Source organism: Sutcliffiella horikoshii (assembly GCF_044809035.1).
Taxonomy (GTDB): Bacteria; Bacillota; Bacilli; order Bacillales; family Bacillaceae_I; genus Sutcliffiella_A; species Sutcliffiella_A horikoshii_G.
The window spans coordinates 1,942,980-2,000,650 of the sequence record NZ_CP085237.1; the positions used below are offsets into that span (position 1 = coordinate 1,942,980).

Annotated in this window: 64 protein-coding genes, 1 tRNA gene and 1 pseudogene (2 of these 66 cut by a window edge); 56 read left to right on the plus strand and 10 right to left on the minus strand. The window is 39.0% G+C overall.

Annotated features, from left to right (window positions below; all coding sequences use genetic code 11):
* The 7 genes from LG307_RS10090 to spoVK all read left to right on the plus strand — a co-directional run.
* A protein-coding gene (locus tag LG307_RS10090) for a RicAFT regulatory complex protein RicA family protein (RefSeq protein WP_404450132.1) crosses the window boundary here: on the plus strand, positions 1–161 show its final stretch. Its footprint begins 277 nt before the window's first position; 161 of the gene's 438 nt are visible here — the last part of the coding sequence; its start codon lies off the left edge, out of view; its stop codon occupies positions 159–161.
* A 245-nt stretch (positions 162–406) separates the two neighbouring features.
* The gene (locus LG307_RS10095) at positions 407–946 is read left to right on the plus strand and encodes an outer spore coat protein CotE (RefSeq protein WP_404450133.1); all 540 of its coding nucleotides are present in this window, start codon (positions 407–409) and stop codon (positions 944–946) included.
* A 131-nt stretch (positions 947–1,077) separates the two neighbouring features.
* Complete coding sequence (gene mutS / locus LG307_RS10100) at positions 1,078–3,690, plus strand: DNA mismatch repair protein MutS (RefSeq protein ID WP_404450134.1); 2,613 nt, start codon at positions 1,078–1,080, stop codon at positions 3,688–3,690.
* Positions 3,691–3,708: 18 nt separating this feature from the next.
* The gene (mutL, locus tag LG307_RS10105; RefSeq protein WP_404450135.1) at positions 3,709–5,577 is read left to right on the plus strand and encodes a DNA mismatch repair endonuclease MutL; all 1,869 of its coding nucleotides are present in this window, start codon (positions 3,709–3,711) and stop codon (positions 5,575–5,577) included.
* Positions 5,578–5,671: 94 nt separating this feature from the next.
* Positions 5,672–6,622, plus strand: coding sequence for a tRNA (adenosine(37)-N6)-dimethylallyltransferase MiaA (gene miaA / locus LG307_RS10110; RefSeq protein WP_404450136.1), 951 nt, complete (start codon positions 5,672–5,674; stop codon positions 6,620–6,622).
* Positions 6,623–6,652: 30 nt separating this feature from the next.
* On the plus strand, positions 6,653–6,880 hold the full coding sequence (gene hfq, locus LG307_RS10115) for an RNA chaperone Hfq (RefSeq protein WP_010193436.1): 228 nt from the start codon (positions 6,653–6,655) through the stop codon (positions 6,878–6,880).
* 305 nt (positions 6,881–7,185) lie between these two features.
* Entirely contained in the window at positions 7,186–8,118 is a 933-nt protein-coding gene (gene spoVK, locus LG307_RS10120; protein WP_404450137.1) for a stage V sporulation protein K, read from the plus strand.
* A 41-nt stretch (positions 8,119–8,159) separates the two neighbouring features.
* On the opposite strand, the gene LG307_RS10125 is transcribed toward spoVK, so the two are convergent.
* On the minus strand, positions 8,160–9,665 hold the full coding sequence (locus LG307_RS10125; protein ID WP_404450138.1) for a phytoene desaturase family protein: 1,506 nt from the start codon (positions 9,663–9,665) through the stop codon (positions 8,160–8,162).
* Positions 9,666–9,806: 141 nt separating this feature from the next.
* On the opposite strand from LG307_RS10125, the gene LG307_RS10130 reads away from it, so the two are divergent.
* Entirely contained in the window at positions 9,807–10,880 is a 1,074-nt protein-coding gene (locus LG307_RS10130; protein WP_404450139.1) for a glycosyltransferase, read from the plus strand.
* 39 nt (positions 10,881–10,919) lie between these two features.
* On the opposite strand, the gene LG307_RS10135 is transcribed toward LG307_RS10130, so the two are convergent.
* Positions 10,920–11,528: a trimeric intracellular cation channel family protein gene (locus LG307_RS10135; protein WP_404450140.1), complete on the minus strand. Its 609-nt coding sequence runs from the start codon at positions 11,526–11,528 to the stop codon at positions 10,920–10,922.
* Between the two features lie 167 nt (positions 11,529–11,695).
* Between LG307_RS10135 and hflX the strand changes: the two genes are divergently transcribed.
* The 7 genes from hflX to LG307_RS10170 all read left to right on the plus strand — a co-directional run bounded on the left by hflX (position 11,696) and on the right by LG307_RS10170 (position 18,427).
* Positions 11,696–12,964, plus strand: coding sequence for a GTPase HflX (gene hflX, locus LG307_RS10140; protein WP_404450141.1), 1,269 nt, complete (start codon positions 11,696–11,698; stop codon positions 12,962–12,964).
* A gap of 12 nt (positions 12,965–12,976) precedes the next feature.
* Positions 12,977–14,242, plus strand: coding sequence for an aminotransferase class I/II-fold pyridoxal phosphate-dependent enzyme (locus tag LG307_RS10145; protein WP_404450142.1), 1,266 nt, complete (start codon positions 12,977–12,979; stop codon positions 14,240–14,242).
* Between the two features lie 563 nt (positions 14,243–14,805).
* On the plus strand, positions 14,806–15,210 hold the full coding sequence (locus LG307_RS10150) for a MerR family transcriptional regulator (protein WP_404450143.1): 405 nt from the start codon (positions 14,806–14,808) through the stop codon (positions 15,208–15,210).
* 69 nt (positions 15,211–15,279) lie between these two features.
* A complete protein-coding gene (gene glnA / locus LG307_RS10155; RefSeq protein ID WP_404450144.1) occupies positions 15,280–16,614 on the plus strand; it encodes a type I glutamate--ammonia ligase in 1,335 nt (444 codons plus the stop codon).
* 126 nt (positions 16,615–16,740) lie between these two features.
* Entirely contained in the window at positions 16,741–17,142 is a 402-nt protein-coding gene (locus tag LG307_RS10160; protein WP_404450145.1) for a hypothetical protein, read from the plus strand.
* 21 nt (positions 17,143–17,163) lie between these two features.
* Positions 17,164–17,397, plus strand: coding sequence for a phage holin (locus tag LG307_RS10165; RefSeq protein ID WP_404450146.1), 234 nt, complete (start codon positions 17,164–17,166; stop codon positions 17,395–17,397).
* Positions 17,360–18,427 carry a nucleoside hydrolase gene (locus tag LG307_RS10170; protein ID WP_404450147.1) on the plus strand — a complete coding sequence of 356 codons (1,068 nt, stop codon included), beginning with the start codon at positions 17,360–17,362 and terminating at the stop codon, positions 18,425–18,427. The genes LG307_RS10165 and LG307_RS10170 overlap by 38 nt, the downstream gene beginning before the upstream one ends.
* Positions 18,428–18,457: 30 nt before the next feature.
* On the opposite strand, the gene lexA is transcribed toward LG307_RS10170, so the two are convergent.
* On the minus strand, positions 18,458–19,069 hold the full coding sequence (lexA, locus tag LG307_RS10175) for a transcriptional repressor LexA (RefSeq protein ID WP_404450148.1): 612 nt from the start codon (positions 19,067–19,069) through the stop codon (positions 18,458–18,460).
* 138 nt (positions 19,070–19,207) lie between these two features.
* Here lexA and LG307_RS10180 point away from each other — a divergent pair, with 138 nt between their 5' ends.
* From LG307_RS10180 to LG307_RS10235, 12 genes and pseudogenes are all read left to right on the plus strand, one after another.
* Positions 19,208–19,882, plus strand: coding sequence for a recombinase family protein (locus LG307_RS10180; protein WP_404450149.1), 675 nt, complete (start codon positions 19,208–19,210; stop codon positions 19,880–19,882).
* 45 nt (positions 19,883–19,927) lie between these two features.
* On the plus strand, positions 19,928–20,158 hold the full coding sequence (locus LG307_RS10185) for a DUF896 domain-containing protein (protein WP_404450150.1): 231 nt from the start codon (positions 19,928–19,930) through the stop codon (positions 20,156–20,158).
* Between the two features lie 92 nt (positions 20,159–20,250).
* Positions 20,251–22,257, plus strand: coding sequence for a transketolase (tkt, locus tag LG307_RS10190; protein WP_404450151.1), 2,007 nt, complete (start codon positions 20,251–20,253; stop codon positions 22,255–22,257).
* Between the two features lie 166 nt (positions 22,258–22,423).
* Entirely contained in the window at positions 22,424–22,855 is a 432-nt protein-coding gene (sirA, locus tag LG307_RS10195) for a sporulation inhibitor of replication protein SirA (protein WP_404450152.1), read from the plus strand.
* A gap of 91 nt (positions 22,856–22,946) precedes the next feature.
* On the plus strand, positions 22,947–23,165 hold the full coding sequence (locus tag LG307_RS10200; protein ID WP_010193468.1) for a YneF family protein: 219 nt from the start codon (positions 22,947–22,949) through the stop codon (positions 23,163–23,165).
* A 131-nt stretch (positions 23,166–23,296) separates the two neighbouring features.
* On the plus strand, positions 23,297–25,045 hold the full coding sequence (locus LG307_RS10205) for an ABC transporter transmembrane domain-containing protein (protein WP_404450153.1): 1,749 nt from the start codon (positions 23,297–23,299) through the stop codon (positions 25,043–25,045).
* A 3-nt stretch (positions 25,046–25,048) separates the two neighbouring features.
* Positions 25,049–26,848, plus strand: a complete 1,800-nt coding sequence (locus LG307_RS10210; protein ID WP_404450154.1) for an ABC transporter ATP-binding protein — start codon at positions 25,049–25,051, stop codon at positions 26,846–26,848.
* 264 nt (positions 26,849–27,112) lie between these two features.
* Positions 27,113–27,262, plus strand: a complete 150-nt coding sequence (locus tag LG307_RS10215) for a hypothetical protein (RefSeq protein ID WP_088090641.1) — start codon at positions 27,113–27,115, stop codon at positions 27,260–27,262.
* A 255-nt stretch (positions 27,263–27,517) separates the two neighbouring features.
* Positions 27,518–28,171 (plus strand): annotated as a pseudogene (locus tag LG307_RS10220) (Type 1 glutamine amidotransferase-like domain-containing protein).
* A 196-nt stretch (positions 28,172–28,367) separates the two neighbouring features.
* Positions 28,368–28,814: an NUDIX hydrolase gene (locus tag LG307_RS10225; RefSeq protein WP_404450155.1), complete on the plus strand. Its 447-nt coding sequence runs from the start codon at positions 28,368–28,370 to the stop codon at positions 28,812–28,814.
* 22 nt (positions 28,815–28,836) lie between these two features.
* Entirely contained in the window at positions 28,837–29,634 is a 798-nt protein-coding gene (locus LG307_RS10230; protein ID WP_404450156.1) for a carbon-nitrogen hydrolase family protein, read from the plus strand.
* A gap of 153 nt (positions 29,635–29,787) precedes the next feature.
* Complete coding sequence (locus tag LG307_RS10235) at positions 29,788–30,693, plus strand: alpha/beta hydrolase (RefSeq protein ID WP_404450157.1); 906 nt, start codon at positions 29,788–29,790, stop codon at positions 30,691–30,693.
* 66 nt (positions 30,694–30,759) lie between these two features.
* Here the strand turns inward: LG307_RS10235 and LG307_RS10240 are convergent, their stop codons facing one another.
* The gene (locus tag LG307_RS10240) at positions 30,760–31,602 is read right to left on the minus strand and encodes an alpha/beta fold hydrolase (protein ID WP_404450431.1); all 843 of its coding nucleotides are present in this window, start codon (positions 31,600–31,602) and stop codon (positions 30,760–30,762) included.
* A gap of 378 nt (positions 31,603–31,980) precedes the next feature.
* Between LG307_RS10240 and LG307_RS10245 the strand changes: the two genes are divergently transcribed.
* The 3 genes from LG307_RS10245 to LG307_RS10255 all read left to right on the plus strand — a co-directional run bounded on the left by LG307_RS10245 (position 31,981) and on the right by LG307_RS10255 (position 33,925).
* The gene (locus LG307_RS10245) at positions 31,981–32,778 is read left to right on the plus strand and encodes a class I SAM-dependent methyltransferase (protein WP_404450158.1); all 798 of its coding nucleotides are present in this window, start codon (positions 31,981–31,983) and stop codon (positions 32,776–32,778) included.
* 257 nt (positions 32,779–33,035) lie between these two features.
* Positions 33,036–33,263 carry a hypothetical protein gene (locus tag LG307_RS10250; protein WP_404450159.1) on the plus strand — a complete coding sequence of 76 codons (228 nt, stop codon included), beginning with the start codon at positions 33,036–33,038 and terminating at the stop codon, positions 33,261–33,263.
* Between the two features lie 116 nt (positions 33,264–33,379).
* Positions 33,380–33,925: a GrpB family protein gene (locus LG307_RS10255; RefSeq protein WP_404450160.1), complete on the plus strand. Its 546-nt coding sequence runs from the start codon at positions 33,380–33,382 to the stop codon at positions 33,923–33,925.
* Between the two features lie 59 nt (positions 33,926–33,984).
* On the opposite strand, the gene LG307_RS10260 is transcribed toward LG307_RS10255, so the two are convergent.
* Positions 33,985–34,191, minus strand: a complete 207-nt coding sequence (locus LG307_RS10260) for a hypothetical protein (protein ID WP_404450161.1) — start codon at positions 34,189–34,191, stop codon at positions 33,985–33,987.
* A gap of 278 nt (positions 34,192–34,469) precedes the next feature.
* Between LG307_RS10260 and LG307_RS10265 the strand changes: the two genes are divergently transcribed.
* Together LG307_RS10265 and LG307_RS10270 are read left to right on the plus strand one after the other, a co-directional pair.
* Positions 34,470–34,907 (plus strand): NUDIX hydrolase, encoded by a 438-nt coding sequence (locus tag LG307_RS10265; protein WP_404450162.1) that lies wholly within the window; start codon positions 34,470–34,472, stop codon positions 34,905–34,907.
* Between the two features lie 114 nt (positions 34,908–35,021).
* Complete coding sequence (locus tag LG307_RS10270) at positions 35,022–35,480, plus strand: hypothetical protein (protein ID WP_404450163.1); 459 nt, start codon at positions 35,022–35,024, stop codon at positions 35,478–35,480.
* Between the two features lie 278 nt (positions 35,481–35,758).
* On the opposite strand, the gene LG307_RS10275 is transcribed toward LG307_RS10270, so the two are convergent.
* Positions 35,759–35,920, minus strand: a complete 162-nt coding sequence (locus LG307_RS10275) for an aspartyl-phosphate phosphatase Spo0E family protein (protein ID WP_404450164.1) — start codon at positions 35,918–35,920, stop codon at positions 35,759–35,761.
* Positions 35,921–36,147: 227 nt separating this feature from the next.
* Between LG307_RS10275 and LG307_RS10280 the strand changes: the two genes are divergently transcribed.
* The 3 genes from LG307_RS10280 (at position 36,148) to LG307_RS10290 (ending at position 37,957) form a co-directional block, all read left to right on the plus strand.
* Positions 36,148–36,858, plus strand: a complete 711-nt coding sequence (locus LG307_RS10280; protein WP_404450165.1) for a cytochrome c biogenesis protein CcdA — start codon at positions 36,148–36,150, stop codon at positions 36,856–36,858.
* A 105-nt stretch (positions 36,859–36,963) separates the two neighbouring features.
* Positions 36,964–37,323, plus strand: a complete 360-nt coding sequence (locus tag LG307_RS10285) for a response regulator (RefSeq protein WP_404450166.1) — start codon at positions 36,964–36,966, stop codon at positions 37,321–37,323.
* A gap of 139 nt (positions 37,324–37,462) precedes the next feature.
* The gene (locus LG307_RS10290) at positions 37,463–37,957 is read left to right on the plus strand and encodes a CcdC family protein (RefSeq protein ID WP_404450167.1); all 495 of its coding nucleotides are present in this window, start codon (positions 37,463–37,465) and stop codon (positions 37,955–37,957) included.
* 19 nt (positions 37,958–37,976) lie between these two features.
* Here the strand turns inward: LG307_RS10290 and LG307_RS10295 are convergent, their stop codons facing one another.
* Positions 37,977–38,402 (minus strand): DUF2621 domain-containing protein, encoded by a 426-nt coding sequence (locus tag LG307_RS10295; protein WP_404450168.1) that lies wholly within the window; start codon positions 38,400–38,402, stop codon positions 37,977–37,979.
* 132 nt (positions 38,403–38,534) lie between these two features.
* Here LG307_RS10295 and LG307_RS10300 point away from each other — a divergent pair, with 132 nt between their 5' ends.
* The 9 genes from LG307_RS10300 to LG307_RS10340 all read left to right on the plus strand — a co-directional run bounded on the left by LG307_RS10300 (position 38,535) and on the right by LG307_RS10340 (position 47,762).
* On the plus strand, positions 38,535–39,326 hold the full coding sequence (locus LG307_RS10300) for an ATP-binding protein (RefSeq protein WP_404450169.1): 792 nt from the start codon (positions 38,535–38,537) through the stop codon (positions 39,324–39,326).
* A gap of 152 nt (positions 39,327–39,478) precedes the next feature.
* Positions 39,479–40,414 (plus strand): AAA family ATPase, encoded by a 936-nt coding sequence (locus LG307_RS10305; protein WP_404450170.1) that lies wholly within the window; start codon positions 39,479–39,481, stop codon positions 40,412–40,414.
* Between the two features lie 2 nt (positions 40,415–40,416).
* A complete protein-coding gene (locus tag LG307_RS10310) occupies positions 40,417–41,589 on the plus strand; it encodes a DUF58 domain-containing protein (RefSeq protein WP_404450171.1) in 1,173 nt (390 codons plus the stop codon).
* Positions 41,582–42,787 (plus strand): hypothetical protein, encoded by a 1,206-nt coding sequence (locus LG307_RS10315; protein WP_404450172.1) that lies wholly within the window; start codon positions 41,582–41,584, stop codon positions 42,785–42,787. The genes LG307_RS10310 and LG307_RS10315 overlap by 8 nt, the downstream gene beginning before the upstream one ends.
* 571 nt (positions 42,788–43,358) lie before the next feature.
* On the plus strand, positions 43,359–44,207 hold the full coding sequence (gene proC / locus LG307_RS10320; RefSeq protein ID WP_404450173.1) for a pyrroline-5-carboxylate reductase: 849 nt from the start codon (positions 43,359–43,361) through the stop codon (positions 44,205–44,207).
* Positions 44,208–44,241: 34 nt separating this feature from the next.
* A complete protein-coding gene (gene proB / locus LG307_RS10325; RefSeq protein ID WP_404450174.1) occupies positions 44,242–45,360 on the plus strand; it encodes a glutamate 5-kinase in 1,119 nt (372 codons plus the stop codon).
* Between the two features lie 19 nt (positions 45,361–45,379).
* Entirely contained in the window at positions 45,380–46,648 is a 1,269-nt protein-coding gene (locus LG307_RS10330) for a glutamate-5-semialdehyde dehydrogenase (protein WP_404450432.1), read from the plus strand.
* 120 nt (positions 46,649–46,768) lie between these two features.
* Positions 46,769–47,257, plus strand: a complete 489-nt coding sequence (locus LG307_RS10335; RefSeq protein ID WP_404450175.1) for a hypothetical protein — start codon at positions 46,769–46,771, stop codon at positions 47,255–47,257.
* Positions 47,258–47,402: 145 nt separating this feature from the next.
* Positions 47,403–47,762, plus strand: a complete 360-nt coding sequence (locus LG307_RS10340) for a hypothetical protein (RefSeq protein ID WP_404450176.1) — start codon at positions 47,403–47,405, stop codon at positions 47,760–47,762.
* A 52-nt stretch (positions 47,763–47,814) separates the two neighbouring features.
* Here LG307_RS10340 and LG307_RS10345 read toward each other — a convergent pair whose 3' ends face one another.
* Positions 47,815–49,047 (minus strand): M14 family metallopeptidase, encoded by a 1,233-nt coding sequence (locus LG307_RS10345; RefSeq protein WP_404450433.1) that lies wholly within the window; start codon positions 49,045–49,047, stop codon positions 47,815–47,817.
* A 96-nt stretch (positions 49,048–49,143) separates the two neighbouring features.
* Positions 49,144–49,240 (minus strand) — tRNA-Sec (locus LG307_RS10350).
* A gap of 128 nt (positions 49,241–49,368) precedes the next feature.
* On the opposite strand from LG307_RS10350, the gene LG307_RS10355 reads away from it, so the two are divergent.
* The 8 genes from LG307_RS10355 to LG307_RS10390 all read left to right on the plus strand — a co-directional run bounded on the left by LG307_RS10355 (position 49,369) and on the right by LG307_RS10390 (position 54,724).
* Positions 49,369–50,130: an AAA family ATPase gene (locus LG307_RS10355; RefSeq protein ID WP_404450177.1), complete on the plus strand. Its 762-nt coding sequence runs from the start codon at positions 49,369–49,371 to the stop codon at positions 50,128–50,130.
* A 44-nt stretch (positions 50,131–50,174) separates the two neighbouring features.
* Positions 50,175–50,813 carry a DUF429 domain-containing protein gene (locus LG307_RS10360; protein WP_404450179.1) on the plus strand — a complete coding sequence of 213 codons (639 nt, stop codon included), beginning with the start codon at positions 50,175–50,177 and terminating at the stop codon, positions 50,811–50,813.
* Between the two features lie 81 nt (positions 50,814–50,894).
* Positions 50,895–51,371, plus strand: a complete 477-nt coding sequence (locus tag LG307_RS10365) for a GyrI-like domain-containing protein (protein ID WP_404450180.1) — start codon at positions 50,895–50,897, stop codon at positions 51,369–51,371.
* A gap of 10 nt (positions 51,372–51,381) precedes the next feature.
* The gene (locus LG307_RS10370) at positions 51,382–51,873 is read left to right on the plus strand and encodes a GyrI-like domain-containing protein (RefSeq protein ID WP_404450181.1); all 492 of its coding nucleotides are present in this window, start codon (positions 51,382–51,384) and stop codon (positions 51,871–51,873) included.
* Between the two features lie 133 nt (positions 51,874–52,006).
* The gene (locus LG307_RS10375) at positions 52,007–52,387 is read left to right on the plus strand and encodes a GntR family transcriptional regulator (RefSeq protein ID WP_404450182.1); all 381 of its coding nucleotides are present in this window, start codon (positions 52,007–52,009) and stop codon (positions 52,385–52,387) included.
* 3 nt (positions 52,388–52,390) lie between these two features.
* Entirely contained in the window at positions 52,391–53,287 is an 897-nt protein-coding gene (locus LG307_RS10380) for an ATP-binding cassette domain-containing protein (protein ID WP_404450183.1), read from the plus strand.
* Positions 53,271–54,026, plus strand: a complete 756-nt coding sequence (locus LG307_RS10385) for a hypothetical protein (protein ID WP_404450184.1) — start codon at positions 53,271–53,273, stop codon at positions 54,024–54,026. Before LG307_RS10380 ends, LG307_RS10385 begins: the two co-directional genes overlap by 17 nt.
* The gene (locus LG307_RS10390) at positions 54,023–54,724 is read left to right on the plus strand and encodes a hypothetical protein (RefSeq protein ID WP_404450185.1); all 702 of its coding nucleotides are present in this window, start codon (positions 54,023–54,025) and stop codon (positions 54,722–54,724) included. The genes LG307_RS10385 and LG307_RS10390 overlap by 4 nt, the downstream gene beginning before the upstream one ends.
* 45 nt (positions 54,725–54,769) lie before the next feature.
* Here LG307_RS10390 and LG307_RS10395 read toward each other — a convergent pair whose 3' ends face one another.
* Complete coding sequence (locus tag LG307_RS10395) at positions 54,770–54,940, minus strand: hypothetical protein (RefSeq protein WP_404450186.1); 171 nt, start codon at positions 54,938–54,940, stop codon at positions 54,770–54,772.
* A gap of 167 nt (positions 54,941–55,107) precedes the next feature.
* Here LG307_RS10395 and LG307_RS10400 point away from each other — a divergent pair, with 167 nt between their 5' ends.
* The 4 genes from LG307_RS10400 to selB all read left to right on the plus strand — a co-directional run.
* Positions 55,108–55,257 carry a hypothetical protein gene (locus tag LG307_RS10400; RefSeq protein WP_404450187.1) on the plus strand — a complete coding sequence of 50 codons (150 nt, stop codon included), beginning with the start codon at positions 55,108–55,110 and terminating at the stop codon, positions 55,255–55,257.
* 163 nt (positions 55,258–55,420) lie between these two features.
* Entirely contained in the window at positions 55,421–55,915 is a 495-nt protein-coding gene (locus LG307_RS10405; protein ID WP_404450188.1) for a hypothetical protein, read from the plus strand.
* A gap of 67 nt (positions 55,916–55,982) precedes the next feature.
* Positions 55,983–56,210 (plus strand): spore germination protein, encoded by a 228-nt coding sequence (locus LG307_RS10410; RefSeq protein ID WP_404450189.1) that lies wholly within the window; start codon positions 55,983–55,985, stop codon positions 56,208–56,210.
* A protein-coding gene (selB, locus tag LG307_RS10415; RefSeq protein ID WP_404450190.1) for a selenocysteine-specific translation elongation factor crosses the window boundary here: on the plus strand, positions 56,194–57,671 show its 5' portion. The gene runs 412 nt beyond the window's last position; only the first 1,478 of its 1,890 coding nucleotides appear in the window; its start codon is at positions 56,194–56,196; its stop codon lies beyond the right edge, outside the window. Before LG307_RS10410 ends, selB begins: the two co-directional genes overlap by 17 nt.

Below are 57,671 nucleotides of genomic sequence, written 5' to 3' on the forward strand. Positions count from 1 at the left end.
CGTCCCAAACAAATGTAAATGACCTTTTACAACTAGTTTCTTCTTACATTTCCAAAACAGTAACAGATGAAATCATCGTGGCAACTGGCGGAGACGTCCTGCGCGGAGAAACCGGCTCCTACGTAAAAAACACCACATACGGCGGCGGAAGCTGTTCATAATTTAATGCAAATTTGAATATATTTTCTGAAGCATGGATTCTTATTTCCATGCTTTTTTTATCGCCTGCTTTATCTTGTGATTTTTTCAAAAAATAGGCACATATCCAGATAAGCTTGCATAGAATGAACTATACGTTAATGTGTTAGAAATCATTTAGTTATGCAGCAAATTCAATCTAATCACAATTGTCATTTAACCCGCATAGGATGAAATGAAGATTGTAATGAGGAGGGTGTATGCTCGAATGTCTGAATACAGAGAAATTATCACAAGAGCAGTAACCGGCAAAGGTAGAAAGTTTACGCAGTCAAAGCACACGATAAGTCCCTCGCATCGTCCTACAAGCATTTTAGGATGCTGGGTCATTAACCATACGTATGATGCGAAAAAAGCGGGCGATACGGTGGAAGTAATAGGGAAATATGATATCAACGTCTGGTATTCACACAGTGACAATACCAAGACGGAGGTAGTGACGGAAACGGTTTCCTACAAAGATGTCGTCAAGCTAAGGTATAAAGATGATAACAGCCTTGGTGAAGATCATGAAGTAATTGCGCGTGTCCTACAACAGCCCAATTGCTTAGAAGCGAGCATCGCAGACAAGGAAGCAAAAGTGGAAGTGCAAGTGGAAAGAGAATTCCTCACTGAAATTATTGGGGAAACCAAAATCACAGTTGAAGTACATCCAGATTCATTAGCGGATGATAATGACTGGGATGTTGATGAGGATGAGTTTGAAGACTTGAATCCAGACTTTATCGTCGATGGTTACGAAGAGTAAAGGAACTGGGAAGCATGATGCTTCCTGGTTTTTTTGTATTTGATGTTAGATGCCGCTGTTTCCACAATCACCCCTGATACGCCAAAATATGATATAATAAAGCAGCAAAAAACAATAGTTGGGGGATTACGATGGCTTCTTATACGCCGATGATACAGCAATACCTGAGAGTAAAGGCAGACTATCAAGATGCCTTTTTATTTTTTCGCCTGGGCGATTTTTACGAAATGTTTTTTGAAGATGCGACAAAAGCATCTCAAGAACTTGAAATTACATTAACCAGCCGTGATGGTGGAGGAAATGAGCGAATCCCCATGTGCGGGGTGCCCCACCATTCGGCTCCTAATTATATAGATCAACTCATTGAAAAAGGGTATAAAGTAGCTATTTGTGAGCAAGTAGAAGATCCTAAACTGACTAAAGGGGTCGTGAAACGTGAAGTAGTTCAACTGATCACTCCCGGTACCGTAATGGAAACCAAAGGTCTTTCTGACAAGCAAAACAACTTTTTAACTTCCATCACACATTTTGACGATGAGACATTTGGACTTGCATACGCAGATCTTTCCACAGGGGAGCTGCATACGACCGTTATTACCGGACCCATTCAGCAATTGGTGAATGAGGTATATTCCATTGGTGCGAAGGAAATAGTTGTTTCAGACAACTTTCCGTCAAACCTTGTCCATATGATAAAAGAAAGAATGATAACCACATGCTCCTATGAGGAAGCAACTGATATTCCAATGGAATTTGATCCTATAGTCCGGAATTTAGAACAAGAAAAATTGCGGATCACTGTTGGGCGACTGCTTCACTACTTAAAGAGAACCCAAAAGCGCAGTCTTGATCATCTTCAACCGGCAAGATTTTTTGAATTAAATCAATCAATGAAGATAGACCTCTTCTCCAAGCGAAATCTGGAGTTGACTGAAACCATCCGGTCAAAAGGGAAAAAAGGTTCCTTGCTCTGGTTATTGGATCAAACTGTTACGGCAATGGGTGGTCGCTTGTTAAAGCAATGGGTGGACAGGCCATTAATAAACCCTGTAGAAATAGAAAAACGTCATGATATGGTGGAAACTTTAATAAAAGAGTATTTTACAAGACAAGAAATACGAGAGTTATTAAAAGAAGTCTATGACCTTGAAAGGCTTGCCGGAAGAGTGGCGTTTGGAAATGTTAATGCAAGAGACCTTGTGCAATTACGCAAATCTCTTTCACAAATTCCTCATCTTAAATCGATGGTTCAAAAACTGCCGATTAATCATACTTCGATACTCGACAACATGGATGAGTGTGAAGAATTGACAACCCTTCTTCAGGACAGCTTGATTGAACAGCCTTCGTTGTCTGTCAAAGAAGGAAACATGATGAAAGACGGATTCCATGAGGAATTGGATAAATACCGGGATGCCAGAAGAAACGGCAAGACCTGGATTGCCGAATTGGAAAAAAGAGAGCGAGATTTAACGGGAATACGATCGCTTAAAATAGGCTATAATCGGATTTTTGGTTATTATATTGAAATAACAAAGGCGAACATAGCTTCCCTTCCCGAAGGCAGGTATGAGAGAAAGCAGACACTTGCCAACGCAGAACGGTATATTACAGAAGAACTAAAAGAAAAAGAGACGCTTATTTTAGAAGCCGAGGAAAAGATTGTCGCACTAGAATACGAGCTTTTCTTGAAACTGCGTGAAGAAGTGAAAGCATACATCCCAAGACTGCAGAAACTTGCAAAAGCGGTCAGTGAAATCGATGTTCTTCAATGTTTTGCAACCATCAGTGAGGACCGGTATTACACACGACCTTCCTTTAATGAGGAAAGAAAGGTATACATCAAAGAGGGACGTCATCCAGTAGTGGAAAAAGTGATGGATGCGAATGAATACGTACCTAATGACACTTGGATGGATAAGGAGAATGAAATGTTGCTTATCACAGGTCCAAATATGTCGGGTAAAAGTACGTACATGCGTCAGGTGGCCCTAACAGCAATACTTGCTCAAATAGGCTGTTTCGTTCCTGCAAAAGAGGCATCCCTTCCGATATTTGATCAAATTTTCACGAGAATTGGAGCAGCGGATGACTTGATCTCAGGGCAAAGTACCTTCATGGTTGAAATGCTCGAGGCTCGTAATGCCATCGTTTATGCCACTCAAAACAGTTTGATACTATTTGATGAGATAGGCCGTGGAACATCGACCTATGACGGAATGGCGCTTGCACAGGCATTAATCGAATATATTCATGATAAAATTGGAGCAAAAACTCTTTTTTCCACTCACTATCATGAATTAACGTCATTGGATAAAGAGCTCGGGAAGCTGAAGAATATTCACGTTAGCGTCGTCGAGCAAAATGGTAAAGTGGTATTCCTTCATAAAATGAAGGAAGGACCTGCAGATAAAAGTTACGGAATTCATGTAGCGGAGTTAGCTGAACTTCCGAAAGAACTAATCTTACGAGCGCAAACCATCTTAGAAAAGCTAGAGAGTCAACCTCAAACTGAACGTGTGGAAATTGCTGCTACAAAAGAAATCAATATAGCAGAGCAAGATCCGCTTGCACAACTTTCTTTCTTTGAAGAAACGAAGGATACAAAACAGTCCGATAAGCAGTCTAAAAATGAAAAAGCAGCTCTTGAAAAACTTAGAAAGCTAGAGCTGCTTGAAACGACACCGCTAGAAGCGTTAAATAAACTGCATGAAATTCAGAAACTCTTAAAATTAAAATCCTAAAAGGGAGGAGGGAATAGAATGGCGAAGATTGTTCAATTAGATGAAAGTTTAGCCAATAAAATAGCGGCAGGAGAAGTGGTGGAAAGACCTGCCTCCGTTGTAAAGGAATTGGTGGAAAATGCTATTGACGCAAACTCCACCATCATCGAAATTGAGCTTGAGGAAGCGGGTTTGTCTAAAATACGCGTGTTGGACAACGGAGATGGAATAGAGCAGGAAGATTGTTTAACGGCTTTCCAGCGACATGCGACAAGTAAAATTAAGAATGAGAATGATTTGTTCCGTATCCGTACACTAGGTTTCAGAGGAGAGGCCCTTCCGAGTATCGCCTCTGTCTCCCTTTTTGACATTACGACAAGCACAGGGGAAGGACCTGGGACACATTTGAGCTTTAAAGGTGGAGTGCTAGAAACGCAGGAGCTTTCAAGCAGTCGAAAAGGAACAGATATCGTGGTGCAACATTTATTTTTCAACACTCCAGCAAGGTTAAAGTACATGAAAACGATTCACACGGAATTAGGCAATATTTCTGATATGGTGAATCGACTTGCGCTGGCCCATCCTTCTATTTCCTTCCGTCTTAGTCATAATGGGAAAAGGATGCTCGCAACAAATGGTAATGGTGATAGCTTGCATGTGTTAGCTGCAATATACGGGATGAATATAGCCAAGAAAATGATACCCATCCACTTTACATCCTTGGATTTCGAAGTAAAAGGGTATATCGCTTTGCCAGAAGTGACACGGGCTTCTAAAAATTATATTTCTACCATCATCAACGGACGGTATGTAAAGAACTATACCGTGGTCAGAGCCATTCGAGAAGGTTATCATACACTCCTTCCGATTGGAAGATATCCTATTGTTTATTTAGAAGTAGTGATGGATCCACTTTTAGTTGATGTTAATGTCCATCCTGCCAAATTGGAAGTCAGGCTGAGTAAGGAAGATGAACTTTATAGGTTGGTTGCACAGGGGATAAAAGAGGTATTTGGCAAAAAGCAATTAATTCCCTCAAATAGCCCTAAAAAGCAGACAGGCTATATCAATGAAACGAAGCCCACTCAACAAATCTTTACTTTAGAGGAGCATTTTCCTGTTGAACGGCCTGCAATTGCCATAAAAGAGGAACATAGTCTATTCAACCAAAAGGAACAGGAAAGTAACCGTGAAAATGAGACTCAAACTATTCTAGAATCTCAAGGGTTGGACGAAGATGATTTCTTGGATACTGATGGAAACGATGTAGAGGAAGACGTGTACATCAAGCCATCTCCATCGTCAGAAGAGGAAAAGAGAGAGAAGCGTATTCCTACCCTATATCCGATAGGTCAGATGCATGGTACCTACATCGTTGCGCAGAATGAAAATGGACTGTATCTGATTGATCAACATGCAGCACAGGAACGAATAAATTATGAATATTTCTACAAAAAGCTGGGCAGGGAAGAAAGAAATTTACAAGAACTTTTGATTCCTTTGACCATCGAATGTACTTTAGATGAGTATCTGTTCCTGGAAGAGCAAGCGGAAGTTTTCAAAGAAGTAGGTATCATCCTTGAACCTTTTGGCCACCAAACATTCATCGTGAAGGCTCATCCGGTTTGGTTTCCTAAAGGGGAAGAAAGAGAAACTATTGATGAAATGATTCAATTGTGTTTAGAAAAAAGAAAAATAAACCTCTCAGACTTAAGAGAAGAAGCAGCGATCATGATGAGTTGCAAGGCAGCCATAAAAGCCAATCATCATTTAAGACAAGATGAAATAACGGCTCTTTTACACACGCTCAGAGAGGCGGAAAATCCATTTACATGTCCTCATGGCAGACCGATACTGATTCATTTTTCGTCCTATGAATTGGAAAAAATGTTTAAGCGGGTCATGTGAAAATAATAAATTTTTTATCAATTAGATTGAGCTCTATTAAAAGTGGGTATAATGATATCTTGTGATAAAGAATAATTGAGAGAGTGAGTGAGCGTTGGGAGAGAAGCAGAAGGTAATAGTAATAATTGGTCCAACAGCAGTAGGAAAAACGAAAACAAGTGTAGAATTGGCTAAACGGCTAAATGGAGAAATTATCAGCGGAGACTCCATGCAAATCTACAAGACAATGGATATAGGAACGGCCAAAGTGAAGAAGGAAGAGATGCAGGGGATTCCTCACTACCTTATTGATATAAAAGAACCCCAAGAGGCTTATTCGGTTGCGGAATTCCAACAGGATGTCCGGAATAAAATCGACGAAATCACTTCAAGGGGACATATTCCTATCATTGTTGGCGGTACTGGCCTCTATATTCAATCTGTCCTATATGACTATCAATTTTCAGAAAGTGGGAAGGATGAGGAAACCCGTCTTCGACTTGAAGAGAGAAGTCAAGAGATAGGAGTAGAGAAGCTGCACCAAGAGCTCACTGAAATTGATCCGAAAAGTGCTGCCAATATTCATCCCAATAATGTCAGAAGAGTAATCCGCGCATTAGAGATATTCTACACTACCGGCAAAACCATGTCGGAGTATCAGGATACGCAGCAACCTGAACCATTGTACGACATTGCCCTAATCGGTCTCACCATGGATAGAGAAATGTTATATGAAAGAATCAACCTCAGAGTGGACCTTATGATGCAAGAAGGGTTGCTAAAAGAAGTGCAATCTCTATATGACAACGGAATCCGTGATTGCCAGTCCATACAAGCAATCGGCTACAAAGAACTGTATGCTTTCTTTGAGGGTAATGTAACTTTAGAGAAGGCTGTAGATGACTTAAAGCAAAATTCAAGAAGGTATGCCAAAAGACAGCTCACTTGGTTCCGTAATAAAATGAATGTAACTTGGTTTGACATGACAGATGGAGATTTTGAGCAAAAGTTATCACAAATTTTCACGGTTATAGCAGGAAAGCTTCAACTTGAAGCGAATAAGTAAGAAAGATAGAGATAAGAGGAGGACGAAAAGATGAAGCAATCGATTAATATCCAAGATCAAGTTCTTAACCAATTAAGAAAAGATGGAACAAGTGTAACGGTTTTCTTACTGAATGGATTTCAACTTCGCGGATTAATTAAAGGGTTTGATAATTTCACTGTGCTTTTAGAAACAGAAGGGAAGCAACAGTTGATTTATAAGCATGCGATCTCTACCTTTTCTCCATCAAAGAATGTACAAATTGAAACAGAAGCCTAAAACCAGCTATATGCTGGTTTTTTATTTTACATAAAATAAACATATAGCTAGTTAATTATCATATATTTAGTTAATAATTGGAGAAAATCTCTCCATTTGTTTTATTGCGGAAATAAAGAGCAGAAATCGGGAATTATTTCTCGGGAAAGCGCATAATATGACAAGTTTGTCAATAGTTTGGTGAAAATATATGAAACTTGTTGAAGGTAATCGAAAAAGTGCAGAATTAAGGAGAATATGAAATAGGATTTCGTGTACTGCATCAGGATATGTCGGATTTTGGCGCGGAAATGAGGTGGACATTCTTGGATCAACCCATGAAAAACCAGAATGGGAAAATAAATATTGTTTTAAACGGCACGAAGAAGCCGTTAAGAGTAACCCATGTTCAAACACTGGAAGAACCGCTTACTCCTACCAACCATGCAATCTTGCAGGAAATAGAGCGGGAAATGGGGGAATTGGTAGGGTTACAGGAAATGAAAAAAGTGGTCAAGGAAATATATGCTTGGATCTATGTGAACAAAAAGCGGGAAGAATTCGGGTTGAAAACAGAGAGACAAGTGCTTCATATGATGTTCAAAGGGAATCCGGGTACTGGCAAAACGACAGTGGCCAGGTTGATAGGGAAACTGTTTTGCGACATGAATGTTCTTTCTAAAGGTCATCTTATTGAGGCGGAAAGGGCAGATCTTGTCGGGGAATATATAGGTCATACCGCGCAAAAAACCAGAGATCTCGTGAAGAAAGCGTTGGGGGGCATCTTATTTGTGGATGAAGCCTATTCGCTTGCAAGAGGTGGCGAAAAGGATTTCGGCAAGGAGGCCATTGATACCCTTGTGAAGCATATGGAAGATAAGCAACATGATTTTATCTTGATCCTTGCAGGGTATCAGCGTGAGATGGAAGAGTTTTTACGGACGAATCCCGGCCTTATTTCCCGATTTCCCATTATTGTGGATTTTCCTGATTATTCTGTTGAAGAATTGATGGAAATCTGTCAACGAATGCTTAAAGACCGTGAATATGTAATGAGCAAAGAGGCAGAGTGGAAAATGCGAGAGCACCTCAACCAAATGAAAAGTGTGCTGCTTCCTTCTGCATTCAGTAATGGCCGCTATATAAGAAATGTCTTGGAGAAATCTATAAGGACGCAAGCGATGCGCCTTTTAATGTATGACAGCTTTCATAAAAAAGAATTGATGACGATTGAAGCAAGGGACCTTCTTCTAAAATGATACGAAAACGAAAATAGCAGCCAACCGGCTGCTATTCTTGTTTATCCAATACTTTTATTAACTTGTTCCCAATCTTCGTTTATGGCATCAGCGGTTAGTTGGCCGGAAAGGGTTACCATCGGAACTCCGCCACCTGGGTGAGTAGAACCGCCTGTGAAGTATAGATTATCAAGCATTTTGCTTCTGCAAGGAATTTTAAATCCGCCATTCTTTTTACGGTCTGTCACGACGCCGTAAATAGAGCCTCCATTTGCTCCGTATAAGTTCATTAAATCGTTTGGTGTAAAGCAATATTCAAACTCAATGGATGAGGATAACCCTTCTAGACCCATTCTTTCTAATTTAGAAAGAACTTTTTCGCGGTAAATATCTTTATACTCATCCCATGACTCTCCCTCTTTTAACGGTGGGACGTGGGTGAGGACAAATAAGTTATCTTTTCCTTGTGGCGCTTGCGATGTATCTGTTTTGGACGAAACACCAATATAAATGGTTGGATCAAGTGCCGGTTTTCCTTCGTTGAAGATAGTATGAAACTCCTCTTCTGGATCTTCTGAGAAAAAGAAATTATGGTGTGCCAATTCGTCATATTTTCTGTTCACGCCCAGTAGTAGAACAAGTCCCGATACAGTCGGTGCAAACTTTTCTAAATCCTCAGCAGCCTTATTGGCCATCGGGATATCTTTTAACAAAGTTTTATAGGTCGGGATTGCTTCAAGGTTTGAAACAACCAGGTCTGCAGTGATCTCTTCACCATTTTCTAAGATAATCCCGGTCGCTTTTTTTCCATCCGTTGTAATTTTGCGAACGGAGCTATTTAAGCTGTACGTAACACCCATTTCATCCAAGAGGGTCTGCATAGCTTCGGCGATTTTATACATCCCGCCTTTTACATAGTAAATTCCAAGTCCAAGCTGAACATGCGTTAATTGGGACAGGACAGCAGGAGCATGATATGGAGAAGACCCAATATACATGATCATGAAATTGAAGAGCTGTTGCAGATGTTTATCTTCAAAATGCTTTTTTGTGATTTGATCCATGGATTTCATTGGATCCATCCCGATAAGTTCTTTCAGATTGTGCAGTGCCCGAAGTTCACCTAATCCCGATAGGCTCTTTTTGTAAAAACTCTTCATGCTGTACTCATACATTTTGCTACAATAATTCAAATACTCGAAAAAGCCGTTTGCGTCTTTGTCTGAGTATTTTCTAATTTGCTCTAACATTTTAGGAAGGTCACTGGTTACGTCTATTTTTGTTCCGTCCTCAAAGAAGGTTCGCCATTGAGGCTCTACTCTTTCAATGGTAATATAATCATGTAAATTTCTTTTTGCACTAGCAAACAACTGTTCCAACACCCATGGCATTGTCAGGATAGATGGTCCAGTATCAAAAGTAAAACCCTTGCCTGAACGAATGTTTAACTTACCTCCAAGACGCTCTCCTTTTTCAATTACATGTACTTCGTAACCGTCGGCGGACAGTCGGATAGCAGCCGATAGTCCACCAAGGCCACCACCAATTACTACTACTTTCTTTCTCATTCTTATTCCTCCTTATGAAAACTAATAAGTTTGACTAGACTGTCTAGTGGATAGAAGTAAAATTTATGTGTATACAACTTTATATTTTACCCTTTTTTTCTATTTTCAAACTAATTTAGATGTATATGGGAGGAGTTAATAATGACGGCATTATTATTGATTATGACATTATTACTTGGGAGAGTACTGTTTTTTCATATTCCGAGTTTGTCGTTTAAGCAAGAGAAGACTTCTTTACTGAAAAAGGTTTCCGTCATCATCCCTGCCAGAAATGAAGAAGACAATCTTCCAGTCTTATTAAAATCACTGCAGGGGTATCACGGTAAGGTAAAAGAGATTATGGTGGTAGATGACCACTCAACAGACGAAACTGTAAAGGTTGCAAGAATTTATGGAGCCCGTGTTGTCAAATTAGAGAATCTTCCTGCAGGGTGGTTTGGAAAATCCTTTGGGTGTTGGAACGGAGCTTTACGTGCAAGGGGAGAAATATTCTTATTTTTAGATGCGGATACAATTATCTCAGAAAATGGCTTGGAAAATATGCTTACGGCATACAAGGGAGAGGGGGAAGTGCTTTCTGTTCAACCTTATCACAAGATAAAAGAAAAATATGAGAGCTTATCTTCCTTCTTTCATCTAGTGGTGATAGGGTCCCTTGGTGCCTTTCATATTTTGCGAAAATGGCTGCCTGTTAAGGGGGCGTTCGGAGCTTGTCTTATGATTCATCGACAAGATTATTTTAAGTATGGTGGTCATCAAGCGATTCAGGGAGAATTGATGGAGAACATGGCGTTTGGCTTCCAGGTTCAAAAGCATGGGGGAAAAGTTAGATGTTTTAGCGGTATGGGAGCAATTGAAATGAGGATGTACCCAGAAGGTTTTGGTTCACTATGGAATGGTTGGAGCAAAAGCTTTGCAACAGGAGCATCTAGAACAAATATATGGTATTTGATGTTGATTTGTATATGGCTTGGGGGCTTAATGACATTTCTTACAAGCTATCAAACCCTTCCTTTAGAACTATATGTACTCGGATATGTGTTAATCGCTTTGCATCTTAAGAGGACGCTAGCAATTATCGGAAACTTCGGGTGGGGTACCGCATTATTATTTCCTTTTCATCTACTATTCTTTTTTATCTTGTTTGGCTACTCTTGTGTCCAAACCTTTTTCAAAAAGAATGTTACTTGGAAAGGACGAAAAATTGACCTGTGAAATTTGCAAAAAAAAACAGGAGGCAGTTCACCTCCTGAATTAAACAGCACTTTGTAAACTTCGGTTAGGTAATCTCCATTTGTACGTATAGGATAAAACCCGTAAAGAAACGATTCCTACAAATAAAATATAAAGTTCAATCGGGGAACTGGCAATTCCAAATCCGATAATTAAACCAGCGAGGATTGCCCAGGCCGCGTAAATTTCCGCTCTCAATACAAGCGGCCTTCTTCCTGCAAGCAAATCCCTGATAATACCGCCTCCGCTACCAGTTAATACTGCAGCAACAACGACGGCGCTAATCGGGTGATTCATCCCTGAAGCGAACAATGCTCCTTGGATGGCAAAGGCGGCAAGGCCGATTGCATCAAAGAAATTGCCCCACTTCCTCCAGTGCTTTAATAAATTATTAGGAAACAGGAAGACGGTTGTCATAGCCACAAGAGCCACTTGAAACAGCATTCCTTGCTCCCAAAGCGCAGAAATCGGAACCCCGATAAGGAGATTCCGGACGGCTCCCCCGCCAAATGCTGTCACTATTCCCAATATATAAACGCCGAGTATATCATACTCTTCTTCCATCGCGACAATCGCTCCACTAATAGCAAAGGCAATGGTACCGATGATGCTGAAAACTTCCCAAGTCATACAATCTCACTCCATCAAAAAAATGCATAATCATAAAGCCTTCCTGATTTTATATAGAAAAACGCCTGAATGCAATAGTTTTAAAGGATTTAATAGAGAAAAAACGTTTATTTTGATATGATAAAGGCACTTGTTCCATCATTATTTTAGAAAAAGGGGTTACGCATTTGAACGATACGCAAAAGAAAGACAAAGAACGGGTCATTCTGGTAGGCTGTCAGTTGCCAAAAGATGATGATCAAGCATTCTTCTATAGCATGGAAGAATTAATATCGTTAACTAAAACCGCTAATGGTGAAGTACTGGTCTCCCTTACGCAAAAGAGGGAAAGGGTTCACCCTGCTACATATATAGGCAAAGGAAAAATCGAGGAACTAGTCCAACTTGAAGAAGAGTTGGAACCGGATATTATCATTTTTAACGGAGAACTGGCACCAAGCCAAAACAGAAACCTATCGAAAATCTTAAATGCCAGAATCATTGACAGAACACAGTTGATCTTGGACATATTTGCTCAACGTGCCAAATCAAAAGAAGGAAAGCTTCAAGTGGAGTTAGCTCAGCTTCAATACCTCTTGCCGCGCCTTGGAGGAAAGGGAGTCGAACTATCCCGTCTTGGAGGCGGGATCGGAACAAGAGGACCGGGTGAGACCAAATTAGAATCAGACCGCAGACATATTAATAGAAGAATTGTGGATATCAAAACACAGCTGACTTCCATTGTCAGTCACCGTGAGCGGTACAGAGAACGTAGAAAACGGAACCAAGCCTTTCAACTTTCTTTAGTCGGGTATACCAATGCGGGGAAATCAACCATCTTTAATCGCATGACAGAAGCAGGTACCTTTGAGGAAGATCTATTATTCGCAACACTCGATCCGACGACAAGAAAGGTTGTTTTGCCATCTGGCTTTCATGCACTATTGACAGATACGGTAGGATTCATCCAAGACCTGCCGACATCTCTTGTGGCCGCATTCCGTTCCACCCTGGAGGAAGTGACGGAAGCTGATTTGATTCTGCATGTGGTGGACAGCTCAAGTCCCGATCATATCAACCATGAGAAGACAGTGGATAAATTGCTCAAGGAACTCGGTGTGGAAGGTGTTCCTGTCTTAACGATTTATAATAAAAAGGACCAAACAACAGAAGGTTTCACACCTGCTTATAATGAAGAGTTACTTCATATCAGTGCATTAGACACTCGAGACATCTTACAATTGACCACAAAGATAGAATCGCTCATAAAAAAGCAAATGGAAATTTACCAAATTGTCGTTCCTTCCGCAGAAGGAAAATTAATTGCGCAATTAAAACAAGAAACCGTCCTTTCCACTATGGAATTTACGGAAGAGGCAGAAAGCTATAAACTGTCGGGGTATTATTTTAATAACTCCAAATTGGCTTCTGTCATACAGCAGAGAATGAAGAAATAGAGGAGAATTCAAATGTTCCATTTATTACAGCATGGGGAAGTCATTGAACCAATAGTACGTAAAATAGAAGAAAAGCTCCAAGAAGGTTTTCAGCAGGTGGATGCGGGCGTGGAAACAAACCAATTCCGCGTATTAAAAAGTTTTCAGGAGAACCGTGTCAGTGATTCCCATTTCATTCCATCCACAGGGTACGGATATGATGACAATGGCCGCGATACGTTAGAAAAAATCTACGCCGAAGTATTTGGGGGAGAAGCAGGCCTGGTGCGTCCGCAAATCATTTCGGGAACACATGCCATTTCCATCGCCCTGTTTGGGGTGCTGCGACCTGGAGATGAACTACTATACATCACCGGCAAGCCGTACGATACGTTAGAAGAGATTGTGGGAATTCGCGGAAGAGGCGTTGGCTCATTAAAAGAGTACAATATAGGCTATAAAACCATCGATCTTAAAAACAACCGTGGAATTGACTGGGAGGCAGTCAGCAACGCGATAACGCCTTCCACCAAAATGATCGGTATTCAACGTTCAAAAGGGTATGCAACAAGACCTTCTTTTACAATAGAAGAAATTAAAGAGATGATCCGTTTTGTTAAAGAAATCAAACCGGACGTGGTCGTGTTTGTTGATAACTGTTACGGTGAATTTGTAGAGTTTGAGGAACCGTGTCATGTTGGTGCAGATTTGATCGCTGGTTCTTTAATAAAGAATCCTGGTGGCGGCATCGCCAAAACTGGTGGTTATATTGTTGGGAAAAAAGAGTTGGTGGAAGCTTGTTCTTACCGCATGACTTCACCTGGAATCGGCGCGGAAGCTGGCGCCAGCCTCTACAGCCTTCAGGAAATGTATCAAGGTTTCTTCCTTGCACCGCATGTAGTGGGACAGGCCTTGAAAGGCGCCATGTTCACTGCTGCGTTCCTGGAAGAGCTTGGTATGAATACCTCTCCTAGTTGGGATGCACATCGTACAGACTTGATTCAATCCGTACAGTTTGATGATAAGGAAAAAATGATTGCGTTTTGTCAGGCTATTCAATATGCATCTCCCGTCAATTCACATGTCACGCCATATGCCAACTATATGCCTGGTTATGAAGACGACGTCATCATGGCTGCAGGAACCTTTATCCAAGGAGCAAGTATCGAACTTACGGCTGACGGCCCAATCCGTGCGCCTTATGTGGCCTACGTTCAAGGAGGATTGACGTATTCGCATGTAAAGATTGCTGTATGCAGTGCGGTGGATCATTTGATTAGTAAGGGGTTAATGGAATAGTAGGTTTTTTGGATTTGTAATGACCTTTTTAACGTGAAAGAGTTGTAGTGGGGGGCTTTATTGAGGTTGTAAAGACTTCCTTTGGGTGAAAATCCGTAGTGACAGGTCTTTATAGGGGTTCTTAAGACTTCTCCAGGGTGAAACTCGGTAGTGGCAGGTCTTTATAGAGGTTCTCAAGACTTCCTCTGGATGAAAATCCGTATCGGCAGGTCTTTATAGGGGTTCTAATGGACTCCTTCGCAGCGAAAGTCCATAGTAAGAGGCCTTTATAAAATTTTATAATGGCCTCTTTATCGTCTCAAAACACTTTCTTTTCCCCCCGCAGTCAACTAATCCCAACAAATTCCCCAAATCATGTTTTTACATCAATAGAACAGGCTATACATAAAAGGGTACTATTCAAATTACATAACTAATCAAAATCAAAGAAATCCTTTATTATTCCTACGAAACGTAAAAATCTCAAAAATGATGTCAGAAAACCTAACATGTTCTTGACAGATTATCTAACATCGCATAAACTAAGAGTAACTTCATAGGAAATGATGAAAGGAGGATTTGTAGTGAGTGACAATATAAGACGTTCAATGCCGCTATTTCCAATTGGAATTGTCATGCAACTAACGGAATTGTCAGCTCGACAAATCCGATATTATGAAGAAAATGAGCTTGTATTTCCGGCTCGTTCAGAAGGCAATCGCCGACTTTTTTCCTTCAATGACGTGGATACTCTTTTAGAGATCAAAAACCTCATTGAACAAAAAGTGAACATTGCTGGCATCAAACAGTTGATGACAGTCAAGCGACAGCTTAACGAGACTCCTTCAGAAGAAGTGTCCAAAGAAGCTGTTAAGCCTGAATTGTCGGATGACCAATTACGCAAATTATTGCGTGCAGAAATGATGCAGGCTGGAAGATATAATCGAACTAGTCTTCGTCAAGGAGACATGTCCCGATTTTTCCATTAATTTTTTTGAGTTTTTTAGTAATTTTTTATTAAAACTATAATCGTAAAAATCTTGAGGAGGAACTTATTTATGGCTAAGTACACACACGAGGACATTAAACGTATCGTCCAGGAGGAAAATGTAAAATACATCCGTCTTCAATTTACGGATATCCTTGGAACAATCAAGAATGTAGAAATTCCAGTAAGTCAATTGGAGAAAGCATTAGACAACAAGATGATGTTTGACGGATCTTCCATCGAAGGTTTCGTTCGTATTGAAGAATCTGACATGAACTTATACCCTGATCTAGATACATTCGTAGTATTCCCTTGGACTTCTGAAAAAGGTAAAGTTGCACGTTTCATTTGTGACATCTACAACCCAGATGGAACTCCATTTGATGGAGACCCTCGTGCAAACTTAAAGCGTATGTTAAAGGAAATGGAAGACCTAGGATTTTCCGATTTCAACCTTGGACCAGAGCCAGAGTTCTTCCTATTCAAATTAGATGAAAAAGGCGAACCTACTTTAGAATTAAATGATAAAGGTGGATATTTCGACTTAGCTCCAACGGACCTTGGTGAAAACTGCCGCCGTGATATCGTGCTTGAGCTAGAAGAAATGGGCTTTGAAATTGAAGCATCCCACCATGAAGTAGCACCAGGACAGCATGAAATTGATTTCAAATATGCAAGCGCAATTCAAGCTTGTGATGACATCCAAACATTTAAGCTAGTTGTAAAAACTATTGCTCGCAAACACGGATTGCATGCTACATTCATGCCAAAACCATTGTTCGGTGTGAACGGTTCCGGTATGCACTGTAACCTTTCTTTATTCAAGGATGGCGAGAATGCGTTCTACGATGCAAATGGCAACTTGGAATTAAGTGACACTGCAAGACATTTCATTGCAGGTATCATCAAGCACGCTACAGCGTTCACAGCGGTAACAAACCCTACTGTAAACTCTTATAAGCGTCTTGTACCTGGATACGAAGCACCTTGTTATGTGGCATGGTCCGCTCGTAACCGTAGCCCATTAATCCGTATTCCTGCTTCTCGCGGAATCTCCACTCGTGTAGAGGTTCGTAGTGTAGACCCTGCAGCTAACCCGTACCTTGCAATGGCTGTATTGCTAAAAGCTGGACTTGACGGAATCAAAAATAAATTGGAAGCTCCAAAACCAATCGACCGCAACATCTATGTGATGAACAAAGAAGAGCGCGTTGCTGCTGGTATCGCTGATCTTCCTGCAACACTATATGCTGCACTTGAAGAACTAAAATCCAATGAAGTTATCCAAGCTGCTCTAGGTGAGCATTTACTTGAGCACTTCATTGAAGCAAAAGAAATCGAGTGGGATATGTTCCGTACTCAGGTTCACCCATGGGAAAGAGATCAGTATCTGACTCAGTACTAATATCTTTAAAAAATCTTCGCACATTTTCGCTGCGAAGGTTTTTTTATGTTTTGTGATTTTTGTCCTGTCATATTATCCACTTCGCACCAATAAGCTTTAGTAGTAAGTGTACAAGGGAGTGGCTATATGGCAAAAGTGAATCATCCTACCGTAACGGCTGAAATGATTGAAAAGTATTATGAGTGCAATAAACAAAAAAAAGAAATAGAACAACAGATGGAAGAATTAAAGGAACGCTTTCATCTTTATTTTGACAAAAGCTTTGGAGCGGATGAAAAAGCAGAAGTGATTATGGGAGGTTACAAGCTACAAAGACAGGTGAGAAAATCGGAAAAGTACTCCGATGAAACCATTGCAAAGCTTGAGGCTTTAAAAATGACTGAACTGATAAAAACAGTCAAAAAGCCTGATGATGCAAAAATCAAAGCTGCCATCCAACTCAACCTAATTAAGGAAGAGGATCTGGAAGGTTGTTTAGTAACCAATTCTTCATTAGCAATATCGGTTAAGCCGCTTACTCCAAAATAAACAAAAGAGGGGGATTGTGAGATGTCAGAACCAAAACAAATCAGACCCGTGTCAAAAGGTGCTTGGTTCCGAATCCTGTTTCTTGCCTTTGCTCTTGTAAATCAGCTGCTCGTCGTTTATGGGAAATCGCCTCTGCCTATTACAGAAGCGGAGTTAGAGCAATTATTCAGTTTAATTTGGACAGCTGTTGCAGCCATTATTGCATGGTGGAAAGACAATGATTGGACAGAAAAAGCTAGAAGCAGAGAGAAATAAACGGCCTTTGGAACCGAGGTATCCTACCTTGGTTTTTTCTCATTTACTACAGACATTCTATTATGATTGGTGGAGAGTGGGGACGATGAAAATATTACTTTTCGCAGATCCAGGAATAGATGATTCATTAGCGATAATCTATGCATTAATGCACCCAAAGATTGAACTGATGGGGATTGTAACAGGGTATGGAAATGTATCCGTCAATGATGCCACTAGAAATGCAGCTTTTCTTCTTGCTTTGGCAGGTCGGACGGATATCCCTGTGATGAGGGGAACGTCTCAGCCTCTCAGCGGAACGCATACCATTTATTATCCTGAAATCCATGGACCTCAGGGGTTGGGCCCGATTATTCCACCAGAAGATTTTAGAGCAGATGTCAGTCCTTTTGAGATTATGTTCGATATTATCGAAAAGAATATAGAGGACATAGTAATAGTAGACGTTGGCAGGCAAACATCCCTTGCTTTTGCTTATAACCTCCGACCAGAACTCATGGAACAAGTGAAAGAAGTATACCTTATGGGAGGAGCGTTTATGGTTCCCGGGAATGTAACAGATTTGGCGGAAGCGAATTTTTGGGGAGACCCGATTGCCACCAATGTTATTTTGAATCAAGCGAAAAAAGTATATATAACACCGCTCAATGTGACAAATAGAGCAATAGTGACAAGGGATATGGCAACATTTATTTTTAATCACACCAATAGTCCTTATAAATACTTGATACCAGCAGTCACCAATTATTATGCAACATTTTATGATCAAGTGATGCCAGGAATAGATGGTTCCCCAGTGCATGATGTCTTTACCCTCTACTATTTATTAAACAAAGATAAAACGTATACAATCAAAAGAGATGTGAGGATTGCAACCGTTGATGGAAATAAAGGGTTAAGTGTAGCGGATATGAGAATGGTATACAAAGAACCGGAAAAGGAGCATTATATTGCGCTGGATTTTGATTATAATGATTTTATAGCTGATTTTATACGGGTTAACATTGGTGAAGTGAACGGAACAGTATAAAAAAAGAAAAAAGCCGGTGAACGGCTTTTTTTAGTGAATATTACGGTACACGCCAATCACTTTTCCTAGAATGCTCACATTGCGAACGATAATGGGTTCTAATGTAGAGTTTTCAGGTTGTAATCGGATATAGTCTTTTTCTTTAAAGAAACGTTTGACGGTAGCTTCATCGTCTTCGGTCATGGCGACAACGATGTCTCCGTTGTTGGCAGACTGCTGTTGACGAACGATGACATAGTCCCCATCAAGGATCCCCGCTTCAATCATACTGTCCCCCATGACCTCGAGCATGAAGACTTGCTCGTCTGGCGCGACATAGCGGTCAGGAAGCGGAAAGTAATCTTCCACATTCTCGATGGCTGTAATTGGCTGCCCTGCGGTAACTTTACCGATAATTGGGACGTTGACTGCGGAGATTTTTGGTACCAATTCGTCTTCCATTATTTCAATGGCTCTCGGTTTAGTGGGGTCTCGGCGTATGAGACCTTTGCTTTCGAGCCGCGCTAGATGACCATGTACAGTGGAACTGGAAGCAAGTCCAACCGCTTCCCCGATTTCACGAACGGAAGGTGGATATCCTTTTGCTTGAACTTCTTTTTTTATGTAATCCAATATGTCCTGTTGTCTTTTTGATAGTTTCATATGCCGCACCTCTATCATTAATAGTACTGATAGTATAGCATGTTTTAGGGTGAAATACAAACATAAGTTCGAATTATTGACAAGAATATATGTTCGCTTGATAATAATAGTTTAATAGAATGTTGGAGGAAATCATATATGAAGGGAATTATTTATTGCCGTGTAAGTACCAAAAAGGACACACAAGAAACATCGCTTTCCCGTCAAAAGGAAGAGTTAATTTCATTAGCGGCAAATCGAGGTATTGATATTATTCAAGTAGTGGAGGAGCAGGCTAGCGGGTACGATTTGGACCGTGAAGGGGTTTTTCAAATAATTGAGCTTATTTCAAGTGAGCATATTGATGTCCTGCTTATTCAAGATGAAACAAGACTTGGAAGAGGGAACGCCAAAATTGCTTTTTTGCATTGGTTGAGAAAGCATGAAATAAAGATATTTTCTATTACGGATAATGGGGAATTGAGGTTATCCGATTCTGATTCGATGGTCATGGATATTGTGGCAATTGTTGAGGAATACCAAAGAAAGCTGCATAACTTGAAAATCAAAAGAGGGATGCAACGTGCGGTGAAGCGCGGATATGATCCCACAAAAAACCTTTCCAATCTACATATGAGTCCCGGACGAGAGAAGATTGATGTCCCGATTGAGGAAATTGTAAGGCTTAGAAAAAACAAACTTACTTTTCATGATATCGCTGCCACATTAAGAGGACTTGGGTATGACGTGTCCAAGGCGACGGTAAACAGAAGGTATCGGGAGTATATGGAGGAGAACGACACCGGTTTGCTTGTAAAAAAAGAACCTCTCTAGTAAGATAAAAGCATATCTTCACAAGGAAGAAAGAAGGAGTTTTCTATGCTATCAAAAGAAAAAATTGCAAGAATCAATGCACTATCCAAAAAGGCGAAAAGCGAAGGTCTTACGCAGGATGAAACTGTTGAGCAACAAAAGCTTCGCCAGGAATATATCAAAACATTCCGTGCTTCCATGGATAATACCCTTCAGGGGGTAACAATCGTGGATCCGGAAGGAAATGATGTTACGCCTGAGAAATTAAAAGAAACAAAAAAGAATTTAAAGCATTAATCGCTTTTTTTCAGAACATTGGAACATACTATTTATGATAAAATAGAATTTTTCCATGAAAAAATAAGTTAAAGAGAGAAAGGGTGGATAAGATGACACAACATATAGATCAACTTTCCATTAACACAATTCGTACTTTATCTATCGATGCAATTGAAAAAGCCAACTCTGGTCACCCAGGTATGCCAATGGGTGCTGCACCAATGGGTTATTCTTTATGGACAAGGTTCATGAACCACAACCCAAAGAACCCAAACTGGTTCAATAGAGACCGCTTTGTACTTTCAGCAGGTCACGGTTCCATGTTACTTTATAGCCTTTTACATTTAGGCGGATATGATGTATCCATGAATGACTTGAAAGAATTCCGTCAATGGGGTAGCAAAACTCCAGGACACCCTGAATTTGGACACACTCCTGGTGTTGACGCAACAACTGGCCCTCTAGGACAAGGTATCGCAATGGGTGTTGGTATGGCAATGGCAGAACGCCATTTGGCTGCAACCTACAATAAAGAAGGTATGGAACTTGTGAATCACTTTACATACAGTATTTGCGGTGATGGAGACCTGATGGAGGGTGTTTCCGGAGAAGCTGCTTCTCTTGCTTCCCACTTGAAATTGGGACGTTTTATCGTACTTTACGATTCTAATGATATTTCACTTGATGGTGATCTAGATCGTTCCTTCTCTGAAAGCATTGAAACGCGTTTCAAAGGATACGGCTGGCAATATATCCGTGTGGAAGATGGAAACAATTTAGAGGAAATCGCGGCAGCAGTGGAAGAAGCACACGGTGACCTTTCCCGTCCAACCATGATCGAAGTAAAAACTACCATTGGTTACGGTTCACCAAACCGTGCAGGTAAGTCAGATGTTCATGGTGCGCCACTAGGCTCAGACGAATTGAAACTAACAAAAGAAGCATACAAGTGGACTTTTGAGAAAGATTTCCATGTTCCTGAAGAAGTTTATACTCATTTCCGTGAAACAGTTGCAGACAAAGGTGCAAAAGTGGAAGCAGAATGGAATGAGATGTTTGATGCTTACAAAACAAAATACCCAGAGCTTGGAAAACAGCTTGAATCTGCAATGAAAGGCGAACTTCCTGAAGGATGGGATTCTGAAATTCCTGTCTATGAAGAAGGGAAAAGCTTGGCTTCCCGTGCCTCTTCCGGTGAAGTACTTAACGCTATTGCCAAACAAGTACCTTACTTCTTTGGTGGATCTGCTGACTTGGCTGGTTCTAACAAAACAAATATTAAAAATGAAGCAGACTTTACAGCGGAAGACTACAGTGGCCGCAATATCTGGTTTGGCGTTCGTGAATTTGCAATGGGTGCTGCCATGAACGGTATGGCGCTTCACGGAGGGTTAAGAGTCTACGGTGGAACGTTCTTTGTATTCTCTGACTACTTGCGTCCTGCGATTCGATTAGCAGCGCTTCAACAGCTACCAGTAACATATGTGTTCACACATGACTCTATTGCAGTAGGGGAAGATGGCCCGACTCATGAGCCGATTGAACAACTACCTTCACTACGCGCAATGCCTAACCTTTCTGTTATCCGTCCTGCAGATGGTAACGAGACGGCTGCAGCATGGAAAGTGGCTTTAGAATCTGAAAAGACACCAACTGCTCTTGTATTGACTCGTCAAAACCTACCAACGATTAAAGGAACGGATGAGACTGCACTGGAGGGTGTTCGTAAGGGTGCTTATGTTATTTCCAAAGCTGGAAAAGATACAGCAGATGCACTTATCCTTGCAACTGGTTCTGAAGTAGGACTTGCTATAGAAGCGCAACAAGCATTACAGCAAGACGGCATTCACGTATCTGTAATCAGCATGCCTTCATGGGATCGCTTTGAGCTACAATCACAGGAATACAAAAATTCTGTTCTGCCTAAAGATGTAAAAAAACGTCTTGGAATCGAAATGGCTACTCCACTTGGATGGGAGCGCTATACTGGAGATGAAGGAGATATCCTTGCAATCAACGGATTTGGCGCATCAGCACCTGGAGAGCGCATTATGAAGGAATATGGTTTCACGACTGAAAATGTAGTCGCTCGAGTGAAAGCATTATTAGATAAATAAACACTCTAAATGTAAGTGAGCATTGCCGATTTTATAGGCAATGCTCATTTTTTTTCGAATTCGACATTTATTGCTAAAAATAGCCCCTTGCCAACTACACTATAAGACAAAACTCTTCTCTTTCATTCTCTATAATAAAAGAAAAGAAGTGATAGGAGGGTTTCGTTTGCGCCAATATATGATTTATTTGATAGAGGAAGAAGTAGCAAAACATTACTCTGGTAATGAGTTGAAACTATTTCAGCTTTTTCAGCAATACGAACAAGAGGAACCACTTCGTTCCATCATCAAACGGCAAGTGGATTATGTTACGCTCCCAGTTCCGACCTTCCCGCTTCAGCAATCATTAGAACAAACCTTAAAGAATAAGGAAGGTTACAAACGAGTGGCCTATCAGTATAAAATAGAGAAGGAACATTCCACCGCAAAGCTATCTATTTTCGAAAAGTACCTAAAGCTTTCTTCGACGGGATCATTTGAAGCAGAGGCAATCTTCTTTGAAATTATACGTAAACAAGCACCATACTTTCTTGCAGTAGACGCCAGCTCAAATCGATATGGCTGGCTGCAACCAATCAAACAAAGAAAATTTGTTTAATAGGTGAGAAATGTATCGGAAAATGTTGTATAATAGGTTTTAGTTTAGTACACTACATTGGTAGACCTAGTTTTGAGGAGGAAATTTTTTAATGGAAACATGGATTTGGATTCTTATTGTAGTTCTAGCATTGATTGCTGGGGTTGCACTAGGATTTTTCATCGCCCGTAAGTACATGATGACTTACCTAAAGAAAAATCCACCAATTAATGAGCAAATGCTTCGCGTGATGATGATGCAAATGGGAATGAAACCATCCCAAAAGAAAATTAATCAGATGATGTCTGCGATGAATAAGCAAATGAAATAAATGAAAAAGCACTCACATACGGGTGCTTTTTCTTTTTGCCAAAAAACGCTATAAAAAGTATCTTTCTAAAAATTTGAATATTTGCTAAACTGTTATAGTTGAACATAGATATATAAATCGGGGGAAAGTCCATGAGTATTTTTAAAGACCTTTGGTGGTTTTTTAAACAGGAACGAAAGTCATACATACCTGGGGTGCTTCTCCTTGCTCTTGTTGCATTCCTAGAATTAATTCCGCCAAGAATTGTCGGAATGACAGTCGATCACATTGTCGATGGTACCCTTACGAGGGAAATTATTCTCCAACTTATGCTGATACTCTTAGGAACAGCAGTAATAGTTTACATCTTAAGATATCTATGGAGAATCATGATTTTCGGCCCGGCAGTAAGACTTGCCAGGTTATTACGCAATAATTTATACGAGCATTTTACAAAAATGTCGGCAAGCTTTTATCAACGCAGACGTGTTGGGGATTTGATGGCCCACTCGACAAATGACCTGCAAGCCATTCAACAGACTGCAGGCGCAGGAGTATTAACTCTTGTCGATTCTTTGATGACCGGGGGATTTGTACTCATTGCCATGGCAGCAACAATCAGTTGGAAATTGACGCTGATTTGTCTGATTCCACTGCCAATCATGGCGATAGCAACCAACTACTATGGTACGCTGCTTCACAGAACGTTCCATAAAGCACAGGCTGCCTTTTCATCCCTCAATGACAAAGTGCAAGAAAGTGTAAATGGAATAAAAGTGGTCAAAACCTTTGGACAGGAAAAAGAAGAAATAGAGGAATTTGAAAAACAGGCAGAAGATGTAGTGAAAAAGAACGTTACGGTTGCAAAAATAGATGCCCTTTTTGACCCTACTATCGGGCTGATCATCGGTATTTCCTTTTTTCTTGCCATCGCTTTTGGCTCTAGGTATGTCATGACAGGAGAATTAACCATCGGGGAACTTATCGCATTCACCACTTATTTGGGGCTGTTGATTTGGCCGATGCTGGCATTTGGATGGCTTTTCAACATTGTCGAACGAGGTAGAGCTTCATATGACCGGGTTTCTGCACTAATGAAAGAGGAAGTAGACATACAGGATATGCAAGGGGCTATTGAAACGGTACCAACAGGTGATATTGAATACAATGTGCAGACCTTTACATACCCCACAGAGAATGAAGCCCTTTTAAAAGATATTCATCTTCTGTTAAAACAAGGGCAGACGCTTGGGGTTGTGGGAAAGACAGGTAGTGGAAAAACAACATTACTGAAGATGCTGATCAGAGAATTTGATGGCATTCAAGGAGATATCTCCATTGGTTCCAAATCAATAAAGCAATACTCCTTAGAAGCACTGCGAAAAGCGATTGGCTATGTGCCACAGGACCATTTCCTTTTTTCTGCAACCATAGCTGATAACATTGCCTTTGCTGTGCCGGATGCAACATTTGAAGAGATTATTCAAGCAGCGAAACTCGCAAACATCCATGAGGATATCATCCAATTTACGGACGGCTACCAAACGATGGTGGGGGAGCGCGGGGTTTCTTTATCTGGTGGACAGAAGCAAAGATTATCCATCGCAAGAGCGCTCTTAATGAATCCAGAACTATTAATACTGGATGACTCCCTTTCCGCAGTGGATGCCAAAACAGAGGAGAGCATTTTGCATGCTTTAAAAGAAAACCGTCATGGAAAGACAACCATCATAACTTCGCATCGCCTAAGTGCCATTCAGCACGCACAAATAATTATCGTTTTAGAAAATGGGCACATTGTGCAGAAGGGTACCCACCGGGAGTTGATGGATATGGATGGATGGTATAGAGAAATGTATCACCGTCAGGCATTAGAGTCCCTTGTGGAGCATGGGGGGTAGAAGATGAACAATAAGACCATTACAGCAAAAGAGCAAAGACAGGTATTAAAGAGATTATTGGGATACGCAAAACCGCATACCAAACAATTTATATTTGCGTTTAGCCTACTCGTTCTTGCAACGGTAGGGGAAATAGTTGGACCGTTGATCATCAAGGTGTTCATTGATGATTACTTAACACCGCAAGTGATGGAAACCGGTCCGATCGTGACACTGGCTTCTTTATATATAGGAATCTTACTCGCAAAAGTAATTATAACGTACTTTCAGCTTTTAAAATTCCAGGAGATTTCGTTGAAAATAATCCAAGAGCTTCGGATCGACATTTTTGCAAAGGTTCAAAACCTAGGATTGAAATTTTTTGATAAGACGCCCGGAGGCAGTATTGTATCAAGAGTCACCAATGATACAGAGGCCATTAAGGACATGTTTGTAAGTGTTATCTCGACATTCGTCCAAAATGGAGTGTTCTTAATTGGTATCTTTATAGCGATGTTCCTGCTTAATGTTCAACTAGCTATTTTTTGTTTGCTTATCATTCCGATCATTTTCGCCATCATGGCAACATACCGTCATTTCAGTTCTAGATTTTATGCAGATATGAGGGAACGGCTCAGTCAGTTGAATGCCAAGCTGAATGAATCATTACAAGGGATGTCCATCATTCAAGTATTTCGCCAAGAGAAAAGACTGAGAAAAGAATTTGCAGAAATTAACGAAGCGCACTATCAGGCGGGTGTGAAGAATATTAAGCTTGACGGGCTCTTGCTGCGACCTGCCATCGATTTTGTCTATGTCCTGTCGCTGATACTCGTACTAAGCTATTTTGGGATATCTTCCATTGGCAATGTAATAGAGATAGGTGTGCTTTATGCATTTGTTAATTACCTAGGGAGATTTTTTGAGCCCGTGAATCAAATGATGATGAGACTTTCTATGTACCAGCAGGCAATCGTCTCCGCTTCAAGGGTCTTTCATTTGCTTGATGAAAAGGATTTAGCACCGACAGCGGAAAAGTCGCTAAGCTCACCGTCCATAGTATCTGGTGAAATAGAATTTAAAAACGTCACCTTTTCCTATGACGGGAAGAGAGATGTATTAAAGGATATATCTTTTACAGCAAAACCTGGTGAAACAGTAGCACTTGTGGGCCACACCGGAAGCGGGAAAAGTTCCATTATCAATCTTTTAATGAGATTTTACCAGATTGAAAAAGGAGAAGTGCTTATTGATGGGTTTCCTCTGAAGTATTTCGAAGATCAGGAGCTTCGAAAAAATATGGGGCTAGTGTTGCAAGATCCATTTCTTTTCTATGGGACAATCAATCATAATATTCGCTTGCATGACCCATCCATCACATATCAAGAGATAAAAGCAGCGGCTGAATTCGTTCAGGCAGACTCATTTATTAAGAAATTGCCTGATAAATATGAGCAGCTGGTTGTGGAAAGAGGGGCAACATTCTCCAGTGGGCAGCGGCAGCTGGTTGCATTCGCCCGTACCATTGCAACCAAACCAAAGATTCTCGTTCTTGATGAGGCAACGGCAAACATAGATACAGAAACAGAGGAAGCCATCCAAACCGCTCTTGAAAAAATGAGAAAAGGACGAACGACAATCGCTATTGCCCATCGTCTTTCAACTATCCAAGATGCAGACCAGATCCTAGTCCTCCATCAAGGAGAAATCGTAGAAAGAGGCACGCATCAAGAATTATTAAATATCGAAGGGCTATACCATAAAATGTATCTTCTCCAAAATGGAAAACCAGACAAGGTGGAAAATGCAGTAATCAATCCATAAGAAAATTAGTAGATTAAATGGCAGACTAATTCATAATGATAATTAGTCTGTTTCTTTTTTAAAACTTTAAGTATTCCGCTAATAAGAAAATGAACATGGCTTGAATTTTGTAGTATTTTTGGTGAGAGTGGAGTATTATTGCAAACGGGACATTTAATTGAATAAGACTGGGAATCTTCAGGAGTTAATTTGCGAATATGAGATAAGGTATATTATATTTGTTGAATAGATTCTCTTTAAAAACAAGAAAAGTAGGTGAACAAAGTGGGGAAATATCAATTGGATACCAAAGGTAAGGTAGCTGTGACAAAGTTTCATGAAAAACAGACACCCGCTAAATTTGATAAAAAGCAGCAACTTGAAAAAATACGTGCGGAGTATTTGAAAAAGAAGCAAAAACAAACAGATAAATAATATGAATGAAAACATAGGAAGATTAAATCTCCCTATGTTTTTCTTATTCGAAGTTCTTTTTTTAATTGATATAGAAAATTGGAGGCTCACTATGGCAGTAATTTTTGTTACAGGGTTATCTGGAGTAGGGACCTCAAGTGCATTAGTTTCGAAAAAGTAATCAGGTAGTAGAATAATATATTGTAGGAATTTATAGATTATGAAATAATTGGTATCAAGCATTTTCCGTAATTTCTTATATGCTATGGGGGACTTATGAAAACTCACTATTATTTAGGTTGGTTTAACAATTTTATACCTGAGAGATTGGGCAGGGTGTTACAAGAGGATATTATTGATAGAAAATCGATTGTTATGATTAGCTCGAATCCATCTATTTATGAAGATGATGGTGCTATTGAGCGATCGTGGCTGGACCGCGCGGGCATTGAATTTGAGGAATATCATTTAGTTAATTATAGGCTACAGAAGGAAGATGCCCAAACATTAATTAAAAGTGCTTCAGTCATTTTCTTACTGGGTGGAAATACGCTTAAACAAAATGATTTTTTGATGGAATATGAATTGTCGGATTTGATTAAAAAGCAGAGCCGTTGTGATGGGGGCAAGCGCTGGTTCAATCAATATGTCCGCTAAATGGATTTGCTCGAAAAACCTTGGATATAAAGTTGACACAAGCTCTATTTAAATGGAATTGGCCTTGACGATTTTTCCGTCCTTTCTCATTATGATCTTGAAAATAATACTGCGCAGGTGCTAAGCGAATTATCTCCCTTATCGCAAGAAATGAATATATATGCGTCAAACAAAGATTGCGCTGTACGTGTAAAGGGAGATGAAATCGACATTTTTGGTAATGTATATTTAATTTCCAACTCAAGGATTAAGAAATTGAATGTAACCCTCTAGGGGAAGTTAATGGTTTTTTAAAACTTCATTTTGCAAATTTTTATACTCCATTATAGAGGTGTGATAGTTGGTGGGGCTTTGTTATACGGTTTTTTGTACCTTCGGCATTAATTTTTTAAATTTATATGTTTAAAAGGTGAGGATCCTGTGACATGGATTAGCGCGAATTTAACGATATAAAAAGGGTGGGGCAATTGTGGAATACTTTAAATATTTAAGGCAGTATGTGGGTCAAAAACCAGTTATTTTACCTGGATCTGTTGTTATCATTTTAAATGAAAATTATGAGATATTATTGCAAAAAAGGCTAAATGGAAATTGGGGATTGCCAGGTGGTTTAATGGATCTCGGGGAAAGTTTTGAAGAAGTGGCGAAAAGAGAAGTTTTTGAAGAAACAGGGTTAACTGTTGCCAATCTAAAACTACTTAATGTGTACTCTGGTTCAAAGTATTACTTAAAAGTTTCAAATGGGGACGAATTATTTTCGGCAACAGCCGTTTATTATACCAAAGATGTAAGTGGGAATTTAAAGATAGATTTTAACGAGTCAAAAGATATGAAATATTTTGCCGCCGGTAATTTGCCTAGTAAATTAAACAATAATGATAAAGGGTTTATTGAGGACTATGTTAATAGAAAATAAAATTACAGCTTAGGAGATATTAATGACACTAACTATTGCTGTAGCCCAATTCAAACCAACACTTAATGTTTCAGAGAATCTTAAGAAAATGATGAATTTGATAACACAAACTAATGAGAATGATATCGTGGTATTGCCTGAAGGCTGTTTATCAGGATACGCTCATAACCTGGAGTTTCTAAACGTTAATATTGCTCTTGAAATTGAGCAAGCACTATTCAAACTTCAATTATTTACGAAAAAACACAATGTTCATTTGATATTTGGTTCCTGTATAAGGGAAGAGGGTAGTTGGTATAATGCAGGAATTTACATATCTCCCGAGGGAATTAAACATATCTATAAAAAGGTTAATCTGGCAATACACGAAAGAGGAATCCTCAAAGAGGGAAACGTTCTCTCTTGTTTCAACTTGGAAATCGGCAAAGCATCTTTCAAAGGTGCTATTCAAATATGTCGAGAGATACGTTTTCCTGAACAATGGAAGTTCCTTTCTTTGAATGGTGCGGATATTATTTTTTATCTTACTAACATTATCGATTTCGAAGAACTTGATATTTGGAACGCTCACTTAATTAGTCGTGCAGCAGAAAATCAACGTTATGTTATTTCGTCAAATATTGCACATGAAGAACAAGGCTGTTCATCAATGGTAGTCTCACCAAAGGGGAAAGTAATTAAAATGCTAGAAGTGGATTATGAGTCAATAGAAAGAATACAAATAAATCTAAGTGGAAATTCTAATTGGTATTTGAGCCAGAGTAGAAAAGATTTATTAAATGTAATAACTGTTGGTCCTTTAAACAATAGTAGGCAGTAATAGTTAGTGAACTAATGGATTCTTATATCTTAAACAAATTCATACCATAAGTTTGAAAATAGGTAGGTGAATATACTTGAATAAAGTTATTGAAAAACTTAAAGAAATTGATCAATATCGTGAGTTGGCTTTTCGCAAAGGGAGGTAAAATGTATGATAACATTCACGACCATAATTGCTAAAATACTCCGTCTGTTACCTAATCAAGCAAAGAAAACAGCTATGGTTCCTCTGCATCAGGTGAAAATAAAAAAAGATATGATAGTTGAAACATCCGTTCAACGCACAAGAATAGCTTTATACTATCCTTTGGAAGCACAGCAGAATAAGTTACCTGTTTATATCAATTTCCATGGTGGAGCGTTTATTATGAACGAAAAGGAGATGGATGATCCTTATTGCCGCTTTCTTTCCAATCAAGCAGAATGTGTGGTTGTTAATGTTGATTATGGCAAAGCACCGGAGTTTCCTTTTCCAAAACCAATTGAGGAGGGCTATGAGATTCTTCAATGGTTGAAAAATAGAGCAGATGAGTTGCATATTGATAAGGAAAAAATCATGGTCGGCGGACAAAGCTCAGGCGCAAATATCGCTGCAGCCCTATGCCTGTACCTTGAAGAAAGAGGGGACAATCAACCACTACTCCAAGTGTTATCCTGTCCTATGCTAGATTTTGTCACCCCGCATGGTGATAAACCAGAACCAGATAAGTGGCGGGCTCGCTATCCGCAAGTCGCAAATTTTATCAACATGTGTTATGTTCCTGGAAAAGAGCAAGCCCGGAATCCCCTAGCATCGCCTATACATGCTGAGATATTTGGTCATTTAGCTTCTGCTCTAATGATCATCGCTGAGTACGACGCTTTTAGACCAGAAGCCGAACAGTATGCGGAGAAATTAAGAGCAGCAGGGATAAACGTTCAAGAGGTAATTTTCGAAGATTGTTATCATGCATTTACCCATCTAGGCCCAAAAGAAAAAGCGAACGAGGCTTGGGTGCTGATAGCTCGGAAAATTAGAGAAGCAGGTCGAGGAATCTCGCATTCGTCTTCGCTTTAAAGAAAAGCACACTATCTCGTTATAAAAGAGATAGTGGGCTTTTAATTTTATATTTAAGGTTACCTTTTATCGCGAACTATGATTTATAACGGATTCTATAATTTGATCCCAATCTTCACTATGAATCTCATGCCCCGATCCATTAAGAGTCACTAATTCAGCATGGGGAATGGACTTCACAAGTGCGAGACCGTGCTCGTATGGGAGAGCTGGATCTGCTGTACCATGAACAATGAGTGATGGTGACTTGATTTCTCCCATCCTATCGTAATACTCTCCGCCGCCTTGCAGCATGGCATGATTAAATCTGCTCGGTAGCTGTTTGGCACGATTAGCTTCTCTTTCCGCCAGTCTATATATTCTTTCCTGCTCATAAGGTTTGGCACCAGCTAATGTTTTCCATCCATCCGCAAGATATGGAATAACTGCCTCTGGGTCCGACCAATCTATATAAGCGCTTTTTGCATGGTGATCCAGGATGCTCTGATCCATTGGTGGCAAACTTTCCATCGTGGTTCCAAACACACTTGATGCAATAAGCGTAAGGGTTAGTATGCGTTCAGGGTATCTTAAGGCAATAATCTGGCCAATCATACCACCCATAGACATACCAACTATATGAGCCTTTGCAATGGAATAGGCATCCAGAACTCCCACCGCATCGTCAGCCAAGTCCGTAATTTTGTAGTTGGAAGTACCAGGATCATAGATCGTCGATCGTCCCAGATCCCGATGATCGTACCGAATAACAAACCTTCCTTGATCAGCGAGTTGGAGACAAAAGTCCTCGTCCCACCAGTCTAATGAAGACATTGCTCCCATGATTAATAGGACAGCAGGATCCTTAGGATTTCCAAAACTTTCAGTACAAATCTCCACTTTATTTATTTTCAGTATCTGTTCACTCATATCTTTACCTCCGTAATATTTATTATCTAAATCGCCGGTACTAAGGCGCAGATCAATAAACTCTTTCCGGAGCATGATTGGCCACACCTTTAATTATCGCAGTCGAATCCACTTGATAATCATGACGAGGCCTCCTTCAAAATGCAATTTAATCAGGTATTCATCCCTATATTTATTAATATAGCATAGGGTAACCACCTCTTCTACCAAAATTTTCTTACTAAAATGAAATCTCTTTTACTGCTAGCACTCAATTTTTTTTGGCCAGAACGAAAAATCACTTATTGTAGGAATTTATAGATTATGAAATAATTGGTATTAATTAGGGTTGGCACTACTGGTGAATTTATGTAGATTTTGATAGAAGGTGGGGAGCAAATGAATCAAAAGGAGCTTAGTAGAATAAATAAGATTGGTTGGAATCAGGCAGCTTATCAAGCCTGGGTGAATCGCCACGGATCTCCAAGTAATTATTCTCGATTATTAAAAGAAAACCCTGAGCAGACTGTTTCCCATTACCTAAAATATATGGGTGATGTTAAAGGGAAAAAGATAATCAATCTTTTAGGATCTAAAGGGAATAAAGCAGTGTCATTAGCTTTATTAGGAGCTTGTGTAACCGTGGTAGATATTTCTGAAGGAAATAGACAATATGCAACAGAAGTAGCGGAAAGGGCTGGAGTCAGCCTTAACTATATTGTTTCAGATGTTCTGAATATACCTCCTAGAGAAAAACTAGGTGATTATGATTTCGTCCTTTTAGAACTGGGTGTTTTGCATTATTTCATAGATTTAGATCCTCTATTTGAGTTGGTGTTTAAGCTATTAAAACCAGGTGGGAAACTTATATTAAGAGACTATCACCCTTTTGTTTCCAAGCTAATTAATGTAGAGGATAATAAAATGGTTGCCAATGGTAATTATTTTGAAGAGGAAGTAAAAGAAGTCGAGGTAGCATATAGTTCTCTATTATCAGAAAAAGAACGAGATAAATTACAGAAAAATAGTATACGAAAATGGGGAATAGGTGAAATCGTTACAGCAGTTATTTCTGCAGGGTTAACAATGGAAAGTTTAAAAGAAGAAGCAGGTATTAGATGGGCGTTCCCGCAAAATTCTCCTGAAAACATAGAACATAATATTCCGGGACTTTTTACGATTTTGGCTAAAAGATAAATACTTAAATTCTAGCTTTCTAATCTGTTAAGAGGTAAGCATCATATTTTATTTATGAGTATATCAGGTGAAAAGTGAGGAGGAACAATGGAGAATTTGAAGGAAAAGACATTAAAAAGCAGGTTGAGAACCGGCATAATGGTTTTTGTAGTTCTCATTTCAGTTAGTTATTATTTTTTTCTTTTCAAACCTAAAAACTCATTAGACCTTTATCAATCTATGTCTTTTGCAGATGATTTGAAGGGGCACAAAGTTTAATGTTGGAAGGATACGAGGCTAATTTTAAGGAAGAAGATTTTGAATTTATCAATGGAACGGATACACGAGCAAACAGTATAAGTCAATTTACCTTGTTTAAAAATGATGAAAAATCTTATCTGATTATGACTTCACCAGGTACACAAGGTATCCAAAAGTTAAAAGTACTTGCAGTTGAAGAGTTACCAACAGAAATTAGGGATTACTTTCTTGAATTATCACCATAATATTTTTCACTAACGGGTGCATGAGTTTAACAACTGTACCTGATATGGCAGATTTTTTCTTGTTTCAATAAAGGAAGATCCTTTTATTAAGAAAAATAAGAGGGGGAATAGAAGGGATGGACAATAGTAATGAATATAAAAAAATGCCAGTGTGGGCATTTGAAACAATTGAGATAAAATACCCAGACCCTAATTGGAAAGACAAAGGGATTCGGGAAAAAGAAGAACTTTTTACCCTACTTTCAGCATTTAGTATAAAGGAAGTAGAGCATGTAGGCAGTACATCAATTCCTAATTTACCAGCAAAACCAATTATCGACTTAATGGCTTCTATTCCGTCATTCAATCTTATCAATGAAATTGAGGAAACACTAATTTCACACGATTGGCATTATGTACCTCCCGAATTAGACAAACAGCCTTGGAGAAGATTTTTTGTAAAAGTGAAGAACGACAAACAAGTAGCACATTTACAACTAATCTTAGAAGGAGAAGAACGTTGGGATGAAATACTTAAATTTAGAAATATATTAAGAAATAACCCTAACCTTGCAAATGAATACGCTGTAATTAAAAGTCATTTAGCGAAAGAATATAATAATGATCGTGAAACATATACAGAGGCAAAAAGAGGATTTATTAATAAAGTGTTATTTAATTAAACGGAATCGATTGCTTAAACATTAATTTACTCTTATACGAAAGTTCCTCAAAAATTATCTTAACCATCAAGGTCCTTTATTTTTTCTTCAATTAATAATACTGAAATTTCAAAGGCTTCTATTCTCCTTTTGGCTAACGTGATTTGAGATTTATACCTATTGGGATTTTCTTTAGCTTCAAGAGTTTTTACTGTTTCTCTTAGTTTATTAAGCGTTGAGTTAATTTGACGTTTTGCTTCAATTAAATTAGATACCTTCATATCCATCTGAATACATCCCCTTTTTAGCTTAATGATTTTCTGAATTCAGAACAATTTAGGATATAGGAAATTGAATGGACTGTCAATGCACTATCTAATCATTTAAAAAGGATTTTTCACTGATACAGATGATCATTAATTTGAAATACATACCGGTTCACTGCAAAATAGATTAGATTATTATAAACAGGGAAAAGCCATATGAAATTTCACTGAATTGGCAGAGTACTGAAAATAAGGAAAAAGATTTTTGGCAAGGATTTTAAATAAGGAGATTTAAGATTATGAAAAGAGTGGATGTAACATACGTGCTTCTCTTTGATGAGGAGGCCGAAAATGTGTTAATGGTTAAAAATAGAGGAGATAATTCTTCTTATTATACACTTCCCGGAGGAGCAGTTGAACCAGGAGAAACACTGGAAGAAGCTGCTATCCGTGAAGTAAAAGAGGAAACGGGGTTAAATGTAGAAATAGATAGTGTTTTTTCTGTAAGCGAAGCATTTTTCGAAGATAGAGGACATCATGCAATTTTCTTTACTTTTAGAGGGCGAATAACAGGAGGAGAAATTAATATTTCATTACCAGAAGAAATTGAAGAGATTACTTGGATGGATATGCAGAAAGCAGAAGAATTCATTCATATAACCGATTCAAAAGGATTGATAAAAAGTAATTCATCCGTACCATATTTACTTAGAAAAAGAGTTAATAAACAGTCTTAATACATATAACTTTTGTTAATTGCTTATCAAGAAATTGAAATAGGTAGGTTAAGGGGGAGTATACTTGAGTAATAAAAAAAATGGCTATTTAGAGCTTCAATTGTTCTGAATATATTGCTCGCCGCAACTGTAACCTGGGAAAATTTAAAGATTAATTTTACTGCAGAGCAAGTTCTTTTAACAGAAGTACAAAATAATTTAGTAGAGCTAGAAGGCTTGATAGCTCATCAAATTGAAGATGATTGGTCAGAACCTAACTTGGTCACAGCTGAACTTGAAGATATATTGAATGGTATTTGGCTTGGCATGACGACTGTGGAACAATTAGGAGCACTTTCAGAAAGTGATAAGGTAACTTTATCGCAACTGCATTCAAATTTAAGACAATATCCATACGATGAAATATATAGCTTTGCAAATGTAACAGATGAAGATATTAAGAATTTTGAAGAGCTTAGGGGAATACTTCGCGATGTAGGTTTAGGGTTAAATATATCTATCAATGCAAATAAGGATTCTTTCATGGCACAAGCAAATGCACTGAATAAGAAGATTAAGACCCCATTAAATTAGCTTATCCAAAATTGGAACTGATTTAAGAAATAGAAGATCTTAAAGAATTTGAATTATTCAGGCTGGGCGAAATACTCCAGTAAAATAGAAGTTTATAATATGGGAGATATCATGTCAAAGCATGAAGATGAAGAATTGCTAGCAGGTGGGAATGTCTCTAACGTTTATCGGTGGTTGGAGAGTCTAGACATTTAACAACGGGAGCCAAAACAGAACCCCCTCCTCATTTTCTGAGAAGGGGTTTCATGATGTCATAAAACTCACATAAATTCTATGTATTATTTAGGGACGATGATATGGTTATACTTGTTTAGAAGAATATCCAGTTCCTGGCTGAGTTTTAATGTTTTAGAGGAGGACATTCCGTACTTTGCGACAATATCAATTAGTTCTGTTCGCTTTTTTTCAATTTTTTCTAGTAGTTCATGTTTAGTAGCCAATGTTGAGTATCCTTTCTTCTTCCAATTCGTATCATCATTATACTAGAATTTAGGAGGTAATACAAAGGGAAAATGCCTGTTAATGGGACTTTAATAATTGTTATAATAGTGAAAAATTACTAGGTAATACTGTCACGGTTTCGACATAGATTATTAAAAAGCGGCTATATGTTTCTATGCTTTTTCTGTTACTATATTAACTATAATTGAATAGGAGTAGTGATATTATGTCTGCAGATGTTACGCTTTTGTTAGCGTTTGGAGCGGGGTTTTTATCGTTCATCTCCCCTTGTACGCTTCCAATTTATCCTGCGTTTCTTTCCTATATAACTGGAGTATCGGTAGGGGAATTGAAAGAAGAGAAAGGAATGTTTCGTAGTAGGAGTATTTTACATACAGTATTCTTCTTACTAGGATTTTCTATTATTTTCATTTGGTTGGGCTTCAGTGCATCATTCCTTGGACAATTTTTTGTACAGTACAATGATTTAATACGTCAGATCGGTGCCATATTGATCATCTTTTTTGGGCTTGTCATTCTTGGAGTTTTCCAACCGAAGTTCTTGATGACCGATAAAAAAATGACCTTTAAAAATAGACCGACAGGGTATATTGGAACTGTATTAATTGGAATGGCTTTTGCCGCAGGGTGGACACCTTGTACGGGACCAATCCTTGTTTCTGTCATGGCTTTGGCAGCAGCAAACCCTGGTTCTGGAGTCATGTACATGACTGCTTATGTTCTTGGATTCGCCATCCCATTTTTTATCCTTTCTTTCTTCATTGGAAAATTATCATGGATCAGACGCAACCATGTGCCAATAATGAAGGTTGGAGGGTATATTATGATTTTCATGGGTATCCTTCTTTTCTTTGATTGGTTAACAAAAATAATTGTCTGGCTTACTGCCATTACCGGAGGATTCCAAGGATTTTAAATTGTGTGATATTTTAGTTGATTCTTCTGTCCGAAAAGAGTAAAGTTAAAATTGGGAATAAAGGAAAATTACAACTTTTTTATAGGACATAAGGAGGACTCTGCGGTGGCCAACGTTTTAGTAGTGGATGATGCAAAGTTTATGAGACTAACAATTGGGAACATTTTAACTAAATCTAACCACACTGTGATCGGTGAAGCAGAGAATGGAAGAGATGCGGTTTCACTCTATCGAGATCACCAGCCTGATCTCGTGACGATGGATATCACGATGCCTGAAATGAACGGTATTGAAGCTGTTCGTGAAATAGTAAGAGATTTTCCAAAAGCTAAAATTATTATGTGCTCCGCAATGGGCCAACAGCGGTTAATTGTAGAAGCGATTGAAGCCGGTGCGAAAGATTTTATTGTAAAGCCTTTTGATGAAGGCCGTGTTTTGGAGGCTGTTAAAAGAGTGATGGGATAAAGAAATAAACTATTTTCTACTTCTAAGGTAGAGAGTAGTTTATTTTTTTGATAGAGAAGTTGTAAAACCTTAGATATCACTTTTAAAATTTCTCTTTTTCGGTATAATAGTAAGAGGTTAAAAGTTGTGAAAACAGAGGATGATTAACGTGAATACAGTACTATCTACGATTATCGCAGTTTGTATGGCATTACTTGTTTTGTTTATTAGAATGAAAGCTGCGAAAAAACCTTCATCAGTGAAAAAAATTGTATTGCCTCCCATTTTCATGAGTACTGGAGCGCTAATGTTTTTATTTCCGGAATTTCGAGTCTCCTCTTTGCAGATATTGGAAGCTTTAGCGGTCGGAGCGATATTTTCTATCTTCCTTATTAAAACTTCCAAATTTGAGATGAAGGATAATGATATATATTTAAAACGATCAAAAGCGTTTGTCTTTATTTTGCTTGGTTTATTGGCTATTAGAGTTGTCATGAAGCTAGTATTGAGTACTCAAATTGATATTGGTGAACTGACAGGGATGTTTTGGCTGCTTGCATTCGGCATGATTGTTCCTTGGAGAGTTGCGATGTATATAAAATATAAGAAGATAGAGAGTGGTTCCATTCCACCAACGATAAAAACCTCGGTATAATAGAACCGAGGTTTTTCCTTTAAAATAGGTGTTGGTATGGAGTGCGATCAATATTAAGGTGTTCCAATTTTTTTATAAGAAACTTATGATCGCGTTTAGGTGTAGCGAGAATATAGCCACGAATGACATGCTCTCTTGTTATTTCCTTCGCATTTTCCTTATAGGCAATTTCACCGATTTTTCCGGCGATCTTCTGTCTTGCAATATCACGGAAAAGTTCCGGCACAGGGGAAACAAGCTCTTCTAATAGCTGCTTCAAATCATCCGGCCAAAGGTGACGGGTTTTTTCTAAGTAGAAGTCCTGCCAATCCAATTCCGATTTGCCATCTTCTTTTGGCATTCTTTTAAGAAATTTACGAAACATAAAGAATCCACCAATGGCCAGTAAACCAACCATTGTAACGACCCAAAATAAAATTAACCATAAAAACCATCCGGTTAACATGTTCTTTTCCCTCCGAACTCGTTAACATTCTTGTATTATTATAACCGAAACTATTATAATTGCACTAGTAAATGAAAAATCCAACCTAATTCATATAAAAAAAATGACAAAGTTTTGACGGAGGTGGCGACGATGAAAAAGATTGGTGCCGTGATTGGCAGCATGGGGAAAACCGAGATCCTTTCCCAGAGAGTCTGCCCGAAATGCAATAGAGAAGTAAGACGTGTCCGCATGCAAATTATCGGTGGAGAAAATAAAGGGAAATGGCAGGAATACGAAAATGAATGTGATTGCAGGCTTGCAGCAGAAACGATGCAGGCGGAAAAACGCAGAAAACATAAGTATTTTGAGCAGTTTTGTATCATTCCCAGGGAGCTTGAAGATGCTACACTGGAGAATTTTAAAGTAGATTATTCCAGCCAAGGTGAGGCGTTGGCAAGCACAATAGACTTTTTTGATCAGTTTACGGGGAAAGAGAATTTATACTATTTTGGTCGAACAGGCAGGGGAAAAACACATCTAGCAGTAGGATTGTATAAATACTTCAAGGAAAATAACATTACCGCGATGTTTTTTGATGTGCCGAAACTGATGGATACTATAGTTGCATCTTGGGATAATGATTCAGGTTATTCGGAAAGTAAGTTTATGAAGGCCATAGCAGAAGTGGATGTTCTTATTCTTGATGACCTCGGTGTGGAGAGGGTGAGTGAGTGGGTGGATCAGACTATTTATTCCATCTTGAACCAAAGGCAAGGGAAGAGCATCGTATTTACTTCCAATATCCATCCGGGAGATTTGACGAAACGGTATGGGGAGCGAATTGCAGATCGTATAAAAAATAAAATGAGTCAAAATCAGTTAATTTCCATAGTGACTCCGGAGAGTTTTAGAACCAAAGATTTAACGATGTACAAAGATTAATATATAGGATCTACCTATTGATTGCCCATAGCAAAATATTGCTATGGGTTTTTCGTATTGCGAAACAATTGTTGAAATTTGTCTATTTTTTCAAGTGAAATAATGGTAAAATAATTCTAAATAGAAAGAAAATAAAAGGGGTGCTCTAGAGAATGAAACAAGTACAACAATTAAAGAAAGAAATGTCTAATGTCATTATTGGAAAAGACGAGGTAGTAGAAATGTTGTTCATCTCGTTGCTGAATAAAGGACATGTTTTGTTAGAAAGTGTACCAGGTACAGGGAAAACAATGTTGGCAAAGAGCTTTGCCAAAACAATGGATGCAAGCTTTAAACGAATCCAATTTACTCCTGATGTGTTGCCAAGTGATGTAACAGGGATTCAGTTTTTTAATCCGAAGGAACAAAATTTTGAATTAAGACCCGGTCCAATCATGACAAATATTCTGTTGGCAGATGAAATCAACCGCGCTACTCCAAGAACGCAATCAAGCTTACTTGAAGTAATGGAAGAACGACAAGTAACGATTGATGGGCAAACATTGTCCATTCCTGGACCTTTCATGGTGCTTGCGACCCAGAATCCCATTGAATCTCAACAAGGGACATTCCCATTGCCAGAAGCGCAGATGGACCGTTTCTTTATTCAGATAGATTTAGGGTATCCAACGATGGAAGAAGAGAAGGAAATCATGAATAAATATCGGTTAGGCGAGCCGATCAAACAAATGACATCCCTATTTAGCAAAGAAGAAGTCATGGAATTGCAGGAACAGGTCAAACAGTTGAAAGTTTCTTCTGTAGTAGAGGATTACATACTCGAGATTGTCCAGATGACGAGAAATCATGAAGAAATAGAGCTGGGGGTAAGTCCACGTGGAACTCTGGCATTGATGCGTGCGGCACAAGGGGCAGCTTTTGTAAATGGACGAGAATACGTTACACCGGAAGATGTAAAGAAAATGGCACCATACGTTATAAGTCACCGCTTGGTGCTTACAATGGAAGGGTCGCTAAAGAAGACCAATAAACAAATTGTGACAGAAGTGCTGGCAAGAGTTGTTGTGCCTGTGGAGGCGACAATTTAGGAATGACTAGGTGGAATCAACAAGTAGATAATCTGACCCATCATATTTATTTCCGTGCCTGTGCATTTGTCATAATTGCGATTGGATTTGTTACAGGACATCCCATTTTATTTTTTATGGGTAGCTTGTATTTGTTTTATTTTATTGTTTCTTACTACTATTTAGTCAATGTAGGTAAGAGACTCAAGCTTACAATCGTAAACGGTCAAGTGAAACTTTTCCCTGGAGAAACAGGGGTTGTAAAATTGAAAGTCGAACAACCATCATGGTTACCCATTTTTTCTGGACGAATCCAACTTGTTGCTGATAATAACATTGAGTTCCAAAACGGAGACAGGAGAACGCGAATCAGCCAGATAAGTCTGCCATTTTCATTGATGGGAAAAAGCGAATTAATTATCGATATTCCCTTTACTGCAATGGAAAGAGGAGTAGCTAAATTACATCATATTGAATTGCAAATCTCACATTTCATTGATTTTGGGAAGGTGTACTTGCAAAAGAACGATTTAACCAAATTTGAAGCACTTGTTTACTCTGAGCAATTGCCTGTAAGCGGTCTTGAGCGGATTATGCCCAAGAATCAAGGTGCTTATCCAACCCGTTCATCCCTTTTTGAGGATGTTAGTACGATTATTGGAACACGTGATTATGCGGCAGGGGATTCTTTTAATAGAATTCATTGGAAGGCTTCTGCTAAGGTCACAAGTTTGCAAACAAAAGTGTATGAGAAGACCTCACAATATTCGTGGTTAATTGTTTTTGATATTAGATCAGGCAATTTAGAAGAGAGAATCAAGGGGATTACCCATTTATTACACCATGCTACAAAATTTAATATTCCTTATTCCTTACTTGTCAACATTAAGAGGGTAGGTACACCAAGTTATTTTGAACTGCCTTATGGGGTAGGCAAACGCCATCTGCAAACTGCGTTGACCATGTTAGCGAGATTGCAAGGTAATAGTGTTTCCATTGGCATGTCTACTTTTGAAAGAATAACCTTTCAACATGCCGCACACGCTCCATTCGTGATTCTCTGTGGAGAGGCAGATCGCTTGAGAGGGTGGAGAATGCCTGCGGGAACTAATGTAAATCTTCTTGATGTGAAGGATGAAGGCTGTACATTAATCTCTTGGCGGACCGAAGCAAGAAAGGAGGCTGTAAATGGCTAACTTTTGGAGGAACAGCATACATTTATTACTCGAGCTTAATATCGTTTATTTTTTTATTTTGCTCTTGTATTTAGATTCCGGAAATCTCCCCTCTTTGGTAGGAGTTTTATTGCCTTATGGTTTTGCCATTGCAATTTTTGGTTTTTTAAACAACAAACTGCCAAATAATTATGCAGCAATCATGATGGTGGCTCCTATTTTAGCTCTTTTTGCTTACCTTTCATCTTATAGTATTTGGCTTGCTCTTATTATAGGAACTATCCTAAGTTTTCGGGCATTTATGTATTTTGTGGAGGAGAGATTCATTTCCACCTTTGCTTTATTAATTATCTCATTTATCTGGATGCCGTTTGTTTACGGTGCAGGAACGTTGGTGAATTATCCACATGGCCTAACGTTAATGATTCTGTTTGGTGCACAATTAGCTCTCGTTATATTTTTGTATAGTGGAAACGCTGTACTACAATTGAATGGAAACCGTTATATGCAGAAAAGAGTGGTTGCTGCCACAAGTACTGTTTTTATCAGTATAATCGCTCTTTCTGCGGTCTTTGCAACTGTTGGTAAGTATGTGATAACTGCAGGGTTTTCTTTGTTCGGCTTAGGTGTTAGCATAATTTTTGATGCTTTGGCAAGGCCGTTGTTTTATCTATTGGGTTTACATGATTGGACTCTAAAAAGTGGAGGACCTCAGGATGCGGGAGGTTTGGAGGGTCAAGAAGAGGAAGCGGAAACGGCAGAACTCTTACCACCACCAGACAGCCTATTTGATAATCCCGTAGTAATGGCTATAGGTGTCATTCTATTCTTATCGATCCTTTATTACTTATTAAGGAAGAAAAAGGTGAACACGCAAAAGATTGAAGTAAAAGATGAACAGCCATTTACTTCTACGATGACCAAAAAGAGTGGTGGATTCTTTACCGGCAGAAGGAAACAAAAGCCACCTGAAAATGAAGTTAGGAAGCTTATGTTTGATTTGGAGCAATTAGCTATGAAAAAGAACCGTGGCCGTCTTCCGAATGAAACATTGGAGGAATGGTTAAAACGGGAGACCACTTTTAAGGAAAGCTTTATGGATTTGTATGCTAAAGTTCGATACGGAGAAATGAAACTTTCACCTTCGGAAGTAGAAACCTGCAGGACAATGGCAGAGGAAATCCGAAAAGTGATGAAGCAGTGGAAAAAAGCGAGTTAAATGTTGGTTTTAGCAGTGTATCCTGTGGGGGTACACTGTTTTTTTGTTTTATGAAGACCTGAGTGGCGAGAGATTAGGTAGAGGCAAGTCTTCATGGTCTGGATGAAGACCTGAGTGGTCGGCAATTTGGAAGAGAGAAGTATTCATGGGCGTTATGAAGACTTGAGTGGCGGAAGATTAGGAAGAGAGAAGTCTTCAACGGCGTTAAGAAGACTTGAGTGGCGGAGAATAGGAAGAGAGAAGTCTTCATCGACGTTATGAAGACCTGAGTCAGCCGGAGATTGGGTAGAGAGAAGTCCTCATCGACGTAATTCCATCCAAACTCAATGGGATAGAAGGGTTTGCGCTGCTTTTCCATAATTATCCACACTCAAATTTGGCCGTATTCCTCCAAAATCAGTGATTATTCCGCTTCTGTGGGATTTACAAGAAGGTCTATATTATTGGTAGCGTTTACACTCACTATCTTGCTCTCATGCGGACTAATTGCCCAAACACCCTTGATATACATTCTCTACATGTTACGATTATAAACGTTGTTAAAAACGAACGGACAGACGGGAGCGATTAGATGCTTAGAGAAAAAGTGATTGGATTTATCGGAGCAGGATCGATGGCAGAAGCAATGATTTCAGGTATTGTAGCAAGTGAAATCATACCTGCCCATAATGTAGTAGTAAGCAACAGATCTAATATCGACAGATTAATCGAACTTGAAAACAAATACGGTATTCGTGGCGTTATGAAGCAGGATCTGATTATGGAAGAATTGGATATCATCGTTTTGGCCATGAAACCGAAAGATATAGAAATTGCATTAGCTACATTAAAAGATCAACTGAACCCATCACAATTATTGCTATCCGTATTAGCAGGCGTATCCACAAGCTATATGGAAGATGGATTGAATCCGGGACAACCTGTTATTCGCGTGATGCCTAACACATCAAGCATGATTGGCGAGTCCGCTACAGCCATTTCTGCTGGCAAGCATGTTGCGATGGATGACATTGTAGATACTAAAGTGATTTTAGAAACGATCGGAAAAGTTTATACCATTGAAGAAGAGCAAATGGACGTTTTCACAGGAGTAGCAGGAAGCGGCCCGGCATATTTCTACTATTTAATGGAGCATATGGAGAGAACCGCAAAAGAAGCAGGCCTAGACGAAGAGGTAACACGTGATGTAGTAGCACAAACCATTCTTGGAGCTGCTAAAATGATGCAGACCAATAATGAAGAGCCATCAACCCTTCGTAAAAAAGTGACATCTCCAAACGGTACCACTGCAGCAGGATTAGAAGCGTTAAGCGACAACGGTGGCGGAAAAGCCATTTCAGCTGCTATTAAAGGGGCAGCAGAACGGTCTAGAGAAATCAGTGCGGAAAAAGAAAAAGAAAAAGAATTGGTATTGCAGTAAGCTTTACAATTATGTCTATAACAGGAGTGATTGAATGACCCCCGATAATAAGACTAAACGGGTAGTAATAAAAATTGGTAGTAGCTCTTTAACAAGTTCACACGGTGAAATTAGCAGAAGAAAGCTAGAGAGACTTGTTGATGAAGTCGCTCAACTGAAAGATCAAGGCTATGAAGTATTATTAGTTTCATCAGGTGCAGTGGCAGCTGGGTATCGTAAGCTCGGTTGCCTGAACAGACCAACAAGTTTACCGGAAAAACAAGCGGCAGCGTCCATTGGACAAGGCTTGTTGATGGAGGCATACAGCGAACTGTTTTTATCCAACGGTTACGTTGCCTCTCAGATTCTTATAACAAGAGAAGATTTTTCGGATGAAAATCGCTACAATAACGCGCGTAACACCGCGAATGTTCTTTTAGAGCGTGGTATTGTACCGATCGTCAATGAAAATGACACCGTCACGGTAAACCGATTGAAATTTGGGGACAATGATACACTTTCCGCGAAGGTTGCAGGACTTGTCGATGCAGATATGCTGTTGATTTTATCTGATATCGATGGATTGTATGATGCAGATCCGCGGAAGGATCCGGATGCTACATTATTACGAAAAGTGGAAGAAATCACACCTGAAATTGAAGCGGCTGCAGGAGATCCTGGCAGTTCTGTCGGTACAGGCGGGATGAAATCGAAAATTGATGCCGTGAAGATTGCCATGGCATCAGGAATCCCTGCCTTTTTAGGAAAAGCAGGAGTACCAAACATTCTACTTCAAGCGGTGGAAAAAGAAGCAACGGGTACGTATTTCGAGGCAAAGGATTCTGCCATAAATTTAAACCACAAAAAGCAATGGATTGCGTTCAATTCAGGTCCAGAGGGAGAAGTTGTACTAGCAGAAGGAGCAGACGTTTCTATGCTTGGTAAAAAGAGATTATTGCCTTCAAGTATCAGTAAAGTGAAAGGCTACTTCCAAGAGGGCTCTGTCGTAAGAATCCTCGATTTTGACGGAAATAGAATTGGACTAGGGGTTGTAAACTATTCATCCCAACAACTAAGAGAATATGATCAAACTCAAGATAAATATGCAGAAGAAGTTGTAAAAAATGACGACTTAGTATGCCACTTAGAATCGTCTATCCCTGTTGGCATTTAAAAAGCGAAAACAGTTCTAAATAAAAACTAGGAGGAATTTGATGTCTTTATTAGTAGAAACACAAGCAAAGGAAGCGAAGAAAGCGGCAAAGGCAGTAAGTTTGCTTACAACAGAAGAAAAGAACAAGATTCTTAAGCATATTGCGAACACGCTTGAAAGCAATGTATCCCATATCTTAGAAGCTAATAACAAGGATTTGGACAAAGGACGGGAAAAAGGCTATACGGAAGCTTATATGGACCGCCTGGCACTCTCAGAAGACAGAATTGCTGATTTTGCAAATGGCCTAAGAGAGGTGGCAGAACTTGAGGATCCTGTTGGTGACATCCTTTCAGACTGGACGTTGGAAAACGGTCTTCAAGTCGAAAAAGTCCGTGTACCACTTGGAGTGATCGGCATGATTTACGAAGCACGTCCAAACGTGACAGTTGATGCGACTGGACTTGCATTGAAATCTGGGAACGCCATCGTATTAAAAGGCGGTTCTTCTGCCATCAATTCCAACCAGGCGATTGTAGATGTCATTCACAAAGCGTTAAAGACTACTTCCATTCCAGAACAAGCAGTGCAATTCATCGCGAGTACGGACCGCAAAGCAACTCAAGAATTGTTCACAATGAAGGAGCATATCGATGTATTGATTCCCCGTGGAGGAGCATCTTTGATTAATGCAGTGGTCGAGAATGCGACAGTGCCGGTCCTCGAAACAGGAGTAGGCAATTGCCATCTTTACATTGATAAGGATGCCGATGTGGAAAAAGCATTATCCATCGTCGTCAATGCCAAAACGGACCGCCCGGCGGTTTGTAACGCAGCAGAGACGTTGATTGTTCATGAGGCTTGGTTCTACGCAAACAAAGAAGCGTTAATCAATATGTTCAACGAGAATAACATTACTGTACACGGTGACGATACGGTTGTTGAAACGATTCAAGGAGCTCTCAAGGCCGGCCATGAAGATTGGGCGAACGAATATTTAAGCTTGGATATCGCAGTAAAAGTCGTTGCCGACATCGACGAGGCAATCGACCATATAGACGAGTTTGGCACAAAACATTCCGAAGCAATCATTACGGAAAACAAAGAAACTGCCAACAAGTTCTTAAAACTTGTAGATGCGGCAGCCGTCTATCACAATGCATCCACTCGTTTCACAGACGGAGGAGCATTAGGATTCGGTGCAGAGATCGGAATCTCCACGCAAAAACTTCATGCCCGTGGCCCTATGGGGTTACCTGCATTAACAACGGTTAAATTTCAAATGACTGGTGACGGTCAGATTAGATAATTTTGTTAAGAGTCTTGCCTAGTTGAGCAAGGCTCTATTTTTATAAGCAATTTTAGTAAAAGAAGGGTTTTTTTGTCGAAAGTAGAATACATACTTTAGAGAGAAAAAAGGGGAGATACTATGCAAAATCAAATTGGGGCAGTACTAAAAATAGTCGGAGGAACAGTAATTGGATTGGGATTATTTTTAGCGATTGTTGCTGGATCTGAATCTGAAAGTTTTGTCGTTTTCTTTTCTGGGTTCCTAGTATCACTGGTTGTCGGGATGGTTTTAATTGGATTGTCAGAAATTATTAGGCTTTTAGAAGTTATTAACGGAAACATACCTAAAAGACATAAGAAAATTACAATGAGTTCAAATGACACACTGGTTGATGAACCTTCTCAACCTATAAGTACCAAGGAAGAGGATGATATAAGATCTTTTCTTCAAAAATATGATGTAGAAATTGAAAAGATTATTCCAACTCCAAAAGAAGATTTCTTTATTATAAAAACATCTGCAAGATATTTTTTGATTGAAATGGGCGGATTTACTCCCAAAATTATCAATGAGGATAAATGGCCGGAAGAATTAGCAGGTTGGTTTCAACACTATAATCAACAATAAGGAAAACGTAGCATTCATTAAACAGAATGCTACGTTTTTCTTTTATTTTTACTGAAAATTGATAGATTTGACCATTATACTTACCCTATCAATTTGGAATTACTAGAATACTATAAAGTAATTCCAGGAAAAAGGGGGTGAAAGTATGGCAGAAAAAACGTTTAACAATCGCAGTGCAGCTAGCTTGCAAATAGTTCTCCTTGTTCGCCAGGGGAGCAACCCAGCAAACTACGCTGGAGAAGTAGTATTCACCTTGCGTCCAGGACAAACAAGAACCATTTTCTACGGAAGCGAAGCAAATCCGTTCTTGAATGGTATTGTGATGTCGACTAATTTCAATGGAGATATTTACAGTAAAACTCAAATCGTAACAGTAAGAGGAACTCAGTTCGATAATCTATTGAACTTTAACAGTATTATCGACATTTTACCAATCTCTACAGACTATGTAATGTTTGGTCGTAATCCTGAAATGGTTATGCAGGATAGTAACATGACCCCATAAAAAAAGAATGGCAGGGACTTTTCCTGCCAATCTTTTTAATAAAAATTGTTTGCTATTCGATGATATTATTGAATTTCATTACTCCCTCCATCGCCTGTATGAAATCTTCTTTTGCCTTTTCTCGCCATTTCAGCTCAGAAGGGTAAAACATTTCTCGATAGCGGGATTCTAAAATTTTTATTGTCGTTTCATTATTACTGCCATGATGTTTCAATTGGTTCTCCATTATTGTTCTTCTCACCGAATCAATGGAAGCCCATAACCCTTCACCCATTGTTCCAAACTCAAAAGTAGTCGAATACAAACTTTTAGAAGGTGCTAATTCATCTTTAAGCATTGCAAAATACTCCGGTACATCACCATTTGTTACATAGAATTCTTCAGAGTCAGGAGTAAAAACAAGCGGATATTCAAATGTCTTTTGGGCTTCTTCTTGTGACATTGTTTCTTTACCTGAACTGAATATACTCATTTGATAACGTGGCCCATAGCCGGTATGCAGATCGACGTGAAGTATATTTGCGTATTCAGTTAATAAAATATCCTTAAATAAGCCCTTAATAAATTTAGTGGAGGGTTCATCTTCCTGTCCCCCGTAATAGACACCTGTTGGCTGGGTATATTGACCGCTTAATAAAGCTTTCTCAACCTTGGTGCTTCCATCCATCAATACCGTTTTAGCAATCTCCCCGTAGAACCCAAGGTCTCTCCAGGTTATGGTGCCAATTTCATTCTCGGGTTGAAGGAACTCTTTCAAGTCTTCATAGTCCTTGTTCATTTCCTTATCAAATGTTTCCCAATCATAAATGAAATTACGGTTTAGATCAACGTTGTTCTCATTGTATCTTCGCATTTCCTTCATGCCTACAGGGTTTACTGAGTGAACGATGATAAGGCCGGTGTTTTCTTTATTTAATACCGGTGAAAACTGTTGAAGGAAAATATCGAGCATTGCCGACCCGACGTAGCCCTCGACGCCATGTACCCCTGAGGTGATGACAATCAAGTTGGTCTTTTCTTGATTTGCATCAGCCCACCAAAGATCGATGGTTGCATCCTCAACTACTGTAAATGAATCACTTTTTACTGTATTCCAGTTTTCTTTCAATTTCTCTTCATAATTTAGAAAGCGTGATTTTGATTCTTCATACGTATTGATAAAATGACCGGAACTTGCAGGTGGTTTTTCTAAGTTTGCTAGAATGAGGAGGGGAACACTAAAATGAAGAAATAAAAAGATAATTGAAAGAGTAATTCCGAACTTAATCCATTTTCTTTTTAGCATAATCAAGGCATCAGCCTCCAATATTCAGATAGGATGAATAGTTGTATTGTTTCTAAGAGGTTGAAGGTTCATTTGAGGATGGGTGAAGAATATGTATGGCGGGACTGCGTGGGAATCGAACCCACCTGAGACGGCACGCGCCTCACAAGCGGTTTTGAAGACCGAGACAAGCACCAGCATTGCAATCAGCCCCATACATAGAATAGTTTCATTTTACTTTTTGCGCCGAGAGAATGCAATAGAAATACCATAATTAAAGTAGAAACGTTTGTTCGATTGTGGTACATTATTTACCATAAGAGTAAAAGGAGGGAGAAAAAGTTGAAATTAGAGAAAGAAACCCAATACATAAGAGGAATCACATTAAAAAGAGAAACCATCCCTACATTTGATCGCTTCCCTTTCAACCTTCCAGTAATAAAAGACTTGAATACACTTCACCTGCATCCTAATGTCACCTACATCATCGGAGAAAATGGAATGGGTAAATCCACCTTGCTTGAGGGTATTGCGATAGCTTTAGGCTTTAATCCTGAAGGTGGAACGTTAAATTTCAACTTTACAAGCTATGATTCTCACTCAGAGTTGGACGATTATTTACGTGTAATAAAAGGTGCGGAGAGACCAGAAGACAGCTTTTTCTTTAGAGCGGAGACCTTCTACAATGTTGCAACAAATATTGAGGAAATGGATCGTGAATCTGGCGGAGGAAGAAGGATTATAGATTCTTTTGGAGGGAAATCACTTCATCAACAATCGCATGGAGAATCTTTTTTTGCTGCTTTTGTGGAAAGGTTTCAAGGAAAAGGGTTATATATCCTGGACGAGCCGGAAGCAGCTTTATCTCCTCTGAGACAAATGTCCATGCTTGCCAGAATTAACGAACTGGTGCAGGAAGGATCGCAATTCATCATCTCTACTCACTCCCCGATTGTTATGGCCTATCCAGATGCAAAAATTCTTGAACTGACAGAAGAGGGGATGTTTGAGACTTCCCTTGAAGAGACACCGCACTTTGCAATTATGAAGCAGTTTTTTGATAATAGGGAACGGATGCTATATCACTTGTTTGAGTCTAATTGAGTTTTGAAAAGGGAGGAATTTAAATAATTGTAATCGGCCTAGACTTGGCTGGTCCAAGTAATCATAAAGATACAGTTCTCACCGTTTTCCAAAAGAATAAGAATCAATTAGCCTTCCAAAAAATGATTCCTAATATCAGCGACGAAGAAATACTAAACGAAATTATAGATTTAAGTAGATTAGATGAGCTCGTCATTGGAATAGATGCCCCATTATCTTATCAGGATGGTGGGGGAGATAGGACAAGTGATAAAGAGTTACGAAAATATATTGTTTCCTTAGGAATGAAGTCTGGTTCCATTATGCCGCCTACATTCAATAGAATGGTATATCTTACGCTAAGAGGTATCAAACTCACAAGAGAGATAGGTACGCTCCATACCACTTTTCCAATTTCTATAGTGGAAGTTCATCCTGGAGCTGCAATGGGAGCGAGAGTATCTGAAAAAGAAATAGATTACGTTCTTACATACAAGCAAAATCTTTCATCACGAAAATATCTTAAGAACTGGTTTGAACAACAAAACATTATAGGGTTGCCCAATGGTATAGAAAACGAAAGCCACACCATTGATTCATGTGCAGCAGCACTGGCAGCGTGCAACTGGGCTGACCCCTCATTAAAACCACAGTGGATATTTTCAGCAAAGCCTCCCCTCCACCCATTTGATTATTGTTGTTAAATGCAAAATCTGAAAAGGATTTTTATCTTTCTTCTCGAAATATATTAATGGTGAATTTATCCAAAAGGAGCGGGTGTTTGTATGATTCAGAATTCCATTGCAACATTCAAATGTGAAGTCGTTCAAAGAAAACTTCAGTTAGTTGGGCAATGTGGGACAGGTAATTTTCCACAGTCCTTTCCTGAAGTTGCGATGAATGTACAACAAGATTTCGAAAATAGAAGAGACGAAGTGAGGAAAGCGGTAAATCGTGATGTAATTTATAGTCCGTACCTCGCAAACGGTCTGGTTGCCACATATTTTGCTTGTCTGGAAGTAAAGGAATGCAACGATATTCCAAAGGGGATGATGTCATTAACTATCCCCCTGACAACTTATGCAAAAATAAGCTGCTCAAACAAAACGATTGATAAAGGCTATGAAAAAATCTTTTCTTGGATGAAGGATAATGGATACAGGCAGGAAAGTCTGGAGAAAGCTTTTCCAATTGAAGTTTTTTATTTTGAAGATAATGTAGAGGAAGAGGTTGTTGAATTACTTATTCCGATAGTCGAATAGGGGGGAGAATATGAAAACATTAGTTGGTGAAATAATAACTATTCCTTCTTATCGGGCGATGGGATTAAAGTGGGAAGGTGCCTATGCAGAGGTGCCTCAACTAAAAGAAATGATTTTACACATGAGTAACAGAGTTGTTGAGTTTTCTTTTGTAAGAGAACCTGAAACGCAATTAGGGTTATCTTATCATCTAAGATCTGATGGGTTTGTTCATTATTCTGTATTTGAAGTGGATGAACAACAAGAGATGCTACCTGGAATGATTGAAATCATTGTTCCAGAGATGACCTATTTAAAGGTAAATCACCCTAAAGGAAAAGATATCGGTGCAACTTATACGGAAATCTATCAGTGGTTTAAAGTGTGTGACTATCAACCGTTAAAGGAAAAAGGTATAGAATATTTCGATGATCTTCCGATAAAGCATGAAAGATACCCTGTTAATAGAGATCTAGAAGATCCACATTTTGAAATCCTAATTCCAATTGTATTAAAATATTGAACAAAAAACGATGCCACTTACTGGTGTCGTTTTTTTGTGTAAAAAATTTCCGGAATTGCCGTTGCATTATTTTGGTAATTATAATATACTACATTACATCACTAATGCACTATGGTGGAATGGAGGTGGAACATTGCTTTTAAACACGGATGGTACAAAACCGATTTATATTCAAATTGCCGAATGGCTTGAGACGGAGATCCTGAACGGATATTTCCTTCAGGATCAAAAGGTCTATTCTCAATATCAATTAGCTGAAATCTTTAATATAAATCCTGCAACAGCAGCAAAGGGTCTTACAATATTGGTGGAAGATGATGTCTTATATAAAAAGAGGGGGCTCGGCATGTTTGTAACAGAAGCAGCACAAGCTATCATCCTGACAAAAAGGCGAGAACATACGTTGAAAAGACTGGTTACGGAATTGGTATCAGAAGCTGAACAATTAAATGTAGGGATGGATGAACTGATTGAGATGGTAAGAAAGGAAAGTAAACAGAACAAGGGGGAGTAATGGATGAAAGTAGTGGAATGTGAGGGTTTGGTTAAAAAATACGGTCGGTCAAAAGCTCTTAATGATCTCAGTTTTCAAATTAGTGAAAATAAGATAACAGGGTTGATTGGAAGAAATGGTGCAGGAAAAACGACTCTTTTAAAAATAATGGCCGGTTTTCAAAAACAAACATCTGGAGAAATCAAAGTATTTAATGAAAACCCGTTTAATAGCTTGTTTGTCTCAGCCAATAGCATTCTTGTAGATGACCAGATGGCCTTTCCAATCGCGTTAAATTTGGGAGAGGTGTTGGAAGCATCGGCATCATTTTATCCAAAATGGGATGCAGGGCTTGCGAGAAGATTATTCGAATATTTTTCATTTCGTAATGATTACCGTCATAGTGAATTATCCAAAGGAATGAAAAGTACCTTTAATATGATTGTTGGTTTGGCATCCCGTTGTGCATTGACAATGTTTGACGAACCTACAACTGGAATGGACGCATCTGTGCGTAAGGATTTTTACCGTGCGCTCCTTAAAGATTATATTGCCAACCCGAGAACCATCATTATATCAAGTCACCATTTGGAAGAAATAGAGGACCTTCTGGAGGATATTCTTCTGCTAAATAACGGTGAAAAACTGCTGCATGTTCCCGTTTCTGATGTAAAGGAATACGCAATTGGGGTGAAAGGGAAGAAGAGTGTTCTTACCAATTGGTTAGAGGATCAAGAGGTGCTGTACAGGAAAACGATTGGTACAGAGATATGTTATGCGGTTATTAAATACAACTATCCTGAGAAAATTAAGCAAGATGCTAGAAAGCTAGACTTTGAGCTTTCCCCAGTCTCCTCGAATGACGTATGCATCTACTTAACTAATAAAGAAAGAGGTGGAATTGATGCAATCTTTGAGTAAGGTTACGTTGGATCAAGTCGTGAAAAACCAATTTTTATATAAACTAAGTGCCTTTTCGGGAGTTTATATTTCTTTGATTATCTTACAAGTGATAGCGGTCCTTTTTTCTTTAAATGGAGTAGGGAATTCAACTGGAGGATCCGAGTTAATCAGCTTGAACATTCATTATTATTCTGCGAATCTGATTTTCGTGTTTACGATGCTATGGGTGTTTATCGTATCCATCATCATCACATCGAAGGGATATAGGGATGAGGATTTTTCCTTTGTTACAAACAGAATAAGCAGTGATCTCTCCAATGTCCTGTTTGTGGTCCTGGTAACCATCATAGGTACTATTACAGCACTTTTATCCAAGTACGTACTGCAAGTAATCGTGTTATTCTTGCCCAAATTCGATTCCATTTATCATTCACCAGTTTCGATGAAGATTGGTAGCTTCTTTGTTATGGGAACGTTGACCGCATTTTTATACATCTTTTTATGTGGTGCTGCAGGATACTTCGTCGGGACTTTGGTCAGAGTTTCAAATCTTTTCAAAATTCTTGTCCCAGTCATTTTCGTAGGATATCTATTTTTTGGAGGGACTATCAGTGAAGTAAGTGGTCTGGTAACCATTGTGGAATTTTTCTACTTGGAAACATCTTTTATCGCATTCATTCTGAAAGTGTTCATAACAGTGCTTGTTCTTTTTGCAGGTTCCGCAGCAATTTTCAACAGAATGGAGGTCAGACAATGAGCAGTATGACAGGATTCATCAATCTAGTAATTATATTCGGGATTATCATTTTTGTTTTCCTCCTTTTTACAAAAGGGGTCAAGAGAATCCACATTACTTCTTCCATTAAGAACAACGGCTCGGTTTTAGGTGGATATATGATCATTTTACTTGGCTGCACGCTGATATATTTCCTGATGCCTGATGCCGAAAATGTGGAGAGAGTAGGTGGAGCGGGTGATGAAAGTGGCTTTATTCTCTATGAAAGACTAATGAATAAAGAAAAGATAGAGGAACGTTATCTATCTAGTAAGAAAACCTATAACCTCTCCGGACAGGACCTTGTTATTAGAAGCCAAGATAACTATTTTAAAGAATATACGATTATGTTTGAGAGAACACCAGATTTAGAGGGAAGAATCGATGTCATGATATACAAGGGTATCTTATTTATGGAACAGTTTGACCTTTCAGATGAACTGCCGTCCCCTCCCATAAAATTTTCAAATGATATATTAGAGGTTGAACATCCTGCATTTTTTGAAAAGAATATGGCTTATATAGCACCCGAGTTCCCCTTCACGCAATTCAGCGGGGAACGCTCCGGCTTGACGGGGTACGGCCATTCTTCGAGGGATGCCATCATTTATGTAAAAGTTCCTGAAGATGTAGATGTCATATGGAATGAGGAGTTCATTCACATATCGGAAGTTAAATAGTTTTTTTCAGAAAAAATCAAGCATGAAGAGTGGATTCATGCTTGGTTATCTGTTTTTCTCGTCTGTTTTCTTTTTCGCGAAATAAAAAGCCAGTATGATCAGAGGAATGGCGATGAAAATAGGAACGTTTATGTGGCTCTGTGTCACTATAGCTAAAAGCAGTAACACCCCAATCCCGACAATGATATATAAACACCCTCTACCGAAAGTCTCCAATATTGATCCCCACCTTACATTATCAGATTATTCTAACATATGCAGTTTGGTCGAGCGTACAAACCATAAAAAGTTACAGAATTCTTCCTTACTTCCCTGTCACATTTTTTAACAAAGCGCATATACTTTCCATTGTGTGATAAAAAATCTGAAAGGAAGTATGATCCATGAGAGAACTAATTTTAAGAGACGGAAAAGAATTTGCAGAATACAAATTGGAGGCTTTTACAACTGATTTTAAAGTGATCGAAGTAAATGTATCTGATGCAACTGAAACACTGCCAGCTTTAGTAAATCCAATAAAACTAAACTACTAACGTTCAAATTAATGATCTTGCAATCCTACATAATGGAAAAGCAAGAAGGGAGAAGCGTACCGACTATTGGTTACGCTTCTTTTGAATTATACCGTAGAATATTTCAAGTTTCTCTAATTGATTGGTATAATCATGGTTAAAGACAGTTTATTGGAGGAACGATTTGGACTTATATTGTACAAAGCATAAAAAGGCTCTGGTAGAGCGGTATCATAGGGCCACCCAAGAAATTGAATCTTATTGTGTGGATTGTGAAATTGAAAATAAATATGAAACCCAAGTGCAGATCAGCAGTCAGGTTAGCAGGGAAATAGTGAAGAATTTGAGCGGCAAGATTTGGACAATGTTATTGTTCTTTGTTCTGATTGTGTTAATTCTTCCTCTACATACATTGGTGAAGTTTATCTTATGCTTCCTTTTACTGCTTTTGACATTGAAGTTAATCTTTGATCCATTTCTTTCTAGGCCACCGGGAGATCGAAAACCTGATTGGGACGATATACGTGCTAAGGCGCTTAATCAAAGCAGTATCCAGGCAAACGAGGTGGCAAATGTTAAGAGACAATGGAAGAAGGGGTTTTTGCAACAAAACAAACATACTTCTTGGACAGAGGAAGAATGGCAGCAATACCTAAAACAACACTATAAAAAAGAATAAGCTTAGGACGTCCACCTATACAAGCACATACAGGCTATCATACGCTATCAAAAAGGGAGTGGCGGATATGGCTTGTTTTATTAACAAAGTGGTAATCAAGAATGTTAATGGCGGGGTTGTAAACTTCGGGAATATATTTAAAGCTTGCCCAATAGCAGAAGAAACGGGAGTAACTGGTTCTGGTTCTGGTAACCTTGGACAATGCATCAAGACCTTTACAAAGATCAGTGTTGTCAATGTATGCGGGAAGAAAAGCGTTCAAATAAATGACGAAATAGGTGAGGGGTTTGACTGATAAGCACTATACGATTGGAATGGCAGGACATATAGATCATGGCAAGACGACGTTGACAAAAGCGCTTACTGGTGTGGATACGGATAGACTTAAAGAGGAGAAGGAGAGACAGATATCCATTGAGCTCGGATATGCCCCTTTAGTTTTAAATCAGGATACCCAATTATCTATAATAGATGTTCCAGGTCATGAACGGTTCATTCGTCAAATGATTGCAGGGGTTTCGGGAATTGACCTGGTCATTTTGGTTGTCGCTGCAGATGAAGGGGTTATGCCACAGACGAAGGAACATCTGGAAATTGTTAAGTTCCTGCAGATCCAAAAAGGAATTATTGCGATAACAAAAAAAGACAAAGTGGAAGAAGAATTACTGGATCTTGTACAAGAAGAAATAATGGATGAGTTGGAAGGCACGATGTTCCATCAAGCACCAGTAGTCTTTCTTGATAGTACGAAAAACATTGGCACAGAAGAATTAAAAGAAACCATTCTAAGGCAATTAGAGGATTTACAAGTTAAACATGAATCTGGATCGTTTCGTTTGCCGATAGACCAGGTATTTTCCATTAAAGGCCAAGGTACAGTGGTCCGGGGAACGATAATGGAAGGGATGGTTCAATCAGACGAAGAGCTTCAAATTCTTCCTTCTGCAGTACTGGTAAAGGCAAGGCAGTTGCAAGTACATAATAAGATGGTTGAAAAAGCCAAGGCCGGTCAGCGGGTTGCAATAAACCTTCCAAATATCGGCACGGAAGAGATAAATAGAGGGGATGTACTTGTTCAATCCCATACATATGAAACAACAGATACCATTGATGTTAGTTTGCAATTTATTAAAAAGCTTCCAATTCCAATTAAGCAAAGAAGCCTGATAAAAGTTCATATCGGTACAGCAGAAGTAATGGGGAGAATTATCTTTTTTGATCGAAATGAATATCAAGATTCAAATGAAGAAGTACTCTGTCAGTTGCGTTTAGAGGAAGAAATCACGGCAAAAAGGGGAGATAAATTCATAATCAGGAGACCAACTCCAGTTGAAACAGTGGGCGGAGGTTGGGTTATTCAAGCAAAAGGCTCTAAATATAAATTCGGAGAAAATACGATACGAACCCTTCAAAAAGTGAAAGACGGCAGACCAACAGAAAGAATCTCACAAGCACTAAGCAAAAACAGGTTGTTAGCATACAAAGATTTACAGGAAGAAACAGGTTTAACCAAATGCGAATTGGATGCCTTAATAGAAGATGGCAAACTGATTATTATTAAGGATACATATTATACAACTTCCGATAATCTTAAAGTCACTTCACAACAAGTATTGGAATATATTCACACTTTCCATATGGCCAATCCATTAAAAGGTGGAGTGGCAAAGGCTGAAATACTTTCTAACTTTTCAAATTCAGTACCTAAGAATTTAGTAGAACATGTCCTTCAATCACTACAAGTTGACGGAAAAAT

Excerpts from the sequence above, each read along its gene's own strand:
- LG307_RS10245 (WP_404450158.1), top strand. The coding sequence starts at position 31,981 with ATGAATCAAAAGGAGCTTAGTAGAATAAATAAGATTGGTTGGAATCAG.
- LG307_RS10130 (WP_404450139.1), top strand. The coding sequence starts at position 9,807 with ATGACGGCATTATTATTGATTATGACATTATTACTTGGGAGAGTACTG.
- LG307_RS10240 (WP_404450431.1), bottom strand. The coding sequence starts at position 31,602 with ATGAGTGAACAGATACTGAAAATAAATAAAGTGGAGATTTGTACTGAA.
- LG307_RS10210 (WP_404450154.1), top strand. The coding sequence starts at position 25,049 with ATGAACAATAAGACCATTACAGCAAAAGAGCAAAGACAGGTATTAAAG.
- tkt (WP_404450151.1), top strand. The coding sequence starts at position 20,251 with ATGACACAACATATAGATCAACTTTCCATTAACACAATTCGTACTTTA.
- mutL (WP_404450135.1), top strand. The coding sequence starts at position 3,709 with ATGGCGAAGATTGTTCAATTAGATGAAAGTTTAGCCAATAAAATAGCG.
- LG307_RS10290 (WP_404450167.1), top strand. The coding sequence starts at position 37,463 with ATGATTAACGTGAATACAGTACTATCTACGATTATCGCAGTTTGTATG.
- LG307_RS10300 (WP_404450169.1), top strand. The coding sequence starts at position 38,535 with ATGAAAAAGATTGGTGCCGTGATTGGCAGCATGGGGAAAACCGAGATC.
- LG307_RS10410 (WP_404450189.1), top strand. The coding sequence starts at position 55,983 with ATGGCTTGTTTTATTAACAAAGTGGTAATCAAGAATGTTAATGGCGGG.
- LG307_RS10365 (WP_404450180.1), top strand. The coding sequence starts at position 50,895 with ATGATTCAGAATTCCATTGCAACATTCAAATGTGAAGTCGTTCAAAGA.
- mutS (WP_404450134.1), top strand. The coding sequence starts at position 1,078 with ATGGCTTCTTATACGCCGATGATACAGCAATACCTGAGAGTAAAGGCA.
- LG307_RS10250 (WP_404450159.1), top strand. The coding sequence starts at position 33,036 with ATGTTGGAAGGATACGAGGCTAATTTTAAGGAAGAAGATTTTGAATTT.
- LG307_RS10135 (WP_404450140.1), bottom strand. The coding sequence starts at position 11,528 with ATGACTTGGGAAGTTTTCAGCATCATCGGTACCATTGCCTTTGCTATT.
- LG307_RS10265 (WP_404450162.1), top strand. The coding sequence starts at position 34,470 with ATGAAAAGAGTGGATGTAACATACGTGCTTCTCTTTGATGAGGAGGCC.
- LG307_RS10235 (WP_404450157.1), top strand. The coding sequence starts at position 29,788 with ATGATAACATTCACGACCATAATTGCTAAAATACTCCGTCTGTTACCT.
- LG307_RS10255 (WP_404450160.1), top strand. The coding sequence starts at position 33,380 with ATGGACAATAGTAATGAATATAAAAAAATGCCAGTGTGGGCATTTGAA.
- LG307_RS10385 (WP_404450184.1), top strand. The coding sequence starts at position 53,271 with ATGCAATCTTTGAGTAAGGTTACGTTGGATCAAGTCGTGAAAAACCAA.
- LG307_RS10125 (WP_404450138.1), bottom strand. The coding sequence starts at position 9,665 with ATGAGAAAGAAAGTAGTAGTAATTGGTGGTGGCCTTGGTGGACTATCG.
- lexA (WP_404450148.1), bottom strand. The coding sequence starts at position 19,069 with ATGAAACTATCAAAAAGACAACAGGACATATTGGATTACATAAAAAAA.
- LG307_RS10305 (WP_404450170.1), top strand. The coding sequence starts at position 39,479 with ATGAAACAAGTACAACAATTAAAGAAAGAAATGTCTAATGTCATTATT.
- glnA (WP_404450144.1), top strand. The coding sequence starts at position 15,280 with ATGGCTAAGTACACACACGAGGACATTAAACGTATCGTCCAGGAGGAA.
- proC (WP_404450173.1), top strand. The coding sequence starts at position 43,359 with ATGCTTAGAGAAAAAGTGATTGGATTTATCGGAGCAGGATCGATGGCA.
- LG307_RS10315 (WP_404450172.1), top strand. The coding sequence starts at position 41,582 with ATGGCTAACTTTTGGAGGAACAGCATACATTTATTACTCGAGCTTAAT.
- LG307_RS10165 (WP_404450146.1), top strand. The coding sequence starts at position 17,164 with ATGTCAGAACCAAAACAAATCAGACCCGTGTCAAAAGGTGCTTGGTTC.
- LG307_RS10345 (WP_404450433.1), bottom strand. The coding sequence starts at position 49,047 with ATGCTAAAAAGAAAATGGATTAAGTTCGGAATTACTCTTTCAATTATC.
- LG307_RS10170 (WP_404450147.1), top strand. The coding sequence starts at position 17,360 with ATGATTGGACAGAAAAAGCTAGAAGCAGAGAGAAATAAACGGCCTTTG.
- LG307_RS10310 (WP_404450171.1), top strand. The coding sequence starts at position 40,417 with ATGACTAGGTGGAATCAACAAGTAGATAATCTGACCCATCATATTTAT.
- proB (WP_404450174.1), top strand. The coding sequence starts at position 44,242 with ATGACCCCCGATAATAAGACTAAACGGGTAGTAATAAAAATTGGTAGT.
- LG307_RS10200 (WP_010193468.1), top strand. The coding sequence starts at position 22,947 with ATGGAAACATGGATTTGGATTCTTATTGTAGTTCTAGCATTGATTGCT.
- hfq (WP_010193436.1), top strand. The coding sequence starts at position 6,653 with ATGAAGCAATCGATTAATATCCAAGATCAAGTTCTTAACCAATTAAGA.
- LG307_RS10340 (WP_404450176.1), top strand. The coding sequence starts at position 47,403 with ATGGCAGAAAAAACGTTTAACAATCGCAGTGCAGCTAGCTTGCAAATA.
- LG307_RS10205 (WP_404450153.1), top strand. The coding sequence starts at position 23,297 with ATGAGTATTTTTAAAGACCTTTGGTGGTTTTTTAAACAGGAACGAAAG.
- LG307_RS10230 (WP_404450156.1), top strand. The coding sequence starts at position 28,837 with ATGACACTAACTATTGCTGTAGCCCAATTCAAACCAACACTTAATGTT.
- LG307_RS10335 (WP_404450175.1), top strand. The coding sequence starts at position 46,769 with ATGCAAAATCAAATTGGGGCAGTACTAAAAATAGTCGGAGGAACAGTA.
- LG307_RS10180 (WP_404450149.1), top strand. The coding sequence starts at position 19,208 with ATGAAGGGAATTATTTATTGCCGTGTAAGTACCAAAAAGGACACACAA.
- LG307_RS10185 (WP_404450150.1), top strand. The coding sequence starts at position 19,928 with ATGCTATCAAAAGAAAAAATTGCAAGAATCAATGCACTATCCAAAAAG.
- LG307_RS10145 (WP_404450142.1), top strand. The coding sequence starts at position 12,977 with ATGTTCCATTTATTACAGCATGGGGAAGTCATTGAACCAATAGTACGT.
- LG307_RS10390 (WP_404450185.1), top strand. The coding sequence starts at position 54,023 with ATGAGCAGTATGACAGGATTCATCAATCTAGTAATTATATTCGGGATT.
- LG307_RS10280 (WP_404450165.1), top strand. The coding sequence starts at position 36,148 with ATGTCTGCAGATGTTACGCTTTTGTTAGCGTTTGGAGCGGGGTTTTTA.
- LG307_RS10400 (WP_404450187.1), top strand. The coding sequence starts at position 55,108 with ATGAGAGAACTAATTTTAAGAGACGGAAAAGAATTTGCAGAATACAAA.
- LG307_RS10380 (WP_404450183.1), top strand. The coding sequence starts at position 52,391 with ATGAAAGTAGTGGAATGTGAGGGTTTGGTTAAAAAATACGGTCGGTCA.
- LG307_RS10160 (WP_404450145.1), top strand. The coding sequence starts at position 16,741 with ATGGCAAAAGTGAATCATCCTACCGTAACGGCTGAAATGATTGAAAAG.
- LG307_RS10260 (WP_404450161.1), bottom strand. The coding sequence starts at position 34,191 with ATGGATATGAAGGTATCTAATTTAATTGAAGCAAAACGTCAAATTAAC.
- LG307_RS10095 (WP_404450133.1), top strand. The coding sequence starts at position 407 with ATGTCTGAATACAGAGAAATTATCACAAGAGCAGTAACCGGCAAAGGT.
- LG307_RS10370 (WP_404450181.1), top strand. The coding sequence starts at position 51,382 with ATGAAAACATTAGTTGGTGAAATAATAACTATTCCTTCTTATCGGGCG.
- LG307_RS10295 (WP_404450168.1), bottom strand. The coding sequence starts at position 38,402 with ATGTTAACCGGATGGTTTTTATGGTTAATTTTATTTTGGGTCGTTACA.